This window comes from Niveibacterium sp. COAC-50 (assembly GCF_013184235.1).
GTDB lineage: Bacteria > Pseudomonadota > Gammaproteobacteria > Burkholderiales > Rhodocyclaceae > Niveibacterium > Niveibacterium microcysteis.
Window position 1 is genome coordinate 1 of record NZ_JABCJM010000002.1, and the last position, 56,605, is coordinate 56,605.

Below are 56,605 nucleotides of genomic sequence, written 5' to 3' on the forward strand. Positions count from 1 at the left end.
CGCCGCCAAACTTGGCTGCCAGCACGGTCGTGATTGCTGCGGTCAGCGTGGTCTTGCCATGGTCAACGTGACCGATGGTCCCGACGTTCACGTGCGGTTTCGTCCGCTCGAATTTTTCCTTGGCCATGTCACTACCCCAGATGTCGTAATAAAAACCCGGAGCGAGGACATCTCCCTGCACCGGGCCAACAGAAACGAATGGTGCCCTTGACGTGGATTGAACACGTGGCCTCTCCCTTACCAAGGGAGTGCTCTACCACTGAGCTACAAGGGCACTGCAATAACTTGGAGCGGGTGAAGGGAATCGAACCCTCGTCGTAAGCTTGGAAGGCTTCTGCTCTACCATTGAGCTACACCCGCAGGCCGACGACTTTCGCCGCCCGCCTTGTCACTTACTACCGCAACAAGGCCGAAATACTTGGTGGAGGGGGAAGGATTCGAACCTTCGAAGGCAGAGCCGTCAGATTTACAGTCTGATCCCTTTGACCGCTCGGGAACCCCTCCCCGTGCGAAGCCAGCTACTTTAGAGAGACAGAGAAGCTCTGTCAACCCGATTTTTGAAATAGGCGAAAAATAGTCGTCGTGGGCCATCTCTCCCCGACGTGGATTGGCGCTTCCCGCCCCACTTCCTATAGTGGATTGACGACCTCCATCGAGGCGAATTCCCAAACTGTCTCAGGACTGACATTGCGGCGGCGCAGCGTAGCGCACTCGCCGTGACAATCTGCGCCTGGCGTCGAGAGTTTCGACACGAGCGCAAGGCTGCCCATTCAAAAGATGGGATCGGCCGGGCAGAGCAAAAACACGATTTTTGTAGAGGAGACGCCCCATGGCGGAAGCATCGGCCGCCCAGGTCCCCGCACGCGCGGTGAGCCTGGAAGACAAGTACGAGATCACATCCGGTCGGGTTTTCATGACCGGCTACCAAGCGCTGGTTCGGCTGCTGATGATCCAGAAGGAGCGGGATCGGGCGGCCGGGCTCAGCACCGCCGGCTTTGTATCGGGCTACCGCGGCTCGCCGCTTGGAGGCCTCGACCAGACACTCTGGAAGGCCAAGGCGCATCTCAAGAGCCATGAGATCGTCTTTCAACCCGGCGTCAACGAGGACCTCGCTGCGACGGCCGTCTGGGGCACCCAGCAAGTCAACCTCTACCCCGGCGCGAAGTACGACGGCGTGTTCTCGATGTGGTACGGCAAGGGGCCCGGGGTAGACCGTTCGGGCGACGTGTTCCGCCATGCGAATGCCGCGGGCACCAGCCCCAAGGGCGGCGTGCTGGTGATCGCTGGCGACGATCATGCCGCCAAATCCTCGACGCTGCCGCACCAGACCGACCACTTCTTCAAGTCGATGATGATGCCGGTGCTGGCGCCCGCCGGCGTCCAGGAATACCTCGACTTTGGTGTGCATGGCTGGGCGCTTTCGCGCTACTCGGGCTGCTGGGTCGCCTTCAAGGCGCTCGCCGACACGGTTGAGACCTCCGCTTCCGTCGACATTGACCCGCACCGGGTGAGCGTGAAGATTCCGACTGACTTCACGCTGCCGCCGGACGGTTTGAACATCCGCTGGCCGGATCCCCCGCTGGTGCAGGAAAAGCGCCTGCTGCACTACAAGCTGTACGCGGCGCTCGCCTACTGCCGGGCCAACGGGCTCAACCGCATCGTGATCGATTCGCCGCAGCCACGGCTGGGCATCATCACCTCGGGCAAGGCCTACCTCGACGTCCGCCAGGCGCTGGACGATCTGGGTATTGATGAAGCGCTTGCGGCCGAGATCGGCATCCGGCTATACAAGGTCGGCATGGTGTGGCCGCTGGAGTGCGAAGGACTGCGCCAATTCGCCGAGGGGCTGGACGAGATCCTGGTGGTTGAGGAGAAACGTCAGTTGCTCGAATACCAGCTCAAGGAAGAGCTCTACAACTGGCGCGAGGATGTCCGCCCGCGTGTCGTTGGGAAGTTCGACGAGAAAGGTGAGTGGGCTTTTGAGGTGGGCGGCCAGGGCAAGGTGTGGCATGGCGACTGGCTGCTGCCCGCGGCCGGCGAGCTGACGCCGGCGATGATCGCCCGCGCGATCGCAAGCCGAATCGCGCGCTTCCACACCTCCGATCGCATGAAGGCGCGACTCGCCTTCCTCGAGGCCAAGGAGCAGGCGCTGGCGAAAAAGGTGTTCGCGATCGACCGAGTGCCGACCTTCTGTCCCGGCTGCCCACACAACACCTCGACCAAGGTGCCGGAGGGTTCGCGCGCCGTCGGCGGCATCGGCTGCCATTACATGGTGACCTGGATGCACGGGCGCAACACGACCACCTTCACGCACATGGGCGGAGAAGGCGTGACCTGGGTCGGCCAGGCGCCCTTTACGAATACCCGCCATGTGTTCGCGAACCTCGGCGATGGCACCTACTTCCACTCCGGCCTGCTGGCGGTGCGGCAGTCGGTCGCGGCGCTGCAGCGCGCGGCCCTCGGCAACGAGAAGGCGCCGGGCATCACGTACAAGATCCTCTACAACGACGCCGTTGCGATGACAGGCGGCCAGCCAATCGACGGCCCGCTGACGGTGCCGATGATCGTTGCCCAGCTGAAAGCCGAAGGCGTGCATAACCTGGTCGTCGTCACCGATGGCACCGAGCGCGCCTATGGCCCGAGCGATCTGGACCATGTGCCGATGCGGCATCGCGACGAAATGGATGCGGTGCAGCGCGAATTCCGCGAGCTGCCGGGGGTTTCGGCCATCATCTACGACCAGACTTGCGCCGCCGAGAAACGGCGCCGGCGCAAACGCGGCAGCTTTCCAGACCCGCAGCGCCGCGCCTTCATCAACGAAGCGGTATGCGAAGGCTGCGGCGATTGCGGCGTGCAATCGAACTGCATGGCGATCGTACCGGTGGAAACCGAATTCGGCCGCAAGCGTGCGATCGACCAATCGGCCTGCAACAAGGATTACTCCTGCCTCAACGGGTTCTGCCCGAGCTTCGTGACGATCGAAGGCGGCAAGGTACGCAAAGGGCGCGCGCTCGCCGGCCAAGCTACGGAGGGTTTCGCGCTGCCGGCGCCACGGCTGCCGGACACCGCACAACCGTTCGGCATTCTGATCACCGGCGTGGGCGGCACCGGTGTCGTGACAATCGGCGCGCTGATCGGCATGGCGGCGCATATCGACGGCAAGGGTGTCACGGTGCTGGACATGACGGGCCTCGCGCAAAAGGGTGGCTCGGTCTACTCGCACGTGCGGATCGCGAATCGGCCGGAAGACCTGCATGCGGTACGCGTTGCGGCCGGGGAAGCGGACGCCGTGATCGGTGGCGACGTGATCGTTTCGGCATCGGACGAAGCGCTCGCAAAAATGGCCCTGGGCAAGACCCGTGCGGTGGTGAACTGCGCCCAGTCGCCAACGTCAGAGTTTGCGCACAATCCGGACTGGCAGTTCCCGCTCGACAAGATGCAGGCTGCGATTGCGGATGCGATCGGCCCGAACTCGGTGGACTTCCTCGACGCGCAGAAACTGGCCACCGCGCTGATGGGTGACGGCATCGCAACCAATCTGTTCCTGCTCGGCTATGCCTGGCAGCGCGGGCTGGTACCGGTGTCGGAAGCCGCGCTGATGCGGGCGATCGAAATGAACGGGGTGGCCGTCGACATGAACAAGGCTGCGTTCGCCTGGGGGCGGCGCGCCGCGCACGACCGCAGCGCGGTGGAGCGCATCGCCTTCCCGGCACCGGTGATCCCGCTCAAGCCCACGCAGACGCTCGACGAATTGCTGAGCTCGCGCGTCGCCTTCCTCACCGCCTATCAGGACGTGGCCTGGGCGGAACGCTATCGCACCAGGGTCGAGGCCGTCCGCCGCGCCGAGTCGGCCTTGGGCAGTACACGACTCGCCGAAACGGTGGCGCGCAATCTGGCCAAGCTGATGGCCTACAAGGACGAGTACGAAGTCGCGCGCCTCTACACCGACCCGGCCTTCCTTGAGCGGGTCGCCGAGACCTTCGACGGCGATTACCGCGTCAAGCTGCACCTCGCGCCGCCGCTGTGGGCAAAGCCCGACCCGGTCACCGGCAAGATCCGCAAGATCGAATACGGCGCCTGGGTGCTGACTGCGTTCAAGTACCTGGCCAAGCTCAAGGTGCTGCGCGGGGGGCGCTTCGATGTGTTCGGCTACACCCGCGAACGGCGCATGGAACGCGCGCTGATCGCGGAATACGAGGCCGACATCAAACGCCTGGCGGCCGAGCTAACCGCCGAGAAGCTGGATCTGGCGTTGCAGATCGCCGGCTTGCCGGAAAAGATCCGCGGCTTCGGTTACATCAAGGACCGCAACCTTGCCGAGGTGGAGCGCGAACGCAAGGCGCTGTGGCTGCGCTGGAGCCAGTCCGAAGCGGGCGGACGCCCCGCGCTCAAGTCCGTCGAAGCGGCCTGAAGGACGCGGGGCTGGCCGCCCCGCGTCTCAATGGCGTCTGTCGTCGCGGCACGACAGCGCGGGGCATGTCCTGCAGCACGGTTCGGCGATAAGATCAGCAACAGGTGGCCGCGTATAAGCGGCCACCTGCCGACTGCATCGCGTCAAGCCGGTTTGCCGGCTTTGCGCCCGTTCGCCACTCACACCCGTGCCGATGACGACCCTGCCGCCGACGCCCGCCAGCCCACCCGAGCGCGAAACCGCGCGCCCAGACAGTGCGCGCTATGGCGCGGTGTCGATGCGCGCGCTGCTGCTAAACGGCACGCAGCGTGAACGCTTCCTGATCTTCGGCGCCTGGCTCGCCTCCATCGCCGTCAGCGTCGCATTCGGCCTCGCCACGGTGGCTTGGGGCTGGTCCGGCATTCCATTGCTGTTCGGCGGCGTCAAGGTATTCATCACGATCTATCCACCGCTGCTCATCTGCCAGTTGTGGACGCTGTGTTTCGGCTGGTGGTGGGGCGCCGTACCTGCTTACCTGGCGACCCTTGTGCTGGCGCTGTACGCCGGCATGCCACCACATTGGGCGCTGCTGTTCGCCTGCGCCAATCCGCTGGGGTTTGCGGTGTTGAGCCTCGGCTACCGCGCCATGGGCATGTCGCGCGCGCTGCGTTCCCTGCGCTCGTGGCTTTTCTACGTACAGATGAGCTTCGTGGCAGGGGTATTCAGCTCGGCCGGCGCGCTGATCTGGTGTTACACCAACCGCATCGACACGATTGGCCAATTGCCGATCTGGCAGGGCTGGTGGTTGGGCGCCTTCGTGCAAGGCATCGCGATTGTTGCGCCGCTGCTGATGCTGGGCTGGCCGGCGATCGAGCAATGGCAGCAAAGGCGCCCTGCATTGCTGCACCATGAGTCGGCAGACCCGCGCCGCCTTGCCTTGCGCCTCACGCTTGCGGTGGTGGCGGGTGTCGTCGGCTATGGCTTCCTGAGCCTGAGCATGGGTGCCGGCCGCGTGGACGAAACGCTGCGCAGCGGCGAGCTTGCCTTGTTGCCTGCCGCGGCGGAGGTGATGCTCTCGACCACCTGGGTGTTCTTCTGGGTCTTCGCGCTGATCGTGGTGTTCGTTGGCCTCTTCGGCTACAAGGTGTTCGTACGCTGGATGGATGAGACCGACCGCCTCGTCGCGCGCCTGGAGCAAGCCAACAGCGAACTCGCGGTGCTGAGCCGTACCGACGGGCTGACCGGGCTTTACAACCGCGCCACGATCGACGCCCTGCTGCAGGAAGCCTGGCAGCGCGCCAAGCGTTTCGGCGAGCAGCCCTCCAGCCTGCTGATCCTGGATATCGACCACTTCAAGCAGATCAACGACCGCTATGGCCATGCGGTTGGCGACGCAGTGATCCGCAGCGTTGCCACGGCGATACGCGAATCGACACGCGGCGCCGATTCGATCGGCCGCTTCGGCGGCGAGGAATTCATCGTGATCCTGCCGGCGACCGATGCGCCGGGCGCCGAATTCCTCGCAGAACGCATCCGGCTGCGCATCGAGCAGACCGAATTGCGCAGTGCCGCCGGGCCGATTCACTTCACTGTCAGCATTGGCGCAGCAGACTTCCGCGTGCAGGACGACGACGCGACCGCCTGGCTGCGGCGGGCAGACGCGGCGCTCTACCGCGCCAAGGCGGCGGGCCGCAATCGCACGCACTTGGCTGGCGACGCAGAAGTGCACGTCGCCTGAACCGAGCGAAGGCGATCACTGCGCGCGCTACAGCGCGAGCCCGGTCGTCCGGATAACCGCCGCCGCTTGCCTGCCCCCACCGAATTCGGGAACCATGCGGGCATGCAGACGCCCACCTTTCCTGCCACGCGTGCCCTCGTCGCCCAACTGATCGGCGCCTGCTGCGTTGCGCTGTTCGCCAAAACCGGCGTGTTGTTCGGCTTCCCGCTGTTCGCGTTGGCCTGCTTGCAAGGGGTGTTCGCGGCGCTGACCGCGGCGCTGATGCGAATGGACCGCTGGTGGCTGCCGCTACATCTGGTCTTCGTGCCGGCGGTGCTGGTGGTCAGTGGGCTCGGGCTGCCACGCTGGGTATGGGCCGTTGCCTTCGCCGTGCTCGCGCTGGTGTATTGGACGAGCTTCCGCACCCAGGTGCCGTTGTTCCTCTCCAACCGCCGCACGGTCGCGGCGCTGGCCGAGGCGCTGCCGGACGGCCCCATGCGCGTGCTCGACATCGGCAGCGGCACCGGCAGCTTTGTGCGTGCGTTCGCGCGTCTGCGGCCGGAGTCGCAGGTGGACGGCATCGAAGCCGCACCCGGCCCGGCGGCGCTCGCGGCCTGGCTCGCTCGGCGCATTCCGAATGCGGATCTCGCGCGCGGCGACTTCTTTGCGGCGGATTGGTCGGGCTACGACGTCGTCTATGCCTTCCTGTCGCCGGTGCCAATGGCCGAGGTGTGGGACAAGGCGCGCGCCGAGATGCGGCCGGGAAGCGTGCTGGTCAGCAACTCATTCCCGGTGCCGGATGTTGAATCCAGCGGCGTGCTGCAGGTGGACGACCGACGAAAAACTCAGCTTTACTGTTACACGGTTGGTGCCGTTAAAGAGGAAGACGTACCCCGCCGACGGCCGATATGGCCCACCCGGCAGGGCAAGCACAAACGCAATCCGACCCAGCACACAGCCCGCTGAGCCCAAGCCGCCAGCGGCCCGGAGACCTGAACACCATGGCAGAAATCATCTGCATCATCGGCAACAAGGGCGGTACCGGAAAGACCACGTTGTCGCACACGCTCAGCCACGGCCTCACCTTGCTCGGGCGGCGCGCGGCCTGCGTGATGACCGACGAGGATCGCGAGCCGCTGTCGCCGCAGGGGCGACGCTATGTCGTGGCCGACGCCCGTTCGCCGGTTGCGCGCAACAAGGTGGTCGAAAAACTGCGCGATCTGAAGAGCTGGATCGGCGTGCTGGACGGCGGCGCCAACCGCACCGAGACCGACATCCTGCTCTACCAGATGTCCGATGTGGTGCTGCTGCCCTTCCGCGATTCGGCGGAGGATCTGCGCACCGTGATGCGCGATCTCGACCTCCTGCCCAAGGCCTGGGCACTCCCCTCGCAGTGGCCGCGCAACCGCTTCCAGCTCGATGCAGCAACGCGGCTGATCGACACGCTGCCGCTGGAGTTCCGCGAACGCATCCTGCCGCCGTTCTTCGCGCTGTCCTCGTCCAAGCTGCTGTTGCAGGAACGCGTGCCGGAAGATCTGCCGGCGCAGCTCAACAACAGCGCCCGTGCCTTTGCCAAGCAGGTGCTGGCGATCTTCGAGGATCCGCACGACGACGTTGCCGACGCGCTTGAGCGCGCCGCGCTGGCAAGCGAGCTCAACGAGCAGGACTGACAACCGGCGGCCCCCCGCTCGCTGGGCTATGATCGAACGCTACCTCGCACGACACCGGAGAGCGCAATGAGCGGCGAACACACGATGCAGGATCCACTCGAGTTCATGAAGAACCTGTGGGGCCAGATGGGCTTTGCCCTGCCGGGCATGGTCGCACCGACGCTGGATGTGGGCGAACTTGAGAAGCGCATCACCGACCTGAAGGCGGTGGAGGGCTGGCTCAAGATGAACCTGAACATGCTGCAGACCACGATCCAGGGGCTGGAAGTGCAGCGCGCCACGCTCGCCGCGATGCAGGCGATGGGCGAGAGCGCCCGTGCCGCAGCGGCCGCCGCCGCGAACGCGCGCGCAGAAGAGGCCGCGGCACCTGCCGCCAGCGGCGAGGCAGCAGCCAACCCGTTCAATCCCGCAACGCTGTGGCCCTGGAATCTGGTGCAGGCGAGCAAGCCGGCCGAAGCCGCGCCTGAAACCCCGCCGGCCGAGCCGCCGCGCAAGGGCCGCGCGCGCAAGTCCGCGGACAAGCAGTGAGCGTATCGGAAAGCCGCTTCGCAAGCGGCTTTGCGCTGGCAGCGGACTGGCACCTCGCGCTCGACACCTGTCTTGAGCGCCTCGCGCTGCCGGCGGGCGCCAACCTGGGCTTCTGTTACTGGTCCGACCATTTCAACGCCGAGGTGGACGCGATTCTGCAAGCGCTGCAGGCGCGCACCGGGGTCACACACTGGGTCGGCGCCAGCGCACTGGGCCTTATCGGCCGCGAAGGCGCACAGCTCGACGCGCCGGGCATCAGCCTGTTGGTCGCACAACTGCCGCCGGATAGCTTCCGCGTCTTCTCCGGTCGAGCACCCTTGCCGAACGCCCGCGAGTTCGCCGCACACTCGGCGATCGTGCACGCTGATCCGGCCACGCCGGACATGCCGGATCTGGTTCGCGACATGGCGGGCAAGCTCAGTGGCCTGCACCTCTCGGGCGGCATGGCGAGCGGGCGCGACGGCAACCTGCTGATTGCCGACGCGGCCTTCACCGGCGGCCTGTGTGGCGTTGCCTTCGATCGCCGCATCGCGATCCTGGGTGAGCTCTCGCAAGGCTGTCGCCAACTCGGCCCCGCCCGCGTTGCGACCGAAGTTGAGGACAACCTGATCGGCCGCCTTGATGGCCGCCGCTCGGTGGCGGTGTTCCGTGATGCCGTCAGCCCGCTCTACCGCGATGACTTGCGCCGCGCCGCACGGGGCGTGCAACTGGCGCTGTCCGATGAAGCGGACCCGCGCCACTACACCGTGCGCCACATCATCGGCATCGACCCGAACGGCGGGCGGCTGGCGATCGACGACCTGGCCGAGGAAGGCCAGCAGGTGTTCTTCGTGCGTCGCGATGCGGACTCGGCCACGCACGATCTCGACACCATGCTGCTGGCGCTGCGCGAGCGCTGCCCGTCGGCGCCGAAGGCCGCGCTTTACGTCAGCTGCACCGGCCGTGGCGGTTCGCTGTTCGAACGCGACGACAGCGAGGTTGAAGCGATCCAACGCGTCTTCGGCAACATTCCGCTCGCAGGCTTCTTCGCCTCCGGCGAACTGCTCGGTGAGCGCCTCTACGGCTACACCGGCGTGCTAACGCTGTTCTGTTGATCCGACGGAGAATCCCGATGCTGCTCTACGTCGACACGCAATTCGCGTCGCCTTACGCGATGTCCGCCTTCGTCGCTTTGCACGAAAAATCGCTTGCGTTCGAGATGCGCACGCTCGACCTCGCGGCCGGCGAGAACCGCGGCGGCGACTACGCGCGCAGATCGCTGTCGCAACGGGTTCCGACCCTGGTCGATGGCGACTTTTCGCTGTCGGAATCCTCGGCAATCACCGAGTATCTGGACGAAGCCTATCCCGGTGCAGCGCTCTACCCCACGGCGCCTCGCCAGCGGGCGCGCGCACGCCAGGTGCAGGCGTGGCTGCGCAGTGATCTGATGGCCATCCGCCAGGAACGCTCGACCGAGGTGATCTTCTACCGGCCGACGCCGGCGCCGCTATCGGCGGCCGCCACCGCGGCGGCGGAGAAGCTGTTCGCTGCCGCCGAGGTGCTGCTGGCGCACGGTGGCGAGAACCTGTTCGACGCATGGTCGATCGCCGATGTCGACCTCGCGCTGATGCTCAACCGTTTAGTGCTCAATGGCGACGCCGTCCCCGCCGCCCTGGCGCGTTACGCCGCCCATCAGTGGACACGCCCATCGGTACAGCGCTGGCTCGCGCTGAGCCGCCCACCGCTCGAGCAGACCTGAACGCCTCAGGCCGCCAGCGCCAGCAGGAGCGGCAAGCTGAGCATCGCAATCAGCGTGGAGACTGAAATCAACCACGCCACCCCGGCCGCGTCGCCGCCCAGCCGCACCGCGAGGATATAGGCGGACGACGCTGACGGCAGGCCCGCCCAGAGCACCAGCACCGCTCGCGGCGTTCCGCTCAATCCGAAGAGTTGGGCAGCGAACCACGCAATCAGTGGCAGCGCGGCGAGCTTAACCGCCAGCACCGCGGCAGCGGGCACCGGCGAAACCCGCGTTCCCTTGAAACGCAAAGCCGCCCCCACGGCGAGCAAGCCCATCGGCACTGAAGCTTGTGCGAGGCGTGACAGCGCAGCATCGGCCGCCGCCGGCGGGTGCCAGCCGAGCAGGTTGCAGGCGAGCCCAGCCAACGTCGCGAGAATCAAGGGGTTGCGCACAAGCTCGGGCAGCAGCCGCGTCTGCGCGTGCCGCGCCAGCAGCACCACCGACGCCGCGTTCGCAAACGGCACCGTCATGCCACACAGCAGCCCCATGGTCGCCAGCCCCGGCTGACCCAACGCGCTACCTGCCGCGGCAAGGCCGATGTAGGTGTTGAAGCGAAAGCCGCACTGCGCGCGCGAAACCGCTTCCAGCGGCGTGTGCTGGCCAAGCCGCGCAAACAGTACTGAAAGCACGACGCCGCAGGCCATCGTGCCCAAGCCGGCGCCGAACAGCGGCAATGCGGCGCCCGCTTCGATCGGGTTGCGTACCAGCGCGGAGAACAAGAGGGCCGGGAACAGCACGAAGTAGATCAACTGTTCGAGCCCGCTCCAGAACGCCGACGGAAAGCCGGCCAGACGACGCAGCGCGACGCCGAGCAGAATCAGGGCGAAATCGGGGGCAAGCAGGCGAATGCCATCCATGCGTTCATGCTCGCGTGAGGCGCTGCGTCACGGCAATACGCGATTTCCGCAGGCATTTGCGCTGTGTCGGCCGCATGTAAGCCAGCAGCGCTAGAGTGGCTGGATTTCGTCACGAAGGAGTGCGTCATGAGTCGTCCATTCCGCGTCCTCGGCATCCAGCAGATTGCCATTGGTGCCGCCGACAAATCCCGCCTCGCCCACTTGTGGGGCACCTTGTTCGGCCTCGAAAAGACCGGCGATTTCCGCAGCGAGCGCGAAAACGTGGACGAGGACATTTTCGTGATGGGCGTCGGTGTGGCTCGCTGCGAAGTGGACCTGATGCAGCCGATCGACCCGGCCAAGAAACCGCGCGTGGACGAGCCCCAGCTCAATCACATCGGCTTGTGGATCGACGACCTGCCGCGCGCCGTCGAATGGCTCTCGGCCCAGGGTGTGCGTTTCACGCCGGGCGGCATCCGCAAGGGGGCTGCAGGCTTCGACATCACCTTCATCCACCCCAAGGGCAACGAGGCCACCCCGTTCAGCGGCGAAGGTGTGCTGATCGAGCTTGTGCAAGCCCCACCGGAGGTTGTAGCGGCGTTCGACGCGCTCGCGCGCAGCTAGCACCGGCCGCAGTCACCCCCCGACAAGCCGCGTATCATCGCCGCTCGGCCCGCGTGACGCCGGGCCGCGGCGCCATGCATGACGTCGTCCCTGCTGCGGAGTGAAGACATGACACCACGCCCGAACCCCGGCTCAACGCCAGCGCTGCCGGCCTTGTCGATGCCCGAACCGGATCTCGACGAGCATCTGCGCTCCGACCGTGGCTTCCCGTCAGCCTTCCTGCGTGCGATCTGCGCGGTCGCGCTGGAGGATGGCGACGTCAGCCTCGCCGAGTTCGCCGCTTTGGACGAACTGGTGCGCCGCACTGCCGATTCGGCACTCAGCGCAGCCTTGCTGTTACATGGCGTCGAGCATCCGGTGCCGCTGCCCGTGGCGCTCGCCGACCTGCAGCAGGCCAGCAGCAACACCGACACCGCATTGCGTGCGGCAGCCTTCGACGCGGCCCTGCCGCTGCTGCGCCTGCAAGGGGAGCGAAGCCGCGACATCGTCACCCGCTTCGCCGATGCGCTTGGCCACCCGCTCTCCCCGGCCGACCTTGACGCTGGCTCCAACGGCCAAGATGCCCCGCTATGGACCCGCATGACGCGCGGCTCCAAGCGCCTGCTCGACCGCGAAGGTCTCGTCGCTCTGACCGAAGATTGCATCCACCTGACCGGCGATACCGCGCTGCGCGCGCCGCTCGAGGCCTACCTCGACCGCCAGCTGGACGCTGGCGAACTGCGTCGGCAAGTCGAACAGGCCTGCGCGAACGCCCTGCAGCGAATTGACGCCTTCGAAGCCCAGGTGGCTGCACGCGTCGACCAGGCCGGCAACTTGCGGCAAGCCGCGGGCGCGCTGACCACTGAAGCGGAGCAGTTGCGCCGCCAGATCGGGCAGAGGCTGGCCGTGGTCGACGCACGCATCGCGTTCGAGCGACAGACCTTCCGCGAGGATATCGACGAACTGGTGCACGACGCCGGCAACGGCTTCGTGCTGGAAGCCTCAGAACGCCTCAAGACCGACGACTGGACCCAGGCGCGGGTCTGGGAGAGCATCGGCCAGAGCCAGTTCGGCAAGGACATCGAGCGCCGCGTGACCCGCGCGATCGGCCGCCGCGAGGAAGCGCTGCGGCTGATGTACGAGGATCTGCGCCTGTTCCAGGAAGACATGCAACTCACGCGCGTCTCGATCCTCGAACGCCAGCACCACACGCAGTACGCCCAGCTGATTCCGCCGCTGCGGCTTGGCGCGCGGGTGGCAAACGTGGTGGACGATGCCGCGAAGCTGACGCTGGGCGCCGGAGCCTTGTCGATTGTCGGCACCGGCGCGGCGGCCTACCTGCTCGGCAGCGCCGCGGTGTTGCCGCTGGTCGCACCTGCTGCACCGCTGGTCGGTGGCGCGATGGTTGTGGCGGGGCTGGTGAAGTGGTTCAGCGATCCGCAACGGCGCAAGGACAAGGAACTGCAGCATAAGCGCGAGGCCTTCGAGCGCGCGCTGCGCGAGCAGCTTGAAGAGGCGGAACGCTCCTTCACGCAGCAACTCGAACGCATCGGCCGGGCCTTCCACGAGACAGCCGAGAACACGCTGCGGCCGATGATCCTTGAAGGGCAAGCAGCCGAACGCCTCGCCAGCCATCAGGGTCGCCTCGCACGCCAACTGGTTTCGCGCTCACGGCAGGGTTTGAGCCGCATTCGCGCGCAGCTGGGGCAAGCGTCCGACGCGACGGACTGAGACGCTCGTTCCCCGGTAACACCGCCGCACCGGACGCGCTGCCGCCAGAAATGCGAACGGCCGCCCGAAGGCGGCCGTTCCTGAAGGGGGTGCTACCACTACGCTGCAGTAAAAAGAGGGGACCGGCTTAGGGGCCGGCCCCGCCCAAAAGAGGGAGCCCAACTGCAGGCTCCCCTCCCCCTTGATTCCTTTGGTGACCCGGCCGCTCTTTGGCAACTCGGGCTGTGGCGCTTGGCACGCTTATCGGAAGCGCAGGATCGGCTGATCCACTGACAGGCTCTCGCCCTGTTTGGCGAGCACCTCGGCGACCACGCAATCCTGTTCGGCGCGCAGCACATTCTCCATTTTCATTGCTTCGATGGCTGCGAGCCTTTCCCCTGCCTTGACCTCTTGACCAACCGAAACAGCAAGATCGGTCAATAAGCCCGGCATGGGTGACAAAAGGTACTTCGACAGATCGGGCCGGGCTTTGCGCGGCATCAAAGAAAGCAGCTCGGCCGCGCGCGGGGCCAACACCAGCGCAGTGACATTGATGCCTGCGTGGAAGAGTTTCCAGTGCCAGCCATGGCGCTGCACCTGCACCACGATCGGCTCGCCATCCATCCAGCCCTCGAAACGCGGCGCGCCGAAAACCCAGTCGCCCACCAGCGTGTGGCGCAAATCACCACAGCGCACACGCTGGCCGCCTTCGATGTCTTCCAGCTCGACGCTGAAGCAGCGGTCGCGGATCTGCACGATGTACTGCTTGCCGACCTTGCGCGGGTGGCCCGGCAGCTGCGCCGAGATTTCGGTCTCCCGCATGTCGGTACGGCGATACAGCGCGGCGGCCACCGCGGCCATGCGGCTCAGCTCGGCATCTTCCGCCGGCGCGCCGGTGAAGCCGCTCGGGTACTCCTCGGCAATGAACGCGGTGGTGAAATTGCCGGAGCGGAAGCGCGGGTGGCGCAGCAGCGCCGCCTGCAGCGGAATGTTGCTGGCGACACCGCGGATCACGAAGGCATCGAGTGCCGAACGCATGCGGCTGATCGCTTCCTCTCGGCTCGCGCCATGGGTGATCAGCTTGGCGATCATCGAGTCGTAATACATCGAGATCTCGCCGCCCTCATACACCCCGGTGTCGACGCGCACCATACCCGGCATCTCCTGCGGGGGACGGTAGGTCACCAGGCGCCCTGTCGATGGCAAGTAGCCACGGAAAGGGTTCTCCGCGTTGATGCGGCACTCCATCGCCCAACCGTCGCGCTTGATCTCGTCCTGCGTAAAGGCAAGCTTTTCGCCCGCCGCCACACGCAGCATCTGCTCGACCAGATCGAGGCCGGTGATCATCTCGGTCACCGGGTGCTCGACCTGCAGGCGGGTGTTCATTTCGAGGAAGTAGAAGCTCATGTCCTTGCCGACAACGAACTCCACCGTGCCGGCGGACTGGTACTTCACCGCCTTCGCCAAGGCCACCGCCTGCTCGCCCATCGCCCGGCGAACCTCTTCGGTGAGGAAGGGGCTGGGCGCCTCTTCGATCACCTTCTGGTGCCGGCGCTGGATCGAGCACTCGCGCTCCCACAGATAGACCGTGTTGCCGTGCGCATCGCCCAGCACCTGGATCTCGATGTGGCGCGGTTCTTCGACGAATTTCTCGATGAACACACGGTCGTCGCCAAAGGCGTTGCGCGCCTCGTTGCGGCAGGAGGCAAAGCCCTCGTGCGCCTCCTGGTCGTTGTAGGCAACGCGCAAGCCCTTGCCGCCACCGCCCGCGGAGGCCTTGATCATGACCGGGTAGCCGATGCCCTGCGCAATCTTCACCGCCTGCTCGGGCGTGTCGATCGCATCGTTGTAGCCAGGGATGGTGTTGACCTTGGCTTCAAGCGCGAGCTTCTTCGATGCGATCTTGTCGCCCATGGCGGCGATCGAGTAATGCTTGGGGCCGATGAAGACGATGCCCTCTTCCTCGACGCGGCGCGCGAAGTCCTCGTTCTCGGACAGAAAGCCGTAGCCCGGATGTACCGCCTGGGCGCCGGTCTGCTTGCAGGCGGCGATGATCTTGTCACCGACGAGGTAGGACTCCTTCGACGGTGCCGGGCCGATGCACACCGCCTCGTCCGCCAGTTCGACATGGCGCGCATCGCGGTCCGCCTCGGAATACACCGCGACGGTCTTGATGCCCATCTTGCGTGCGGTCTTGATGACGCGGCAGGCGATTTCCCCGCGGTTCGCGATCAGGATCTTGTTAAACATGGCGTGCCTCCGCGGAGAAATCGCCTGCATGCGCTTCGCGCACCATGCAATTTGGCTTCGCCGCTGCGTCGCTGCGCGACTGGTCACCGCGATTCGCGATCAGGATCTTTTCAAACATGTTCGGTTCTCCCCGTCGCAATCAGAGCGGAATGTTGCCGTGCTTGCGCCACGGGTTCTCGAGCTTCTTGTCGCGCAGCATCGCGAGCGAGCGGCAGATCCGCTTGCGCGTTTCGTGCGGCATGATCACGTCGTCGATGTAGCCGCGGTGACCCGCGATGAAGGGGTTGGCGAACTTGGTGCGGTACTCCTGCTCGCGCGCGGCGAGCTTGGCCGGGTCACCCTTCTCTTCGCGGAAGATGATTTCAACCGCGCCCTTCGGGCCCATCACCGCGATCTCGGCACTCGGCCACGCGAAGTTCACATCGCCGCGCAGGTGCTTGGAGCTCATCACGTCGTACGCACCGCCGTAGGCCTTGCGGGTGATCACGGTGACTTTCGGTACAGTGCATTCGGCGTAGGCGTACAGCAGCTTGGCGCCGTGCTTGATGATGCCGCCGTATTCCTGCGTCGTGCCCGGCATGAAGCCCGGCACATCGACGAAGGTGACGACCGGGATGCCGAAGGCGTCGCAGAAGCGCACGAAGCGCGCGGCCTTGATCGAGCTCTTGATGTCGAGACAGCCGGCGAGCACCAGCGGCTGGTTCGCGACGATGCCGACGGTACGGCCTTCCATGCGCGCGAAGCCGATCATGATGTTCTTCGCGTACTCGGGCTGCAGCTCGAAGAAATCGCCCTCGTCGACGATCTTGATGATCAGCTCGCGCATGTCGTAGGGCTTGTTCGGATTGTCCGGCACCAGGGTGTCGAGCGAATCGTCCATGCGGTCCGGGCTGTCGGTGGTCGGGCGCACCGGCACGCCGGCGCGGTTGTTCGCCGGCAGGAAGTCGACCAGCCGGCGCGTCATCAGGATCGCCTCGACGTCGTTCTCGTAGGCGCGATCCGCGACACCCGACTTCGACGAATGCGTCAGCGCGCCGCCCAGCTCTTCCGCGGTCACCTCTTCATGCGTCACCGTCTTTACGACTTCGGGGCCGGTGACGAACATGTAGGAGCTGTCCTTCACCATGAAGATGAAGTCGGTCATCGCCGGCGAGTACACCGCACCGCCCGCGCAAGGCCCCATGATCAGCGAGATCTGCGGGATCACGCCGGAGGCCAGCACATTGCGCTGGAACACTTCGGCGTAGCCGCCCAGCGACGCAACCCCTTCCTGGATGCGCGCGCCGCCGGAGTCGTTGAGACCAATGACCGGCGCGCCGACCTTCATCGCGTGGTCCATGATCTTGCAGATCTTCTCGGCATGCGCTTCGGACAGCGAGCCGCCGAACACGGTGAAGTCCTGCGAGAAGACGAAGGTCATGCGGCCGTTGATGGTGCCGTAGCCGGTGACGACACCATCGCCGGGCACTGTTTGTTCCGCCATGCCGAAATCGTGGCAGCGGTGTTCCTTGAACATGTCCCACTCTTCGAAGCTGTCTTCGTCGAGCAGCAGTTCGATGCGCTCGCGCGCGGTGAGCTTGCCTTTGGCGTGCTGCGCCTCGATGCGTTTCTGCCCGCCGCCGAGCCGCGCGGCACCGCGCTTCTCTTCGAGCTGACGAATGATGTCGTGCATGTGTTCCCCCAGATTGTCGTGTCGCTGCCGGCCATGCCCGCAACGATGCGTCCCCCGACGCGGCGCCGTTCGATACGGCCGACGCCCCGCCCTTACTGCGCAGCCCGACGCAACAGCTCCCCAGCTGCTGCGCCCGGCGTTGTATCCCCACGTTCCACCGCTTCGCTGAGCGCGCCCAAGGCGGCGCGCACCGCGGGATGGGCATCGAAGCGCGCCTTGAGCCCGCTCTCGATCAGCGCCCACATCCATGCCACCGCCTGCGCCCGGCGTTTGGCCTCGAAATCGCCGCTCGCCTGCATCGTGTCGCGATAGCGTTCCACCGTTTCCCAGAAGGATGCGACACCTTCCTGACGCAAGGCTGAAAGCGTGAGCACCGGTGGCGTCCACGCGGCGTTCTGCGGACGCAGCATCGTCAGCGCAGAGCGGATCTGCCCCTGCGCCAGCGCCGCCGCGTTCGGGTCGATATCCGCCTTGTTGATGACGATGAGGTCGGCCAGTTCGATCACGCCTTTCTTGATCGCCTGCAGGTCGTCGCCGGCATTCGGCAACTGCAGCAGGCAGAAAAGATCCGTCATGCCGGCCACGGTCGTTTCGCTCTGCCCGACGCCCACAGTTTCGACGATCACAACGTCGAAACCCGCCGCTTCACATAGCAGCATCGCTTCGCGCGTGCGTTCAGCCACGCCGCCCAGGCTGCCCGACGAGGGCGAGGGCCGGATGTAGGCCTCGATACGCTGTGAGAGGCCTTCCATGCGCGTCTTGTCGCCGAGGATGGAGCCGCCGGTGACGCTGGAACTGGGGTCGACCGCCAGCACCGCGACGCGATGGCCGCGCGCGATCAGCCACAGGCCGAGCGCTTCAATGAAAGTGGATTTGCCGACCCCCGGCACGCCCGAGATGCCCAGCCTCAGCGCCTTGCCGGTTCGGGGCAGCACCGCCTGCAGCAAGGCATCGGCTTGCGCGCGGTGGTCGGCACGGGTGGATTCGGCCAGCGTGATGGCCTTGGCGAGCGCGCGCCGCTCGCCAGCGAGCAAGCGGGCGACGAACACTTCCAAGGCGGCGTCCACGCGGGGCGCCCTCTGCTCAGCCAAGCCGCTTGCGAATCTGCGCGAGCACCTCGCGCGCCGCAGCAGGGATCGGCGTGCCCGGCCCGAAGATGCCCGCCGCACCCGCGTTGTAGAGGAAGTCGTAGTCCTGCGCCGGGATCACGCCGCCCACGAAGACGACGATGTCGTCCGCGCCCTGCGCCTTCAATGCGCTGACGAGCTGCGGCACCAGCGTCTTGTGGCCGGCCGCGAGCGTAGACACGCCAATCGCGTGCACATCGTTCTCCACCGCATGGCGGGCGGCTTCGTCCGGCGTCTGGAAGAGCGGGCCGACGTCGACATCGAAGCCCATGTCCGCAAAGGCGGATGCCACCACCTTGGCCCCGCGGTCATGACCGTCCTGCCCGAGTTTGGCCACCATGATGCGCGGGCGACGCCCCTGCTCGGCGGCAAAGGTCTCGATCTCGCCCTTCAGCGATTGCCAGTCTTCCTGACCTTCCACGACGCCTCCGTACACCCCACTCACCGTTTGCGGATTGGCGCGGTGGCGGCCCCACACCTTTTCCAGCGCATCCGACACTTCACCCACCGTGGCGCGCGCGCGCACCGCGTCGATCGCCAGTGCAAGCAGATTGCCTTCGCCGGTTTCGGCACAGCGTGTCAGCGCATCGAGGCAGGCCTGCACGCGGCTTCCATCGCGACGCTCGCGAACCTGCTTGAGGCGAGCAATCTGCGATTCACGCACCGCAGTGTTGTCGATGTCGAGGATATCCACTGCATCCTGCTTCGCGAGCTTGTACTTGTTGACGCCGACGATCACGTCCTTGCCCGAGTCGATGCGGGCCTGCTTCTCGGCCGCGCACTTCTCGACCTGCAGCTTGGCCCAGCCGGACTCGACGGCCTTGGTCATGCCACCCATCTTCTCGATTTCTTCGATCAGCGCCCACGCCTTGTCGGCCATTTCCTGCGTGAGCGTCTCCATCATGTAGGAGCCGGCCCAGGGATCGACCACGTTACAGATGTGGGTCTCTTCCTGGATGATGATCTGCGTGTTGCGTGCAATGCGGGCCGAGAACTCGGTCGGCAGCGCAATCGCCTCATCGAGCGCGTTGGTGTGCAGCGACTGCGTGCCGCCGAACACCGCCGCCATCGCCTCGATGGTGGTGCGCACGACATTGTTGTACGGATCCTGCTCGGTGAGCGACCAGCCGGAAGTCTGGCTGTGGGTACGCAACATCATCGACTTCGCGCTCTTCGCGCCGAAGCCCTGCATGATCTTGTGCCACAGCAGCCGGCCGGCGCGCATCTTGGCGACTTCGAGATAGAAGTTCATGCCGACCGCCCAGAAGAAGGACAGGCGCCCGGCGAAGGCATCCACATCGAGCCCGCTCTTGATGCCGGTGCGCACGTACTCCATGCCGTCGGCCAGCGTGAAGGCCAGCTCGATCGCCTGGTTCGCCCCTGCCTCCTGGATGTGGTAGCCGGAGATCGAGATCGAGTTGAACTTCGGCATGTGCTGCGCGGTGTAGCCGAAGATGTCCGCAATGATCCGCATCGACGGCGTCGGCGGATAGATGTAGGTGTTGCGGACCATGAACTCCTTGAGGATGTCGTTCTGGATCGTGCCCGAAAGCTGATCCTGCGACACGCCCTGCTCTTCGGCCGCGACAACGTAGCCGGCGAGTACCGGCAGTACCGCACCGTTCATCGTCATCGACACGCTGATCTTGTCGAGCGGGATGCCGTCGAACAGGATCTTCATGTCTTCGACGGAATCAATCGCCACGCCGGCCTTGCCGACGTCACCCACCACGCGCGGGTGGTCGGAGTCGTAGCCACGGTGGGTCGCCAGATCGAAGGCCACCGACACGCCCTGCCCGCCGGCGGCGAGCGCCTTGCGGTAAAACGCGTTGGATTCTTCGGCGGTGGAGAAGCCGGCGTACTGGCGGATCGTCCAGGGCCGCGCGGCGTACATCGTAGGCTGCGGCCCCCGCACGAACGGCGCGAAGCCGGGCAAGGTATCGGTGTGCGGGAGATCGGCGATGTCGGCGCGCGTGTAGAGCGGCTTGACGGTAATGCCCTCGGGCGTGACCCAGTTGAGCTTGGCCAGATCGCCACCCGGTGCGGCCTTGACGGCGGCTGCCTGCCAGGCGGCCAGATCGGCGGACGTCTTGAATTCCGACATGCGAGACTCCCTTGCCCCGACGCCGAGTCGCACCGCCACACGAGCGGTCACAGACGCCGGGTGGAATAAAAGGGGCCGACCCGTGGGCCGGCCCGGGCCACCGTGTCACATTGCGGCGCCTCCCCCCAGACGCACCGCAATGTCGTCCGTCCTGCGATTTGGCTCACTCCCCCAAGCTCGCCGCAGACAATCCGCTGGATCGCCCGCTATCGCATTCCGGCTTGACAGCCCTCGGAAGCAATAATACGTTATCCATAATTATGAATACAAGAGGTCAACTAGAAGTGTTGCCAAAAGGTGACTCGCCGCAGCGGATTACCCGCTCCGCCCTCTTTGAAGAGGTCGCGGAACGGCTGCGGACACGCATCTTTGCGCACGATCTGCCGCCCGGCAGTTGGATCGACGAGCAGGCCATCACCGCCGAATACGGCATCTCCCGCACGCCTTTGCGGGAAGCACTCAAGGTGCTCGCCAGCGAAGGGCTGGTCACCTTGACGCCGGGCCGGGGCTGCAAGGTGACGCTTCTGACCGAGCAGGATCTGGACGAGATATTCCCGATCCTCGCGCTGCTCGAAGGCCGCTGCGCCTATGAAGCGGCATTGCGCATGGACGAGGCCGCCCACGCGCGGATCGATGCACTGCATGACGCACTGGAAGCGCACTTCGTCGCCAACAACATTGAAGCCTTCTTCGAGGTGAACCAGCAGTTCCATCTCGCGATCCAGGAAATCGCCGGCAACCGCTGGCTGACCCAACTCGTTCAGGACACGCGGCAGAAGCTCAAGCTGATGCGCTTCCACTCGCTGTTCCGCGAGGGGCGCCTGCAGGAATCACTCGAAGAACATCGCGCGATCGTTGCGGCGCTCCGTCAGCCGGACGCCGCCGCAGCCCAGGTGGCGATGGAGAACCACTTGCTGCAGGGGCGCCGCGCCATGGGGCGGCTCGGCTCCGCCTGAGGCGCGTCAACGCAAAACGGCCAGCACCAGGCTGGCCGTTGCACAGGCGCCGAAGCTACCCGACCTACTGGAAGTAGTACTTGCCCGAGAAGTTCAGGCGCGTCGCTTCGCCCTTCTCGCCATCGAGCGTCTGCCGACGCGCCCAGATGACTTCGGCACCGACATCCACCAGCTTCGGGAACGGGCTCCAGAACAAACCGGCGTGCCCCTGTTGCACGTTGCGGTTTACGCCGTACTGGCCGGAGCCAAGCCCCTGCGCCTTGGCAAAGTCGGTGTAGTCGTTGTCGAAGTTGCGCTGGTAGCCGTAAGCAAAGTTGTAGCGGATGCGGTCGCTCGGCTTGATCTGGTAGCCCAGCACCACGCCCAGTGCCTGCTCGGCCAGCACTTCGTTCACCGCGGGGTTGTAGATCGCGCCCTCGATGTAGTTGAAGTAGCGGCCGATACCGTTGCCACCGGTCACCGCAATCGTCAGGAAGTCGTCGCCGCGCGTCTTGATGAAGCTCGACGCAGCCAAACCATAGCCACGCTTCGAGGCATTGCCAAGCGCACCCTTCACCTCCATCTCATGCGTCACGCCGCGCGCGCTGATCGTGCCCCAGTCAAACGCCTTGTCGTAGCGCAGCACCAGATCCGGCATACGCGAGAAACCGTCCGCGGTCGCCACGCCGGTGTCGTCCAGCACATAGCTCACCGAGTTCTCCAGCGCCGCGGTGAAGTTGCCGATATCCGGCGTCACGTAGGTGTAGCGGATCATCGGCTGGCGGATGAAGGTCGCGCCAATCGGGCCGTTGAAGTCCACCGTCTCCGGCAGCGCATCGACGTCCATGAAGGTGGACCAGGTCTGACCGACCAGCCAGGAGCCGACTTGGCCGTAGGCATGGCGCAAGCGGAAGTTGTAGCTGTTGGTGCTCTGCTGGGTGTAGATCGTTTCGAGACTGCCGGTCACCGCCGAGTTGCCGGTGCGCGGATCGTTGTTGAAGTCGCCTTCGATCTTCACGTTGATCGGCCCGACCGGCGACGGCGTGGAGGCTTCCACACCGAGACGCGACGTACGCGCCGTCATGTAGGTCATGCCCTTGCGGTTGCTCTGGCCATCGAGCGGGATGTAAGGCGCAAACGTCGAGTAGTCGCTCGCGCCATTGTCCGGCCCGAAGTCGTGCACCAGGTTCAGCTCGGCCACGCCGTAGACATGGAACGAGGTCTCCTCGCCCGCGCGGCGGTAGGAGCCGGGGATGTCGCCCTTGACCACCGCCTCCTTGCCCTGCGCCTCAACCTGATCCGCGACATCCTTGATCGCGGCCGGCGAGGCGGCGGTCGCGGCGGCCTTGGCTTCCGCTGCCGTCGCGCCAGCAGCGGCGGTTGCGGCGTCACTCTTCTGCTGGGCGGCCTTCAGCGCCTGCACCTCGCGCTGCAGTTCCTGGATCTGGCGCTCAAGGCGCTCGATCACCTTTGCATCCGCGGCGGCGTGTGCCGGCACAGCGAGGGCCGCAGCCACGGCGGCAACCATTACGCGCAGTCTTGTTGTCGTCATCAGTGTTCTCCGTACTCGTGGTGTCGCCTCGCCCGCGTCATCCGGCGTGCTTGATCTGCGACAGGAAGGCCTGCGCGCGCGGATGGGTCGGTCGAGAGAAAAACTGCGCCGGATCGCCCTCTTCAACGATCCGCCCGCCATCAAAGAAGATCACGCGGTCGGCCACTTCGCGTGCAAAGCCCATCTCGTGCGTGACCACCAGCATCGTCATGCCGCTCTTGGCGAGATCACGCATCACCAGCAGCACTTCGTTGACCATCTCCGGGTCCAGTGCGCTGGTCGGCTCGTCGAACAGCATCACCTTGGGCTGCATCGCCAGCGCGCGCGCAATCGCCACACGCTGCTGCTGGCCGCCGGACAGTTGCGAGGGGTACTTGTGCGCATGCGCTGCCAGCCCCACGCGTTCAAGCAATTCGCGCGCGGTCTTCTCGGCCTGTTCGCGCTTCCACTTGCGCACCCGCTGCGGCGCGAGCGTGATGTTGTCCAGCACCGTCATGTGCGTGAACAGGTTGAAACTCTGGAACACCATGCCGACTTCGGCGCGCACGGCGTCGATGTGCTTCATGTCGTTGTCGAGCTCGATGCCGTCGACCACGATGCGGCCAGCGTCGTGCTCTTCCAGCCGGTTGATCGTGCGCAGCAGCGTCGATTTGCCGGAACCGGAGGGGCCAATGATGCAGACGACTTCGCCTTCCTTGAAGGACACCGACACCTCGTTGAGCGCGGTAAAACTGCCCCAGCGCTTGACGATCTTGTCGACCGAAATGATCACGTCACCCTTGCTCATGCTTAGCGCTTTCCGACAGCCAGCTTGCGCTCCAGCGCACCGGCGAATTGCGTGAAGGTCGTCGTCAGCGCGAGGTACACCGCCGCCACCGTGATGAAGACCGGGAAGGGCTGGAAGCTCGACGCCTGCACCCGGCTGCTGACCATCGAAAGCTCGACGACACCGATCGCATAGGCCAGCGACGAATCCTTCAACAACGCGATCAGGTTGCTCGCCAGCGGCGGCAGTGAAATCCGAACCGCCTGCGGCAAGGTCACATCAAGGAAGGTGTAGAACTTCGACAGCCCGAGCGAACGGGCGGCCTCGACCTGGCCCGTGGGCACCGCGTTGATGCCGGCCCGGATCGCCTCGGCGTTGTAGGCGCCGACGTTCATCGACAGCGCGATAACGGCTGTCCAGAATTCATTGAGCTGCAGTTTCGGCGAGATCTCCGGCAGCGCGAAATACACGAAGAGAATCTGCAGCAGCAGCGGCGTGCCGCGGATCACCCACACATAGAAATCGGCCAGCCAGCGCAGCGGCGGCAAGTGCGAGAGCTTTCCAAGTGCCGCCAGCACCCCGAGCACGAGCCCGGAAATGCCGGAGACCAGCGTGAGCTGGATCGTCATCAGCGCGCCGGCCGAAAACTGATCTGCCGCGGGCCCTACCGGGGCCGGCAGCATCGCGAGCGGCGCCGACATGAGCCACAGCAGCACACCGAGGCCCAGCACCGATCCGACCAGCACCAGCGAGTCGCGATCCTTCAATCTAGTGATCATTGAGTCGTTCTATCGAAACTGCGGGCCGCCGTGGCGGCCCGCACTGACTACGGGGGAATCTGCGCAGAAACTCAGTTCTGACAGGTAATGTCTTCCTTGAAGTACTTCTCGGAAATCTTCTTGAGCGTGCCGTCTGCCTTGAGTTCGGCAAGCGCCTTGTTGAGCTGGTCGCGCAACTCGTTGTTGCCCTTGCGCACGACGGTGGCGATGCGCTCGACGAACAGCAGTTCGCCCGTCTTGAGCCCAGCCGACGCGTTCTTTTCGACAGCCGACTTCGCCACGAAACGGTCTGTCACCCACGCATCAACACGGCCACTGATCAGCGCCTGCTGCGCATCGGTGTCTTTCGGGAAGGTCTTGACCTCCTTCGCGCCGGTCACTTTCTTCGCTGCATCGGCATAGGTCGTCGCAAGCTGCACGCCGATCACCTTGTTGGCGAGTTCGCTACCCTTGGTCGGGCCACCCGCCTTGGTAACGATCTGGCCACCCGAGCAGTAATGCGGATTCGTGAAGTCGACCGACTTCTGGCGCTCTTCGGTGATGCCATGGCTGGCGATCGCAGCGTCGAAGCGATCCTGGCGGATGCTGGCAATCAGCGCGTCAAACCCAAGCGCCCGCCATTCCACCTTGAGCCCCAGCTTGGCCGCCATCGCGTTCATCACATCGATCTCGTAGCCGGTCAGCGTGGAGCCCTGAAAGTAGTTGAAAGGCGCATACGCGCCCTCGCTGGCGACAACAATGCTGCCGGACTGCTTGATGGTCGCCCAATCGCGCGCCTGGGCGGGTAGCACCGCGCAGGCCAGGCCGAAGGCGACGGCGAGAGAATGGATCACACGCATCGTTTCGCTTCTCCGAAGGAGGGAAATAGGCGTCCCGGGCGGGACGATGTAAATGAGTTTAGGCAGCGCCCGGTGGCGAGTCCACAACAGGTGTCGGATGAATCAGACACTGAAGACCCCCCAGAGCATCTTGCCAGCCAGCAAGACCAGCACACCTGCGAAGGCGCGTTTAAGCGTGGCGACCGGCAAACGGTGGGCCAATCGCGCACCAAGCGGGGCCGTCAGCATCGAAGCAAAGATCAAGCAAACCAAGGCAGGCAGATAGATGTAGCCAAACGCCGCAGGCGGCAAACCCGACTGGCCCCAGCCGTTCCACAAGTAGCCCAGCGAGCCCGCAACGGCAATCGGAATGCCGACGGCCGCCGAAGTGCCGATCGCACGCTGCACCGGCACATTGCACCAGGTCAGGTAGGGCACGGTCATCGAGCCCCCGCCAATGGCGGCGAGCGCCGACACCATGCCGATTCCGGTACCGACGCCAGCCAGCCCGGCCCGCCCGGGCAAGCCACGCCGCGCAGCCGGTTTGAGGTTGAACATCATCTGCACCGCAACGAGCGTGATGAAACAGGCAAAGAACACCGCCAGGCCACGGGTGCTGACGCGCGCAGCAACCAAGGTGCCAAGCAGCGTGCCGAACACGATGCCGGGCGAAAACGCCTTCACCACGTCCCAGATCACTGCGCCGTGCGCATGGTGCGCACGCGTGCTGGACCACGCGGTAAAGATGATGGTCGCCATCGACGTACCGAGCGCCAGATGCAGCACATGCTCGTGCGGCACACCGGTCGCGCTGAAGATCATCACCAGCAGCGGCACCATGATCGCCCCGCCACCCAGGCCCAACAACCCGGCCATGAAGCCCGAGAAGAAGCCAAGCAGCACATAGGAGAGCCACCACGCGTCAGGCGTCATTCAGCGGTCCCAGACCATGAAAAGCCCCAGATCATATGCAACTGTGCGGACGGCGTCTGTCCGTAGTGATGCGTAAATGCCTCTACATCGATCCAGCAATCAAGCACTGCCGATCAACTGTTCGGTGATGTAGCGCCACTCCGCCGGATCAACCGGCGTGATCGACAGACGGCTTGCCTTCTGCAACACGCGCATCTGCTCAAGCGCAGCATGGCGACGCAACTCGGCCAACGCGATGAGCGGCGTCTTGCGCACGAAGCGCACGTCGACGTTAAGCCAGCGCGGATTCTCATGGCTCGATTTCGCATCGAAGAAGCGGCTCGACGCGTCGAATTGCGTGGCGTCGGGGTAGGCACGGCGCGCCACTTCGACGATCCCCGCGATGCCCGGCTCGGCGCAGGACGAGTGATAGAAGAAGGCCAGATCGCCAAGCTGCATCTGGTCGCGCATGAAATTGCGCGCCTGGTAATTCCGAACGCCATACCAGGCAACTGTCTGACCCGGCATTGCCGCGAGGTCGTCGATCGAGCAATCGTCCGGCTCGGACTTCATCAGCCAATAGCGCATTAGACCCCCACAAACGCAAAGGGCGCGAAGCTCAGCTTCGCGCCCTGCACAATGGGATCCCCCGCCTGTGCCGTTCGGATCGGCATCCTGAACCTGGGTTCAGGTCGGTCGCGTTCCAGCCGCATCAGGTGCGCCCCGAAGGGTGCTCACAACAGCGGTTTGTAGGTCGGCGACCAAGTCGCGTAGACATTGGTCCAAGGAATCTACGACCCAAACGAACACCGCAGGGGAAAACCGTTCCGGGCCGCTTTCGCGCCCCGCGGCGCCTGTCTCCAGACCCCGTGAAACCTGTATTGCCGCGCCTTGCGGCGCACGACGCCAGTTGAACTGCAGAAGGCTCAGAAGAGCTTTTCCTGCTGGGCGAGCGCTGCGTCGATCCGCTCTCCCATGGCTGTCATTCTACGCCGGTATCCCGGCAGATCCAATCCGGCGCCGCTCTGTAATTGCACAAGTTCATGCGCAATGTTGATCGCGGTCATCACTGCGAGCGTATCGGACGACGCCTTGGTGCGCGCATCGAACTCACGCATCTTCGCATCCACCAACGCAACCGCCGCGAGGAACGAATCGCGCTCTTCGGGCTTCACGGAAACGCTGTATTCGCGCCCCAATACGGAGAAATCGACGCTCTCGGTCACGACACCGCTCCATCCGGAATCATCGCAAGCACGGACTCGATCCGGCTCGTCGCAACCTCCACCTTGGCCTTGAGGCGCTGGTTGTCGGCTTCCAGCGTGACAACCCGTTCGCGCAGCGACAGGTTGTCGGCGCGCAGCGTCTGCATCTGGCGAACCAGCGTATCGAGCTTGGCTTCGAGAGCCGAGAGTTCCTGTTCCATGCGACCGATCTTAGGAGTCGTCGGCGACCCGGTCAAGCGCGCAGCATCACACAGGCGTGTCACACTTTGGCAGATGCCATGACAGTAGAATCAGGGGCTTGCAATTTGCCCATGAAGCACGCCCGCCATGCAAACTTTCAGCCCCTTCCGCCTGCATCGTGCATTGATCCGGCGCAAGCACCTCGCGTCATCGATGGTGCTCGCGTTGATGCCGGTCGCGGCGCTGGCTGCAAACGTGAGCGTGCTGGACGACACCGGCGCGCGCGTCACGCTCAATGCCCCGGCGCAACGCATCGTCAGCCTTGCTCCGCACGCAACCGAGCTGCTGTTCGCGGCCGGCGCCGGCGCGCGTGTCGTCGCCGCAACGGAATACAGTGACTACCCCGCCGCTGCGGCGAAACTGCCGCGTGTGGGCGGCTACCACGCGCTCGACCTTGAACGAATCGTCGCCCTCAAACCGGATCTGGTCGTTGGCTGGGCGTCGGGCAATCCGGCAGCGCAGCTTGAACGCCTCAAGCGCATGGGCGTGCCGGTCTTCCTCAGTGAGCCGCGACGTTTCGATACGATTGCCAGCGATCTTGAGCGCATCGGCGTGCTGACAGGGAACGACGGTGAAGCAAAAGCCGCCGCGAAAGGCCTGCGCGAAGGCATCGAGACGCTGCGCCAGCGCTACGCATCACGTAAGCCGGTGCGGGTGTTCTACCAGGTGTGGTCCGATCCGTTGCAGACGCTCAATGGCAAGCACATGGTCAGCGATGTGTTGAGCTTGTGCGGCGGGCGCAACGTCTTTGCCGAACTTGACCCGATCGCGCCGACAGTGACGCGCGAAGCGGTGCTCAAAGCCGCGCCCGAGGCGATTCTGACCGGCCGCGAGCCCGCCACTGACCAGGGCTCACTCGACGCATGGCGCGCATGGAAAGCGCTGCCAGCGGTGGCGCTTGGAAACCTGTTCTACGTGGACGGCGACCACCTGAACCGAGCCGGTCCGCGCATTCTCGCCGGGGCGCAGGAAGTGTGTGCCGTTCTCGATCAGGCGCGCGAGCGGCTCGCCGGCAAACGCTGATCAGATGCGCACCGCGCCATCCTTGCGCGAGAAGAAGCGAGCCCCGCGCACTTCGCACAGGATGGCCTCGTCGCCGCTGTCGACCGGCACCGTGAGCACGCGCCACAAGCCCGGAATCGTGATGCCCGCTTCGATCTCCTGCGCCACGTCGGCGATGGCACCGAGGGCGTGGTGCTCGACGCACAGCACGAGGATGTAGGCACGCCAGCGCGGCGCCAACTCGCAACGCCGCCGCACCACATAGGCGCGACGCACCGGATCGTGGCGCCGGATATCCCGCACCAGCGCACGCAGCTCATGCATCTCGAGCCCCGGCGGCAATGAACGCAGCGCTTCGAGCGGCGCATCCAGCGCCGCCTGCACGAGCTGCGCCTGGCGCAGCAGCTTGCCGAGGCGCTTGCGATACGGACGCGCTGCCGCGCCGATACCGCTGCTCTCGTAATGTTCGATCAGCAGGGCGGCAGCTTGCAGGCCCACCGCATCGTCCTCGCCGATCGCGCGGCGCAGGTAGGCCACGCCCGTCGGATCGCCACGCCCAAGCAGCAAGCGCCCCATTGCGAGCAACGCATCCGGGCGTCCGGGCGCCTGCGGCATCAGTTCCCGGTACACCGAGAGCGGGTCACGATCGCCTGCATAGCGCTCGACCAGCAATGCAAGTTCAAGCCGCTCGGAGACGCCCAGTTGGGCGCCCTCGGACTCGAGCTTCGCGATCTTGTCGAGCGCGCGGGTCACTTCCCAGTGGCGTTTGCGCCAGCTGCGCTGCTGCCCTTGCCACCACTGCTGATCGAGTTCGCCAGCGAGCCGCCCAACCGACTCGCCAAGGAAGCGCCGCGCCGCGCTGTCCGACCCAACGCCCTCACTCGGCACCGCGAGGCCCAGCGCATGCACCCGCGTGCGCAGGCTCGGGTGTGTGCTCAACCGCGATTCGTCGCTCTGCTCATGCGACAGCGCTTCGAACCATTCGGCGAATGCCTCGCGGTCGAAGCCCGCACGCAGCGCCGCCGCCATATGGCGATAGGGCAGGATCGACGGCCGTTCGGAGTGGTTCGCCTGCGCGTAGACCTTGGCCCAGTAGTCGTCGGCCAGGAAGCGGTGCTTCAGCGCAATCTCGGCCAGCGCTTCGCCAAGCCGCTTGGCGCCGACAACCTCTGCGGCACAGGCGTCCGCCTCCAGTTCATCGAGGTGCGACAGCACCAGCGATTCGGCGCAATACAAGGGTGTCTCGATTTCCGTGATGAGCGAGAACGCCGGTTGCAGCGGACTCGCCACCGCCTCCATGTTTTCAAGCACCTGGTGCCACAAGGCGCGCAGGTAACAACCGATGCCACCCAGCGCGATGCGCTGGCGCCGCAGATGGCCAAACTCATGTGCGAGAACGGCGACGAACTGGCGCGGTGAGGTCGCCAGCGTCAGCGGCAGCCCCATCACCAGCGTGTTGCGCATCGGCACGCCGATCCAGCGGTTCGGCCGCTGCGTGATCGCTGCGTTCAGCTCGCCGGTGATGCACACCGAGTGAATCGGCGGCGTACCGAAGCGGCGGCGCAGGCGTTCGAGCAAATCGAACAGCGCGGGCGCTTCGTCTGGCCCGAGCGCGAGGCCATCGGGCGCCGGAAAGCGGCCACGCAGCATGCGCGACACCAGCATCAGCAGATGCAGCGCAGGAATCGCCAGCAAGCCGCGCAGGAAACACAGCACCGGCTCTTCCTGAAAGCCACCATCGAACAGTGGTGACAGGGCCCAGCCGATCATCAGCACCGCCGCAACGCCAAGCAGTACGACAAACCCCACCCCGGTCGCCGCCCGCATCGTGACGAGGAAGCGGAACCAGCGCGGATAGCGCAAAGCGCGCCGCCGGGCGCGGTCGAAGAGGCGTTCGAAGTCCTGTTCAAGCATGGGGGCGCAGTCTTCCTGCTTGTGCGGCGTCAGGCAAGAGGGCGCCCGACCGACGGCTGCGCCGTGCGCGGTACTCAGGCCGGGACAAAGTGCGGTCTGCCTGCATCGTCGAGCGCCCGCACCGGGTGGCCAAGCGCACGCCCAAACACCGACGCCGAGGCCACTTCGTCGACCGGGCCTGCTTGCCAGGCACCGTCGCCGAACAGGATCAGCAGATGACTCGCCCAGCGCAGCGCGAGGTTGATGTCGTGCAACACCATGACGACGGCTGCGCCCGCGTCCGCGACGCCACGGAAATGATCGAGCACCGCGATCTGGCCGGCGAGGTCGAGATGCGTGAGCGGTTCGTCCAGCAGATAGAGCCGTGGCGTCTGCGCGAGGAGTGCGGCAATCGACACGCGTTGGCGCTCACCGCCCGAGAGGGTCTGCACATTGCGCCGTGCGAAGCCTGCCAGGCCCATGGCCGCCAGCGCGTCGGCCGCGATGCGGAGGTCGTCTTCGCTTTCCCACTCGAAACGCTCGAGCCACGGATGACGCCCCACCAGCACCGCTTCTTCAACGCTGCTGGCGAAGGGGTCGTCCGGATGCTGCGGCAACCAGCCGCGGAGTTGCGCCAGCGCGCGGGCCGACCAGCGCGCCAGCGGCGCCCCGCCGCACTCAAGTTCGCCCTGCGACGGGTGCAGGCCGGCCAGCGCAGCCAGCAGCGTGCTCTTGCCGACGCCATTGCGGCCGAGTATCGCAAGCCGATCGCCGGCCTTGAGATCCAGATCGAGCCCACTCACGGCGCGGACCTGGGCGACGCCGACATCAAGGCGACGCGCACGCAACAGCATGGATGGGCGTGCCTCGCTCATCGTGGATGCCGGGAGAGGAGCCACAGGAAAAGCGGCACGCCGATCAGCGCAGTCAGCACGCCAACCGGCAACTGCAAGGGCGCGACGACGGTACGCGCTGCGGTGTCCGCGATCAGGAGCAGGCCACCGCCACCGAGTGCCGAGGCCGGCAACAACAAGCGCTGGTCGTTGCCCAGCACCAGCCTCAGCAGATGCGGCACGACGAGACCGACAAAGCCCACCGCGCCGACTGCCGTCACCGCCGCAGCGGTGAGCAGTGACGCGAGCAGGAACACGATGGTCGCAACGCGACGCGTATCGACACCGAGCGCACGCGCATGCCGCTCGCCGCGGGCGAGCAGATTCAACTCGCGCGCCATCGGCAGACTGGCCAGCACGCCAAGTATCAGTACGCCCAGCACCAGCCACGGGCGATCCGCCGCGCCCGCATCACCCATCAGCCAGAACAGCATGCCGCGCAGCGCACGGTCGGGACTGAGTGCAAGGAGCAGCGAAACCAACGCGCCGCAGCCGGACGCGACCACCACGCCCGTCAGCAGCAAGCGGGTTTGCGTCCTGCTACCGGAACCACGCGCGATGCCGAACACGGCAAACATGCTGAGCAGGGCACCGGCGAGCGCCGCGCCGTCCACCCAAGGCGTGGCGAGCCCCAACAGCAGTGCCGACAGCGCGCCGACCGCCGCGCCACCGGAGATACCCAGCACATAGGGATCGGCCAGCGGGTTACGCAGCAGCACTTGCATCAGCGCACCCGACAAGGCCAGCAGGCCGCCGCAGCCGAAGGCAGCCATCGCACGCGGCAAGCGCAGCTGCGCCACCACGGTGGCGGCCATGTCGTCCGGCTGGCCGCGCAGCGCGTCGAAGATCGCTCGCGGCCCCGCTGCCACCTCGCCCGCGGCCAGTGCAGCGAAGAACGCCGCCAGCACCACGGCAGCGAGGCCAAGCAATACGAGCAGCACGCGGCGAGGGCGCATCGGCGAACGAGCGATTGCGATCGAAAGGGTGCTCATTGTCGCGCGCCCCGGCCCACCAGCGAAATGCCTGCGCTCAGCGGGTGCTGAAACGCAGGCCCGCGAAGATGCTGCGTCCGGCTGTGCCGTAGCCGCGCACCGTCTCGTACTGCTCATCGAACAGGTTGTCGAGCCGCACTTCCAGTTGCGTTTGCGGCATCAACTTCCAGCTCGCGACGAGATTGACCAGGGTGTAGGCGTCGAGCTTGTGCAGGTTCGCCGCGTCGTCGTAGCGATCGCCGACATAGCGCACTTCGACGCCGGCACGCCAGGCATCCTGCACATAGCGTGCGTTGAACGCCCCCTGCCACTCGGCACGCCTTGCGAGTTGCGTATCGGTATCCGGGTTACGCGCATGCAGCCAGTCGAGCGAGCCATCCACGACGAAAGCGCCAAAGGTATTGCCCGCTTCGGCGGTGACGCCATCCAGCTCGGCGTGCGCAATGTTTTGTGGCGTCCAGGTCTCATCCAGCGCGATCTGGTCGCTCACACGGTTGCGGTAAGCGGTCAGCGATGCTTTGGCCTCGCCCGACTCCCACACCACGGCCGTCTCCACGCTGCGGCCCTGCTCGGCCTTCAGGTTGGGATTCGAGTAGCCGGGGTAGTAGAGGTCGTTGAAGGTCGGCGCGCGGAACGATGTGCCACCGCCGACGCGCACTCGCCACGCCTCGGCGAACTGCCAACCCCAAGCGGCCGTGCCGGTGGTATGCGCGCCGAATTGCGAGTTGTCGTCGCGGCGCACGTTGAGCTGCACGCGCTGCGCACCGTAGTGGGCGCTCCAGCCAGCGAACAAGGCATTGATCGTGCGGGACTGATCAAAGCTGCCTTCAGCCTTGGCCTGCTGCTGCAGCCATTCGGCGCCGAGCATCAGGCTGCCCGGCCCGATGCGGACATCGTTCTGCCACGACGCCTGGTCCTGCTCGGTGCGGAAGGTCATGCCGGTCGGATTCCACATCGCGTAGTCACGGCTGTCGTCCACCGAGCGACCAAAGCGCAAGGTGCTGACCCAGTTCTCGGCGAAGCGATCACGCAGGCTTGCGCCATAGCTCGCCACCTTCACGTCGGTATGCGAATCAAAACCGATGCCGCCGTCGTACCAGCTGCGGCCGTTGTTCTGCAGTGCGGTCAGTTCAAGCGCGTGACCGTCGGCGATCTTCCAGCCGAAATTGGCCGCGAAACTGTTGCGGCGATAGCCGTCGTCGTCCGGGTCGTAGCTATAAGGCTGCTTGACCGGATCGTTAATCGCCGAATAGCCGTTCGTCTCCTGATGCGTCACGCGCAGGCCGCCGCTGAACGCGCCGTTCTTGCCCGACACCCCTGCCGCATACTCCTGCGTGCCGTAGGTGCCCACGCCGGCAAACGCATCCGCCGCAAAGGGTTCCGTCGCGCGACGGGTGAAGATCTGGATCACGCCACCGATCGCGTCAGCGCCGTAGAGCGCCGAAGCCGGGCCGCGGACGATTTCAATACGCTCGATATCGTCGAGCGACAGGTGTTCCAGCGACGCGCCACCGCTGGTGGCGGATCCAATGCGCATGCCATCGACCAGCACGAGGCTTTGCGACGCACTCGCGCCGCGCACGATGAGGCCCGCCGTCTTGCCAGGCCCCCCGTTGGAATAGAACTGCAGGCCGGGCTGGCGGCCGAGGAACTCGGTCAGATCGGCGACGCCGGCACGGGCGATTTCTTCGCGGCCGATCACTGTCACGTCGGCGAGGGTCTCGGCGATGCGCGTCGCTTGCCGCGTGGCGGTGACGACGATCGTGCTGCTGGGAATATCGTCCGGCGCGGCAGCGAACGAAGGTACGGAAAACGCCGCGAGAACGGCGGCGGTGACGGGGCAAACCCGAAGGCACTTCATTTAGAGGCAACTCCCTGATCGTCCGCGCACGCGACCCCGCGTGCCGGACATGGCACACGGACAGCGCAACGGGGAAACGAGCAGGCAGGGCGCAAAGCGCTCAGGCTGATCAACCGACACCCCGCGGCCTGTCCTCCAGCGCAAACACCCTGCTGACACAAAGGCGCTTGCGGATGTCTGACGGGCCGGTATCCGGGCTTGCGAGCGGGCGCATGTGCGCCGGCCCTGCGTCGCCTTCCCGGGAACAATCCCAGTGGCCGATGACGCCGGGCTCTCGCCTACCGTTGCGGGGGCAGCACAGGAATAGTCCGCATGCGGACGCACCTGTTTCCCGTTTAACCCTGGCGCGCGACACGCCGGGGCACCTTTCAGACGAAACTCCGGCCGCAGCCGGAGTAAGCGCGGCAGTTTAACATTGCCGCTTTCGCGTCGCAGCAAAGGTTTCTCCGATGATCGAACTGGTACTCGGCGGTGCGCGCTCCGGCAAGAGCCGCCACGCAGCGCAACGGGCCGCCGCCGGCGCACTGCCGGTGACGCTGATTGCCACCGGGGAAGCGCTCGACGAAGAGATGCGCACGCGCATCGCGCGCCACCGGGCCGAACGCGACCCGCGCTGGAAGACCATCGAGGCCCCGCTCGACCTGCCACGCCAGCTGATTGTTCAGGCCCGCCCCGGCAACTGCGTGATCGTCGACTGCCTGACGCTGTGGCTCAGCAACCGCCTGCTCGCCGCGCCAGACGACGCCGGCGATGCCGCGGGGGAAGCTGCGGCAGCCGAGCTGATCGCAGCACTCAATCGCTGCGGCGGACATGTGATCCTCGTCTCGAACGAAGTTGGCCTCGGGCTGGTTCCCGAAACACCCCTCGGGCGCGCCTTCCGCGACGCGCAGGGGCGACTGAATCAGGCAGTGGCCGCGATGGCGCAGCGCGTCGTGTTCGTTGCGGCGGGTTTGCCGCTGGTGCTGAAGGGCTGAGGCAAGCGCCAAGCGCACGCTTCACCCGGCGCAAAGGCCGAACCGCCCCTGCGTGCTAGCATCCGCCCCCTTCTGCCCGCCCCGGAATTCGTCCGCCATGTACGCCGATATCACTTCGCCCGACACCGCGCTGAGCGCGGCACTGCAAGCCCGCATCGACGGCAAGACCAAGCCGCCGGGCAGCCTGGGGCGAATCGAAGCGCTCGCGGCGACGATGGGCCTGATCCAGCAGAGCACGTCGCCCTCCGTGTGTGCGCCACACATCGTCGTGTTCGCCGGCGACCACGGTGCGGCAAAGGCGGGCGTGTCGGCCTACCCGCAGGATGTGACCTGGCAGATGGTAGCCAACATGCTCGCTGGCGGCGCGGCGATCAACGTGTTCGCACGCCAGGCTGGCATCGCGCTCTCCGTGGTCGACGCCGGGGTCGCACGCGAGCTTTCCGATCTGCCCGCCACCGGAGCAGACGGCACCCGTTTCGTGCGCGCGAAGGTCGCCGCCGGCACCGCGAACTATCTCGACACCACCGCGCTGAGCAACGACCAGCGCGACACCGCGATCGAAGCCGGTGCGCGGATCGTGCGCGAGCTGGCGGCCGCCGGCTGCAACACGATCGGCTTCGGGGAAATGGGCATCGGCAACACCGCGAGCGCATCACTGATCACCGCCGCCCTCACCGGCGCTCCGCTGGCCGACGTGATCGGACGCGGCACCGGGCTCGACGACGCTGGCCTCGCACGCAAACACGCGCTGCTGGCCCAGGCTTGGCAGCGCGCTGGCGCGCCCCGCGATGCGCTGACCGTGCTGGCAGAGTTCGGCGGCTGCGAGATCGCGATGATGGTGGGGGCATTCCTTGAAGCCGCGCGGCAGAAGATGACCGTCGTCGTGGATGGTTTCATCGTCACCAGCGCCTTGCTGGTCGCCCATGCGCTCGCCCCCGCGGTGCGCGACTACTGCGTGTTCGCACACCGATCGCAAGAGCCGGGTCACACCACGCAGCTGGCGCACCTTGCTGCGCAACCGCTGCTCGAACTCGATCTGCGGCTCGGCGAAGGCACGGGCGCGGCGCTCGCGATACCGTTGCTGAAGACGGCTTGCGCCATGCTGGCCGAGATGGCGAGCTTCGAATCGGCTGGCGTGAGCGGAAAGTCCGCATAGCTGCGTGAGCATGCTGCGCTGGAATCTCGAACTCTTCTTCACTGCGCTGGGCTTCTTCACGCGCATCCCGGTGCCGCGCTGGGTGCCGTATTCGCCTGAGCGGCTGAACCACGCGGCGCGCTGGTTTCCGGCGGTGGGCTGGGTCGTCGGCTGCGTTGCAGCCGCCAGCTTGTGGCTTGCGGCGCAGGCATGGCCGCTGCCGGTCGCGGTGCTGATTTCGATGGCGATATCGATCCGCCTGACCGGTTGCTTCCATGAAGACGGCCTCGCCGACGCCGCCGACGGCCTGGGCGGCGGCTGGGAGAAGGCGCAAGTGCTCGCGATCATGAAGGATTCGCGGCTCGGCACCTATGGGGCGGTGGCACTGGGTCTTGCACTGGCCGGCAAATTCGCGCTGCTATGTGCGCTGGGCGCCGACAAGGCAGCGCTTGCCTTGCTCGTAGCGCACCCGTTTTCGCGGCTGTGCTCGGGCAGCCTGATCCGACTGATGGACTATGTACGCGAGGATGCACAGGCGAAAGCGAAGCCGCTGGCGGTACGCATGTCGAACGGCGAATGGTCGCTGTCGATCGCCTTTGGCGCCGCACCCCTGATACTGCTCGCGCCGCGCCCGGCGCTGGCGGCCTTGTGCGCAGGCGGACTCATCACGCTGTGGTGGGCACGGGTGCTGCACCGCCGGCTCGGCGGCTACACCGGCGATTGTCTCGGCGCGGCGCAACAGCTGGCGGAACTCGCCTGCTACCTCGCCTGGACGGCGGCATGGACCTCCATCTGATTCGTCACCCGGAAGTCGCGGTGGCGCCCGGCACCTGTTACGGCGCCAGCGACGTACCGCTCGCTGCGCCAATCGATGCGGCCGTCGCGCATCTGCTCCCCCTGCTGCCGGCCGACGCGGCGCTGTTCGCCAGCCCTTTGGTGCGCGCGCGCCTGCTGGCCGAAGCGCTGGGCGAGCCCGTCATCGATGAACGCCTGCGCGAAATCAGCTTCGGCGACTGGGAGTTGCAGACCTACGAGGCGATCGGCAAGGCCGCGCTTGGCCGCTGGGCCGACGATCCGCTCGACCATCGCCCGCCCGGCGGCGAGTCGGCCTCCGACATGAGTGCCCGCGTGCTGGCGTTCTTGAACGAACTACAGGCGCAACGGCAGGGCGAGGCCGTCGTCATCGTTGCCCACGGCGGGCCGCTGCGCGTGATCGCCGGCCATCTGCTCGGGCTGCCGCCAGCGCGCTGGCTGACGCTCGATTTCGCCCACGCGCGCCTGACCCGCATCCAGGTCGAAACCTGGGGCACGACCCTCAAACTCTTCAACCGCTGACTGCGTGCTATCGTCGGCCCCATGCTGCTGACTGACCCGATTCCGCTTCACGAAGTACGCCGCGTGCTGGTGATCAAACTGCGTCACCACGGCGACGTGCTGCTTACGGCCCCCGTGCTGCGTGCGCTGAAAGCCCGCGCACCGCACTGCGAAATCGACACGCTGGTGTATCAGGAAACCGCGCCGATGCTGCAGGGCCACCCTGCCATTGCGCAGCTGCACGGCATCGATCGCAACTGGAAGAAGCTCGGCCCGCTCGGGCAGGCCGCGGCGGAGCTGGGGCTGCTGCGGCGGTTGCGCGCACGCAAGTATGACCTGGTGCTGCACCTCACCGACCACCCGCGCGGCGCTTGGATCGCGCGCCTGACGGGTGCACGCTGGGCCGTCGGCCCCGCCCGCCCGGCACGCGGCCGGATGTGGCGCAAGGCGTTCAGCCATCTGCAGGGCGAGCCGATGAACGCCCGCCGCCATACGGTAGAGCGCAACCTCGATGTGTTGCGTCGAATCGGCCTCTACCCCGAATTGCACGAGCGCGTGCTATCGATCCACCCCGGCGCGAATGCCGACATGCGTGCGGATGCGCTGCTGCGTGACGGCGGTGTTGAGGCTGGCCGCTTCATCGCGGTGCACCCGGTCTCGCGCTGGATGTTCAAGAGCTGGCCGGCAGAACACGTCGCAGAACTCTGCGGGCGGCTGCAACGCGCCGGCTGGAAGCTCGTCTTCACCTGCGGACCGGACGCCGACGAAAAGGCCTTTGTCGCACGCATTCTCGAAGCCTTGCCCGAACCGGCACTGAATCTCGGCGGGCAACTGAACCTGCGCGAACTCGCGGCCGTGATCGGTCGCGCCCGGCTGTTCTTCGGCGTGGATTCCGCGCCGATGCACATCGCTGCCGCGCAGCAGGTGCCTACGGTGGCCTTGTTCGGCCCCTCCGGCGAGCTGGAATGGGGTCCGTGGGGCGTACCGCACCGCGTGGTCAGTAGCCAGATCCACCCCTGCCGCCCGTGCGGCATCGACGGCTGCGGCGGCGGCAAGATCAGCGATTGCCTCGTCCGGCTGCCGGTCGATCAGGCCTGGGCTGCCGTGCAGGATCTGCTCAACGACACCGGCGGCACGCCGGTGGTGCACCTGCAGCGCGTGTGAAGCTCGCCCTCGTCCGCCAGCGCTACACCGCCTTCGGCGGCGCCGAGCGTTTTGTCGAGCGCGCGATTGCGGCACTTGGCCGCGACGACATCGAGATCACATTACTGACACGGCGCTGGAGCGGCGAGCCCGCTTCGAATCTGCGCCTGCGCAAGCTCGACCCTTTCCACATCGGCCGCACCTGGCGCGATGCGAGCTTTGCGCGCGCCGTGCAACATGAGATCGCCAGCAGCGATTTCGATCTGGTGCAGTCACACGAACGCGTGCCCGGCTGCGATATCTACCGCGCCGGCGACGGCAGCCACCTCGGTTGGCTCACGCATCGCGCACGTGCCCGTGGCCAGCGCTTTGACGCACGCTGGTGCGGCCCCTACCACCGCTACACGCTCGCCGCCGAAGCAGCGATGTTCCGCCACCCGAAGCTGCGTGCGGTAATCTGCAATTCGCGCTTCATCCAGCGCGAGTTGATGGACTTGTTCGGCCTGCCCGCAGAACGCTTGCCGCTGATCGAGAACGGTGTCGATCTGCAGCGCTTCCGCCCCGCGGGCGCCGACGAGAAGCGCGCCGCGCGCGTCATGTTCGGCTTGCCGGCGGATGCCGCCGTCCTTGCCTTCGTCGGCTCTGGCTTTGAGCGCAAGGGGCTTGCCGCGGTCATCGAAACCCTGCCGAACGACGCCCATCTCGTGGTCGCTGGCAAGGACAAGAGCGAGCCGCACTACCGGCGCATGGCGCAGCGCCTGGGCCACGGCAATCGGGTGCACTTCCTCGGCCCGCAGCAAGACGTTTCACCGATCTACCGTGCCGCCGACGGTTTCGTCTTCCCCGCCGTCTATGAACCCTTCGGCAACGTCGTGCTGGAAGCCATGGCCAGCGGCCTGCCTACGATCACCTCACCGAGCTGCGGCGCTGAATCGCTGATCGAACACGGCGCCAACGGCTGGCTCGCCGACGGATTCGACCGTGAATCGCTGCGCGCCGCGCTAGCCGAGTTGATGACTACGGTCGGCTCACCAGAGCGCCTCGCCGCCATCGCCAGCGCCGCGCGCCGGACCGCCGAGCAGCAAACACCGGAGCGAATGGCCGAGGCACTGGTCGGGCTGTACCGGCGATTGCTGGGCAACTGCCTGGACATGTGACGCAGTTGGGTGGGCGATCCTCGGCGCTTGGCCAGAATGGAGCCCCCCACACTCCTTACAAACGCGTCGAATCGCGTCGCGCCCGCCATGCAGCAACTCTTGTTAGTGTTGGTTTTCGTTGCCTTTGCCGTTTCCGCTCCAATCAAGGTGACCGCGCTTTGCGCAACACTCCTGCTGCTGATCACGCTCACGGTGGTGGCAGTAACTCACGCGGTGGCCGGCGTATCCACAACCGTCAGTTCGGCGTTCAAGGCCGTCTTCCTGTCGCTTTGCTTCCTTGCCATCTGGCTGCTGACGCTGCTCAGCTATGTCAAGGGAAGCGGCAGTGCCAGCTTTCATGACCTTTCGCTATTGATGCTGCTTGCAAGCCTGTTCGGAGCCTTTGTCATGGGTTTCAAGGTGGCGCTGCCATTGAGCTTCAGCTCCAGCGCAATCGTCGCAGTGCTGTCGGCGGGGATCTCCGGTGCGTTGATCTGGGGGGCCCGCAGCTACCTCTAGATCAGACGATCACAGGCGGCCCTGCCGCGCTTACAAGCGCTGACGACTGCGCCTGACCCAATCGCACCGGGCCAGGCAGACCCCTCCGGTATAATCCGCGCCGTCTTGTGCCCCGGGGGCTTCATGTCTCAATCCACGCAGCTCTATCGCCGCCTGCTGAATTACGTTCGCCCATACAAGAAGGCGTTCGTCGCGGCGCTGTTCTGCATGATCATCGCCGGCACGCTCGAGCCGGCGATGGCCAAGCTGCTGCAACTGATGATTGACGAGGGCTTCACTGCGAACGCCTCGGCCAAGGTGTTCTGGTACCCGGCGGCCATCGTCGGCGTGTACTTCATGCGCGGCGTGCTGTCCTTCCTCACCGACTACGCGATGGCGTGGGTCGCCAACAAGGTGCTGCTGGATCTGCGCAACGAAATGTTCGCAAAGCTGATCCGCCAGCCAACGCCCTTCTTCGACAACCGGCCGGCCGGCCTGCTGATGTCGAAGATCGCCTATGACGTGCAAGGGGTGCTGGACGCATCCACCAACGCGGTGAACACGCTGATCGGCGATGCAATCAAGGTCGTCGCGCTGTTCGGCTTCCTGCTCTACCTGAACTGGCAGCTCACGCTGATCGCCTTCGTACTGGTGCCGCCGGTGGCGCTGGCGGTGCGCGCGTTCTCGGGCCGCCTGCGTCGCATGACGCGCGGCTCGCAGGAATCGATGGGCCTGATCAACCATGTGCTGGAAGAGGCGATCGGCGCGCACAAACTGGTGAAGGTATTCGGCGGCCAGGTTTATGAATCCAGCCGTTTTCTGAGGGCCACGCAGCAGCTGCGCGGTTTCAACATGAAGGGCACCGTCGCCGCTGCGGCGCAAGGGCCGATCGTGCAGACGCTCGCGGCAATCGGCATCGGCAGCATCATCGCCGCGGCGCTGTGGCAGGGCCAGAAGGGCGGCCTCACGGTAGGCGAGTTCAATGCCTTCATCGTCGCGATCGCACAACTGGTGCCAGCGATGAAACGCCTCACCGATGTGAACGCACCGCTGCAGCGCGGGCTGGCGTCAGCCGAAAGCGTGTTCGAGCTGATCGACGCCGATACCGAATCGGACACCGGCACGCGCGAACTGGGTCAGGCGCGCGGCGATGTGCGCTTCGAGCAGGTGCGCTTCCGCTACCCCGGTGCCGCGCGCGACGCGCTTGACGGCATCGACCTCGCGATCCGGCCCGGCGAAATGGTCGCGCTGGTCGGCCAGAGCGGCAGCGGCAAGACCACCATCGCGAACCTGCTGCCGCGTTTCTACCCGGTCAGCGGCGGCCGCATCCTGCTCGACGACATCCCTGTGGAGGATGTTCGGCTGGAAAGCCTGCGCGCCAACATCGCACTCGTCAGCCAGGAGGTGGTGCTGTTCAACGATTCCGTGGCGAACAACATCGCCTACGGCGCAATGAGTGGCGCCACGCGCGCCGAGATCGAGGCCGCCGCAAAGGCCGCCAACGCTTACGAATTCATCATGCAGATGCCGAACGGTTTCGACACCGAGATCGGCGAGCGCGGCACCAAACTCTCCGGCGGCCAGCGGCAACGCCTGGCGATTGCGCGCGCACTGCTGAAGAACGCGCCGCTGCTGATTCTCGATGAGGCGACGTCAGCGCTGGACACCGAGAGCGAACGCGCGGTTCAGGCCGCGCTGGATGCGCTGATGAGCGGCCGCACGACACTGGTGATCGCGCACCGGTTGTCGACGATTGAACGCGCCGACCGCATCGTCGTGATGGACCGCGGCCACATCGCCGAGACCGGCACCCACGCCGAACTGCTTGCACGCGACGGTCTGTACGCCAACCTCTGGCGCATGCAGTTCCGGCAGGACGACGACACCAACGGAGCCACCTGAGCATGTGCGGCATCGCCGGCTACTTCGGCACCCGGCCGCTCAGCGGCGCCGCGGCCGAAGCCATGTTTGCCGCGATCGCGCGGCGCGGCCCGGATGCGAACCACGCCGTGTGCTGGCGCGACGGCCAACGCGGCAGCGAACCCGCCGGCGCGCAGCGCGCGTTGATGCACGCACGGCTGTCGATCCGCGATCCTCGGCCGGAAGCCGACCAACCGATGGGTAATGCCGACGGCAGCCTGTGGATTTGCTACAACGGCGAGGTGTACGGCTGGGAAGACGAGCGCCGCGCGCTCGAAGCACAGGGCGCAACCTTCCGCACCACCTCGGATACCGAGTTCATCCTGCGCGGCTACGAGGCCTGGGGCATCGAAGCACTGCTGCCGAAGTTGCGCGGCATGTTCGCCTTCGCACTGCTGGATCTGCGCAGCGGCACGCTGCATCTGGTACGTGATCGCATGGGCCTCAAGCCGATGGTCTATCACCATGACGAAGCGAGCCGCACGCTCGCCTTCGGCTCTCTGGTGCGCAGCGTGCTGCCAGCAGTGCCGCCGGCCGAACGCGATTTCGACCCGGAAGGCATCGACGCCTACCTCGCCCATCGTACGATCCCGGCGCCGCGCACGGTGTTCCGCGCCATCCGGCGATTGGAGAACGCCCATCGGATCGAGTTCGACCTCGCCAGCGGCCGCCTGACAAAGCGCCGCTACTGGCAGCCGACACCCAACGGCCGCGACCCGGCCGAAGTGCTGGACGAGGCCGTCCGCCTGCGCACCGTGGCCGATCGCCCCGTGGGCGTGTTCCTGTCCGGCGGCATCGACTCGTCGGTCGTCGCCAGCCGGCTCGCGCTGCAGGGCTATACCAACATCGAGAGCTTCACCGCCGGCTTTGACGACGCGGCGATGGACGAAAGCGCGCTCGCCGCGCAGATCGCCGCGTCGCTGGGTCTGCCCAACAACCGCATCGCCATGGCGAGCGATGTGTCCGGCGATTTCGAACAGGTCGTCGCCGACCTCGACGAACCCTTCGCGGACCCCTCGGCCTTCCCGACCTGGGCGCTCGCGCGCGAGGTCTCGAAGTCGGTCAAGGTGGTTTTGTGTGGCGATGGCGGCGACGAGATGTTTGCGGGCTACAAGCGCTACCGGCAACATCTTCGCTCCGCCTGGCGGCGCCATCTGCCGGCGGCCGCGGCGCTGCGCCCGGCCGGCAACGTAACGCCCGGCAAAGCCGAACGCCTGCGCCTGGAAGCCTCTCTGTCGTGGCCAGACGCCTGGTCGCTGCGCTTCTCCGGTTTCTCCGCCACCGAACGCGAGGGCCTGCAGCCGGTACTCGGACGCGTTCCGGCGCATCGCTGGCGCGCCGCCGAGATTGGCGACACCGATCCGCTCGGTACGCTGCTGGAGCTGGACCGCCTGAACTACCTGCCGGAGTACATCCTGCGTAAGGCCGACCTGACCACCATGGCGCACGGCCTCGAGGGTCGCGCGCCGCTGATCGACCATGTCTTTGTCGAATCGCTGGCGAGCCTGCCAAGCGGACAACGCTTCACGCAGCCGGCCAAGGCCTGGCTCGCCGGGCGCTGCCCGCCCTGCCAATCGCTCGGCCTGTTGACGATGAAAAAGCGCGGCTTCAACCCGCCGATCCGCGCGCTGGTGCGCGAGGGCCTCGCCGCCCGGCTGCCCGGCTTCGGCGCGCGTTTGTCCCACGCCAGCGATGGCCAGCTTGATGCCGCGGCAATCGAACAGTATGTAGAGGCCTGGCGCAAGGACGGCAGCCTCTCCGAGGGGCTGCTGCAGTTGCTGATGCTCGACGAGAGCCTGCGTCAACTCGGTCGCCTGCGGAGCGCCATTCATGGCTAGCCGCGGCTTGGTGCGCGCATTGACCGTGCTGCGCGCGCTGCCAACCGTGTTGCACAACCGCATCGCCCCCGCGGGCGGCGACACCCCGCGACGCATCCTGATCGTGCAGTTGCTGCTGCTGGGCGACACGCTGATGCTCGCACCGCTGATCGCCAAACTGCGTGCGCGCTACCCGGCCGCGCAGATCGTACTGACCTGCCCGCCAAGCTTCCTGCCGCTGTTCGCGACGCGACCGTGGGATGTCGAAGCCCTCGGTTTCGATCTGCGCGACGCTGCAGCGCTATCGCGGCTGCGGGCAAGCGGCCCGTTTGACCTCGCCGTGGTGCCGGCCGACAACCGCTTCTCTTGGCTCGCGGCGGCAGCGGGGGCACGGCACATCGTCGCCTTTACCGGGGACGCGCGCTGGCGCAAGAACCTGCCGGTGACGGAATTCCGGCCGCTGCCGGCTACGCCCGCCGCGTTTGGCGACTTTGCCGCGACGCTGGTGGACGGCGACCCGCCGCCGCCCTATCGCGTTGGCGACTGGCCCGCGCCCGTGGCGCGTCAATTCGCCCGACCGGTCGAGCCCTACGCCGTGATCCACCTTGGTGCCAGCAGCCCGCACAAACTCTGGCCGGTCGAACGGTGGCGTGAAGCCATTGATTATTTGCGGGGGCGGGGGCTGAACGTGGTACTCGCATGCGGGCGTGGCGAGGAGAAATTGATCAACGAGGTCGACCCGGCGCAGCAATGTCCGCGTTACGCCGGCACGCTCGACCTCGCGCAGTACTGGGCATTGCTTGCGAAGGCACAGGTACTGCTGTGTCCGGACACCGGCATCGCCCATCTCGCACGACTCGCCGGCACACCCACTGTCGCGCTGTTCGGCCCCGGTTCGCCGGTGTTGTTTGGCGCCGGCGAGTTCTGGCGCAACATGCCCTACGCCGGACTCTGGGAGCCGGATATCGCATGCCGTGACCAGCAGGCCGTATTCGAAAAACCGCTGCCCTGGGCCCGCCAGTGCTGGCGCACGCCGGCACAATGCGGCAATCCAAAGTGCATCCGCGCAGTGTCGCTCGATACGGTCCGGGTCAGCCTTGAAACCCTCCTCGCAAACGGACGTCGCGCTCAACCATGATGGCACCGGACGCAAGCCCTTCGACGATGCAGCGTTTCATCGAAACCACCAGCCTCGCCGCGTTTGCGGCCCTGCTCTTCTTGTGGTCCGTGCCGGATGTGATTGCCGCCCGCAACGCGCTGCTGGCTTTGCTGCTGCTGCTCGCGCTGCTGCTGAAGCCAGACTTTTCGCAACTCAGCGCCTGCTTGCGACAACGCAGCGTCGCAATCCCGCTGCTCGCGCTCACGGCCTGGATCGCACTGCATTGCGCGGTGCTCGCCTGGAACCCGGGGCGCGCGTGGCATGAAGCTGCCCAGTGGTTCAAGGCTGTGCCAATCTTCGCGCTGGGCGTTGCGCTCGGCCAGGGGCCGGGATGGCGAACCCAGCCGAATCGCGTGTCGGCCTGGGGTGGCGCCACGGTCGTCGCCTACCTGATCTATCTGATCTTCCAGGTGATCTACAAACCGTGGGATCTGCCGGCGCCGGCGGGCCAGATCCTGCTGCAAACCACCCGGATCGGCTCCCGCGATCTGGCCAGCTACTTGGGCACCGCACTGGTCGCGCTGCAACTGGCCGACTTGGTCGCCTATTCCGCACGCGGCCGCGGTCTGGTGAACGGGCCGGTTTGGCTACGCGTGCTTGCACTGATCGCCGCCACCGCACTTACGGTTGCAACGATGACGCGCAATGCGCTGCCGATATTGCTGCTGCTCGGCGCCATTGCGGCCAGCGCATTCATCGCAACCCGCCCGCGCCAGACGCGACTGCGCGCCATTGCGCTGGTCGCCGTGGCGGCGGTACTGCTCGCCAGCGGCATCGCGATCAACGTGAAACACGACGAGCGCTGGGCCCGCTTCGCAAGCTCGGTCGCGATCGGGCTCGACATCGAACACCAGAAGGCTTGGCTCGCACAGGAGCAAACCCCGCTGCCGCTGAACGCACAGGGCCTGCCGGTCGACGACTCGGCCTACATGCGCACCGCCTGGATGAAAGGCCTTCTGACCGAGATCGCGCGACATCCGCTCGGCGTAGGCTACGATCGCAACGCCTTCGGCAATGCGCTGCGGGCCGACTACGGCAAATGGGTCACCACTGGCCACGGTCATGCAGGCGTGTTCGATTTCACCGTTGGCGTCGGTATCCCCGGCGGCCTGCTGCTACTCGCCTTCTTTGTCGCGCTGGCGGCAGCCGGTTTGCGGCGCTGGCGGGACGATCGCGATGCCGCCGGCCTCGCCTTGCTGCTGTTCGTCGTCTCCTATGCGAGCCGCGCCTTCATCGATGGCATCGTGCGTGACCACATGCTGGAGCAGTTCATGCTCATCGCCGGTCTGCTGCTGGCGCTCGCCCACACCAACAAGGCCCAACAGGCATGAAGAGCATCCTCGTCATCCGCCGTGACAACATCGGCGACCTCGTCTGCACCACGCCGCTGATTCACGCCTTGCGTACGCGCTTCCCCGATGCCCGGATCGATGCGCTGGTGACGAGCTACAACCTGCCAGTGGTGTCGCGCAACCCAGACCTGGACGAGGTCTTCGCCTACACCAAGACACACCACCGCGTGCGCGGCAGCGAATCGGCGTTGGGGGTGCTGTGGAAGCGCGCGCGCCTGATGTACCGCCTCCGGCGGCGCCACTATGACTGCGTGGTGCTTGCGAACTGCGGCTGCATGCCGCGCCCGGTGCGGCTGGCGCGCCTGATCCAGCCGAAGCATGTGGTCGGCTTCACCGAGGCCGGCAAACCCTGGGCGCGCCACATCGACATGGGCATCCCTGTCGAACGCCGACCGGAACATGAGGTGGAAGAATTGTTCCGGTTGCTAACGCCGCTGGGCATCACCGACAGTGCGGGGCCACTTGTGGTGAATGCAGATGCCGAAGCCACCACTGCCGCAGCACGTACGCTGCGCCAGCAACGCTGGTCGCGCGCGCGCCCCACGCTGGCAGTGCATATCAGTGCGCGGCTGCCCAGCCAACGCTGGCCGGCGCAACGCTTCATCGACACGCTCAGGACACTGGGTGGCGCAGGCGATTTGCAATTCATGCTGTTCTGGTCGCCTGGCGACGAGAACAACCCGATGCACCCAGGCGACGACGGCAAGGCGAACGAGATCATCGCCGCCCTCGGGGCCGACTTCCCGATGCTGCCGTGGCCCAGCAACAGCCTCGACGAGCTGATGGCGGGCCTTTCGGTGTGCGACGGCATGCTTTGCAGCGACGGTGGCGCGATGCACCTGGGCGCATCGCTCGGTCTGCCGATCGCGGCCCTGTTTGGCAAGTCGGATGCGACGCGCTGGCACCCCTGGGGTGTCGCCCATGAAATCCTGCAACCGACGAGCCTAGAAGTGGCCGACGTGACCGCGCCGGAAGCTTTGGCAGCGCTAGCACGTCTGCGCCCGGCGATCGACGCACGGGCACGCACGCGTGGCGTACTGAAATGACACCGCGCAGCATTCTTGTCGTGCGCCGCGACAACATCGGCGATCTTGTTTGCACGACGCCGGCCATCGCAGCCCTGCGCCAGGCGTTTCCCGACGCGCGCCTGGCTGCCTTGGTCAATTCGTACAACGCCGACGTGCTCGCCGACAATCCGCATCTCGATGCGGTCTATGCCTACACCAAGCTCAAGCATCGTGAGGCAGGGCAGAGCGCATTCGGCGCAGTGTGGGCGCGTGCGAGGCTGTTGCACACGATCCGCCGCGAGCGCTTCGATGTCGCGATCCTGGGCAAATCATCGTGGGACAAGCACGGCCTGCGTCTCGCGCGGCAATGTGGCGTTGCGCGCACGATCGGTTTTGCGAGCCCCGACAGCCGTGCCCGCCAGCCGGACGTCGCCTTGCCGCCCCCCGATCTGCTGATCCATGAGGTGGAGGCGGTTGCGCAGTTGCTGGTGCCCTTGGGTGTGAAGACTTCGCCCGGCCCCTTGCAGGTGTTCCCGGACGTCGCGCTGGCCGCAAACGCCGAAGCGCGTTTCGCCGCGCTTGGCAAACGCCCGCGCCTGGCCTTGCATTTGTCCGCCCGCGAAGCCACGCGACGTTGGCCCGCGGAGCGCTGGATCATGCTCGCGCACGCCGCAGCGTATGCCGGCTGGGGCATCGTGCTGTTCTGGTCGCCCGGCGCCGCGGACGATCCGCGCCATCCGGGTGACGATGCATTTGCCGCCGAGATCGCTGCTGCACTCCAACAGATCCCGTTCGTCGCGTGCCCGACGCATGGGCTGCGCGAACTCGTCGCCGCGTTCTCACGCTGTCACGCCTTCGTCGGCGCCGACGGTGGGGCGCTGCACCTCGCCGCTGCCGCAGGGCTGCCCATGGTCGCACTGTTCGAGAACTCACCGCTCAAGACCAAGCACTGGTATCCGTGGCAAATCGCCCACGAGTTGCTGTGCGGCCCCGAGGCCAGCGTTGCCGGCATTGAACCGGAGCGGACCATTCTCGCACTGAGCAAATTACCCAAGCGCGAGCTGACGTCCGCGTAGGTAACGTCAGCTGCGCTGAACGGCGCTCCAGGCCGGCGCAGGCGCCATTGCACTACGCGGCAGGTGCGCGCGTGACCAGTTCGCGAGCCCCCATTCAAGCTGCACACGTACCGGCGCACCGCGCAGCTCGCGCGGCAGCGCGTGGCCGAGGAAGGCCAAGGCGTCCGTAAGTGCCTGCGGCGCCGGTTGCTCGGCCACCGCCAACGCAAGCGTCTGCTTCGAGAGCTTCTCGCCAGCCTGATTGCCGGCGACGGGCAGGTGCAGATAGTCCGGACGCCGATAACCTAACAGCTGCTGCAGAAAGAGCTGTCGCGGGGTGGAATCGAGCAGATCGGCTCCGCGCACGATCTCCGTGACCCCTTGCTCGGCGTCGTCCACAACCACGGCCAACTGATAAGCCCAGACCCCATCGCCGCGAAGCAGCACGAAGTCGCCGACCTCGTGTTCGATATCCTCGCAAACACGCCCCTGCAGCGCGTCATCAAAACAGATCTCGCCCGGCGTTGTGCGCACCCGCCAGGCGCGAGCTTCGCGCCCTGGCGCCAACCCGCCCCGACACGTTCCGGGGTAGCGCAGAGCGCCGTCGCGTGCGCGTACGGTTGTCGAATCAGCGATTTCCTTGCGCGAACACGCGCATGGATACACCAAGCCCATCGCACGCAACCGGTCAAGCGCGGCCTCGTAGCGGTCGCCGCGCTGGCTCTGCCAGACGATGTCGCCATCCCACTCGAGGCCGAAGCGAGCGAGGTCTGCGATGATTGCGCGATCGGCCCCCGGCACGATGCGGGGCGTATCGACATCCTCGATCCGCAGCAACCAGCGCCCACCGCGCGATCGCGCATCCAGCCAGCTGCCGAGGGCGGCAACCAGCGAGCCGAAATGGAGCGGACCGGTCGGCGACGGCGCAAATCGGCCGATGGGTGTGATAGCAGGCGCAATCGGGTACATAACGGACATTTTCGAGCCTGGCGGCAGGCGGCATACTTTGCGGCCGGACTGTATCACCCCCACGCATGGTCACCGACACCTCCTCCCCCGACACGCCCCTCGAACAGCGCCTGCTGATCGAGCGCGTTGCGCTGCTTGGCGAGAGTTGCCGCGTGGCAAGCCTTGGCGGCGTGATTGCGGTGGTGGTGATGGCGGCAACGCTGTGGCCAACCGCCGGTGCCCTCGCGACCACCGCCTGGGCCTTGGTGATGGCGGTTCTGGTGTTGTCGCAACTTGGTTTCCACCGCGTGATGTGCGCCCCCGATCTGCAGCCGCTGCGGGCCGAACGCCTCGAACAGTTTTATCACGCGCGCAATGCGCTGACAGGACTCGGCTGGGGCATCACGATCTTCTTTGTCGCCCGCCCTGACGACCTCGTCATACTGGGAACCGTGATCCTCATCGTCATGACAGTGGCCCTGGCCAGCGCCGGCACGCAGGCCGTCAGCCGCATGAGCTTCTTCACGATCGTCCTGCCCAGCCTTGCACCACCCGTCGCCTTGCTGATGATTCAGCCGCCACCCACGCTGCCGCTCGCCGGCTGGGGCTTGCTCGGCTACCTGCTGCTGCTATTCGGCCTGCACGGCGCCTTCAATCGCATCCTGGTCGGCACGCTTCAGCGCCGGCTTGAAAGCGAAGCGCTTGCGCGCGAGCAACAGGTGATCTTCGATACCGCCGCCGAAGCGATCGTCCTGGTACGGGGGCCGCATATCGTCAAATGCAATCAGCGTTTCCTCGAACAGATGCGCTGCCCGGCGGCAGACGTGGTCGGCAGTCCAATGTGGATCTGGCATCTAAATGCGGACGACTGGTCGCAGCACAGCGGAGCGGCATTGCACGCCTTCCGGGAGGCGCGCCCCTACACCTACGTGGCCCCCATGCGGCGGCGTGATGGCAGTGCGTTCCGCGCCGAAATGACGGGCATGCCGGTGAGCGCTACGCACCCGGAGGCCGGTATGGTGTGGATGGGCTCGGATATCACCGAGCGGCTCGAGACCGAGACCGCGCTGCGCATCAGCGAAGAGCGCTTCCGCCGGCTGATCTCGATGTCGTCCGACCTGTACTGGGAGCAGGACGCCGATCTGCGCTTCACCCATCTCTCCGGCGCCGGCATGGAGCGGATTGGCGCCGCGTTGCAGGACTGCATCGGCAAGCGGCGCTGGGAAGTCGCCAAGATCGAAGGCATCGCACCCGAACAATGGGCCAAGCACAAGGAACAGCTCGAAGCGCATGAGCCCTTCCGTGATCTGGTGTTCTACGTCACGCGCTCGGACGGCACCCGGCTATGGTTTTCCACCAGTGGCAACCCGGTGTTTGACGAGGACGGTCACTTCGCCGGATACCACGGCATCGCCAGCGACATCAGCGATCGAATGCGCAACGCAGAACGCTACCGCCACCTTGCTTACCACGATCCGCTCACCGGCCTACCCAATCGCCGCCTGCTGGCAGATCGGTTGGAGCAAGCGATCGCGCAGGCAAAGCGGCGCGACGGTCTGGTCGGGCTGATGCTGCTCGATCTGGACGACTTCAAGATCATCAACGATTCCGATGGTCATGCCGTCGGCGACGCCGTGCTCGCCACGATCGCGCATCGCTTGCGCCTCGCCGTGCGCGATTCCGACACGGTCGCCCGGGTCGGGGGCGACGAGTTCGTCATCCTGCTGCCCGAAGTCGACGGCCCGCAGGCAGCCGAAGCGGTGGCGGCCAAAGTTCTGGAGGCGGTGCGCGAACCGGTTACTTCAGACCAGCGTGACTACCTTCTGGGTGTCTCGATCGGCATCGCGCTCTACCCGACGCATGCCGGCGGGGGCGAACTGCTGATGCAGCGCGCCGATGCCGCCATGTATCGCGCGAAAACCCTGGGCGGCCGCAGCGCGGTATTCGCCAGCGCGCCAGCGGACAACTGAGCAGGTCGTCACTCAAACGCGCATCGCGGTGGAGACCGCCAAAGCGGCCTCCATCCACCATCCGGCATGCAGTAAGGTCATCCCGATGCTCGCCCCGACGATCCCGCACCGGAATCGGGATACCCTTTGTCTTTTGCATCAGGAGGCATTCTGTGCCGCAACTACCAAGTGGCCGCCGGATCGGCCTGTCCGCTGACAGCGTATTTGAACGGGTGCTCGCAGCCGACCCGGAAACCCTTAACGAGATCCGGAGCACGGTTCACGACCCGCGTGACCTGTTGCCGTTGATCGATCTGGTCGAGTTCATCCCGACCGTCGGCGCCAAGGAGCCGGGCGTGCCCAGCGCCACCGGCCTGGTCGCCGCCGATATGGGTAGCGAGCGCTGCAACTGGCCGGCCGCTGATCAGGACGCCCTGCGCGACTGGCTCAATTCCGCTGCAGCAGAGGAATGGCTGGAAGACCGTTTCGACGAGCTCGAAGCCGCGCTCGAGGATCAGGAAGACTGAGGGCGCGCGCGGCACGCCTGCCATGCTGCACGCCGGACATCGGAAGCACCGCAGCGTCATCCACCCCATCGCACCAACAAAAAGCCCCGCAGGCGGTGTGCCGTGCGGGGCTTTCTTCGGCGCCGCCAAGTGCTGGCGACGAAGTCCTGCTTAGACGTTGAACAGGAAGTTGAGCACGTCACCATCCTTGACGACGTATTCCTTGCCTTCGGAGCGCATCTTGCCCGCCTCTTTCGCGCCCGCCTCGCCCTTGTAGGCGATGAAATCGTCAAAGGCGATCGTCTGGGCGCGGATGAAACCACGCTCGAAATCGGTGTGGATCACGCCAGCGGCCTGCGGTGCGGTGTCGCCCTTGTGGATCGTCCACGCGCGCACTTCCTTCACCCCTGCGGTGAAGTAGGTTTGCAGGCCCAGCAGATCGTAGCCGGCGCGAATCAGGCGGTTGAGACCGGGCTCGTCGTAGCCAAGATCGGCGAGGAAGGCCATCTTGTCCTCGTCTTCCAGCTCCGCCAGCTCCTGCTCGATCTTCGCGCACAGCGCGACGACCGGAGCCCCCTCCTTGGCTGCATGCTCGCGCAGGCGGTCGAGGTAAGGGTTGTTTTCAGCACCGTCTTCCAGCACGTTGCCGACGTACATCGCCGGCTTGATCGTCATCAGGCACAGCGGCTTGAGCAACACCTTGTCGTCGTCGGACAAATCGAGCGTGCGAACCGGCTTCCCCTCGTTCAGGTGCGGCAACACCTGCTCAAGCACCGCGACCAGCTTGCGGGCATCCTTGTCCCCCGCCTTGGCCTTGTTCGTGTCGCGCTTGAGCGTGCGCTCGACCACCGCAAGGTCGGCCAGTGCGAGTTCAGTCACGATGGTCTCGATGTCGGCGATCGGGTCGACGCGGCCATTCACATGCACCACGTTCTCGTCGTCGAAGCAGCGCACAACGTTCACGATCGCGTCGGTTTCGCGAATGTTCGCGAGGAACTGGTTGCCAAGGCCTTCGCCCTTCGAAGCGCCAGCGACCAGGCCGGCGATGTCGACGAACTCAACGATCGCGGGCTGAATCTTCTGTGGCTTGACGATCGCGGACAGCTGCGCGAGACGCGGATCCGGGACCTCAACAATGCCGACGTTCGGCTCGATGGTGCAGAACGGATAGTTCTCGGCCGCGATGCCCGCCTTGGTCAGCGCGTTGAAGAGGGTGGACTTGCCAACGTTGGGCAGACCGACGATGCCGCACTTGAGGCTCATGATTTCAACTCTTTCAAAAGCGAACCGCGCATGACGCGGGTCGGGACGCGAATTTCGCCGCCCCACGCTTGAGCATGGGCCCGCGAAATGCGCGCTCAGGTCTTGGGTTTCGGTTTGGTGTTCACGGCCGCCGTTGCACGCTCCCACTCACCAGCCTGCATTTTTGGCCAGGCATCAAGCGCACGGCCGATCGATTCGTCGATGAGGGTCTGCTCATCACGCGACGGCCGGTGGAGCACAAAGTTCGCCACCTGATTGCGGTCGCCCGGGTGGCCGATGCCAATCCGCAGGCGCCAGAAGTCCGGCGTACCGAGATGCGCCTGGATGTCCTTGAGTCCGTTGTGACCGCCGTTTCCACCGCCGCACTTGAGCTTCAATTGTCCCGGCGGGATGTCGAGCTCATCGTGCACAACGAGAATCTCATTGGGCTGGATTCGATAGAAACGCGCCAGTGCGCCAACCGCCTGCCCGGAACGGTTCATGTAGGTCTGCGGCAGCAGGATCCACATGCCGGCCGCGCGGGCATTGCCCACGACGCCGTGGAAGCGCGACTCATGCGACAGCGACACGCCCAGTGCACGCGCGAGCAGCTCACAAAACCAAAACCCGGCGTTGTGCCGGGTTTCGACATACTCGGGCCCCGGATTGCCGAGGCCGACCACCAGTTTCGGCGCGACTTGCGTCATGCGTCTCCAGTCTCCGGCCTCGACTACGGGTTGGCCTCGCTCAGGCTCAGGCCTGGGCTTCGCCTTCGGCCGCTTCGCTGCCGCCCTTGGTCTTCATGATGGTCGCGACGACCGGGTCACCGTGTGTGACAGCCTTCACGCCTTCCGGCAGCTTCAGGCCCGACACGTGGATCGAAGCGCCCGAGGCGAGATCCTTCAGGTCGACTTCGATGAAGGCCGGCAGGTTGCCCGGCAGGCACTCAACGTCCACTTCGTTCATCACGTGCGACACGATGCCGCCTTCGAGCTTGACGCCCGGAGCGATGTCAGCGTTGACGAAGTGCAGCGGCACCTTGGTGTGCATCTTGTGGGTGGCATCCACGCGCTGGAAATCCACGTGCAGGATCTGCTGCTTGTAAGCGTGCCACTGGGTGTCACGCACCACTGCGGTTTCCTTGGCGCCTTCGACTTCGATCGTCAGCACGGAAGCGTGGAAAGCTTCTTTGCGCATGGCGTGGAACAGATCGTTGTGATCCATCGTGATCTGAACCGGGGCCTTGTCGCCACCGTAGATGATGCCGATTGCCTTGCCAGCGCGACGCAGGCGGCGGCTCGCACCCGTACCTTGTTCGACGCGCTTTTCAGCCTTGATAACGAATTGCATGGTGATACTCCGTTTGCCTCGTCCGCGACCAGACGATGGCGGGTTATAGACATGGGGCGCGGTCACCCGCGCCCCATGTCCGGAAAACTGATTACTCGTCGGTGAACAGCGAGCTGACCGACTGCTGGTTGTTGATCCGCATGATCGTATCGGCCAACAACGAGCCGATCGAGATCTGGCGGATACGGTTGCAGCCGCGTGCATCTTCACGCAGCGGGATCGTATCGGTGACGACCAGCTCGTCCAGATCAGATTCGGAAATCCGGCTCACCGCCGCGCCCGACAGCACCGGGTGCGTGATGTACGCGAGCACCTTCTTCGCGCCGTTTTCCTTGAGCGCCTGGGCTGCCTTGCACAGCGTGCCAGCGGTGTCGACGATGTCGTCGACGATCACGCAGGTACGGCCCTTGACGTCACCGATAATGTTCATCACTTCGGAAACGTTGGCTTTCGGACGACGCTTGTCGATGATCGCCAGATCGCACTCGAGTTTCTTGGCGTAGGCACGCGCACGCACCACACCGCCAACGTCGGGCGAGACAACCATCAAGTCGTCACCACGATGACGCGCGAGGTCGTCGAGCAGCACCGGGGTCGAGTAGATATTGTCGACCGGAATATCGAAGAAGCCCTGGATCTGGTCGGCATGCAGATCGACCGTCAGCACGCGCTGCACACCCGAAGCCTGCAGCATGTTGGCGATGACCTTGGCGGTAATCGGAACGCGGGCGCTGCGCGGACGACGATCCTGGCGGGCATAGCCGAAGTATGGAATCGCAGCAGTGATACGGCCGGCCGAGGCGCGTTTGAGCGCATCGGTCATGACCAGCAGTTCCATCAGGTTGTCGTTGGTCGGATAGCACGTCGACTGCAGCATGAACACGTCCTTACCGCGGACGTTTTCGAGCAATTCGACATTGACTTCACCGTCGGAGAACCGACCCACGGTGGCCGCGCCGATCGACATACCAAGGCGCTTGACCACATCAGACGCCAGCTTCGGATTGGCGTTACCCGTAAAGACCATCAGGCTGCCGAAAGCCATGACCGACCCCTATGCGTTGGAGATTTCAGCACCCGAAGCGCACAACGCGCACCGGATCAACCGCTCTCCGCCGGTTCCGGGAACCGACAGAAAAACAGCGGGCAGGCCTAGGCCTGCCCGCTGTGTTTGGCTGGGGAAGAAGGATTCGAACCTTCGAATGCCGGAATCAAAATCCGGTGCCTTGACCAACTTGGCGACTCCCCAAGAAACCTTTACTGCTGCTCTACCGCGCCGGACCCGCCCAATCGTGCAACGGATGCCAGTCCAGCCCCCGCGCCGACCACGCCACCACTTCGGCGGGCAGCTTTGCGAGCACTGCCTGCGCTTCGGCCTCGCTCTCGCAAGACAGGAACACACAGGCGCCAGAACCGCTCATTCTGGCATCTCCCATCGCGCCGAGCATTTCAACCGCTTGAGCAACCGCAGGGTAGCGGCGGCATACGACTGGCTGAAGATCGTTCCGCGTTGGTGATCCCGGAAAGCTCGCAATTATGGTGGGTTCTGTATTTCTTGTCAAATCCTCGGCGGAAAAAATTTCAGCGGTTGGCACCTGAACGCCGGGCTCGACCACAACATACCAAGCCGGCGCCAGGTCGAGCGGCTGCATCCGTTCGCCCACACCTTCGACAAACGCGCTGCGGCCAAAGATGAAAAACGGCACATCCGCGCCGAGTTCAAGCCCCCAGGTCTGCAAGGTTTCGCGCTCGGCATTGACGCCCCACAGCACATTGAGCGCAAGCAGGATCGACGCGGCATCCGAACTGCCGCCACCGAGCCCGCCGCCCATCGGCAGACGCTT

At 65.7% G+C, this 56,605-nt stretch carries 51 protein-coding genes, 4 tRNA genes and 1 riboswitch (1 of these 56 cut by a window edge); of the genes, 26 read left to right on the forward strand and 29 right to left on the reverse strand.

The window, feature by feature from the left end:
• The 4 genes from HH302_RS07455 to HH302_RS07470 form a co-directional block, all read right to left on the reverse strand.
• A partial coding sequence (locus tag HH302_RS07455) for a GTP-binding protein (RefSeq protein ID WP_253946095.1) occupies positions 1-127 on the reverse strand: 127 nt, incomplete at its 3' end.
• A 72-nt stretch (positions 128-199) separates the two neighbouring features.
• Positions 200-274 (reverse strand) — tRNA-Thr (locus HH302_RS07460).
• A gap of 12 nt (positions 275-286) precedes the next feature.
• Positions 287-360, reverse strand: a tRNA-Gly gene (locus HH302_RS07465).
• A gap of 59 nt (positions 361-419) precedes the next feature.
• Positions 420-504, reverse strand: a tRNA-Tyr gene (locus tag HH302_RS07470).
• 325 nt (positions 505-829) lie between these two features.
• Here HH302_RS07470 and HH302_RS07475 point away from each other — a divergent pair.
• From HH302_RS07475 to yfcF, 7 genes are all read left to right on the forward strand, one after another.
• A complete protein-coding gene (locus HH302_RS07475) occupies positions 830-4,411 on the forward strand; it encodes an indolepyruvate ferredoxin oxidoreductase family protein (protein WP_172200846.1) in 3,582 nt (1,193 codons plus the stop codon).
• 193 nt (positions 4,412-4,604) lie between these two features.
• Positions 4,605-6,128 carry a diguanylate cyclase gene (locus HH302_RS07480; RefSeq protein WP_172200849.1) on the forward strand — a complete coding sequence of 508 codons (1,524 nt, stop codon included), beginning with the start codon at positions 4,605-4,607 and terminating at the stop codon, positions 6,126-6,128.
• A 102-nt stretch (positions 6,129-6,230) separates the two neighbouring features.
• Positions 6,231-7,073 carry a methyltransferase domain-containing protein gene (locus tag HH302_RS07485; RefSeq protein WP_253946069.1) on the forward strand — a complete coding sequence of 281 codons (843 nt, stop codon included), beginning with the start codon at positions 6,231-6,233 and terminating at the stop codon, positions 7,071-7,073.
• A 35-nt stretch (positions 7,074-7,108) separates the two neighbouring features.
• Positions 7,109-7,777, forward strand: coding sequence for a hypothetical protein (locus tag HH302_RS07490; RefSeq protein ID WP_172200851.1), 669 nt, complete (start codon positions 7,109-7,111; stop codon positions 7,775-7,777).
• A gap of 66 nt (positions 7,778-7,843) precedes the next feature.
• Complete coding sequence (locus HH302_RS07495) at positions 7,844-8,305, forward strand: PhaM family polyhydroxyalkanoate granule multifunctional regulatory protein (protein WP_172200854.1); 462 nt, start codon at positions 7,844-7,846, stop codon at positions 8,303-8,305.
• Positions 8,302-9,399, forward strand: a complete 1,098-nt coding sequence (locus HH302_RS07500) for an FIST N-terminal domain-containing protein (protein WP_172200857.1) — start codon at positions 8,302-8,304, stop codon at positions 9,397-9,399. The genes HH302_RS07495 and HH302_RS07500 overlap by 4 nt, the downstream gene beginning before the upstream one ends.
• 17 nt (positions 9,400-9,416) lie before the next feature.
• On the forward strand, positions 9,417-10,043 hold the full coding sequence (gene yfcF, locus HH302_RS07505; protein WP_172200860.1) for a glutathione transferase: 627 nt from the start codon (positions 9,417-9,419) through the stop codon (positions 10,041-10,043).
• Between the two features lie 5 nt (positions 10,044-10,048).
• Here yfcF and HH302_RS07510 read toward each other — a convergent pair whose 3' ends face one another.
• The gene (locus HH302_RS07510; RefSeq protein WP_172200863.1) at positions 10,049-10,942 is read right to left on the reverse strand and encodes an AEC family transporter; all 894 of its coding nucleotides are present in this window, start codon (positions 10,940-10,942) and stop codon (positions 10,049-10,051) included.
• A 126-nt stretch (positions 10,943-11,068) separates the two neighbouring features.
• On the opposite strand from HH302_RS07510, the gene HH302_RS07515 reads away from it, so the two are divergent.
• Positions 11,069-11,545: a VOC family protein gene (locus tag HH302_RS07515; protein ID WP_172200866.1), complete on the forward strand. Its 477-nt coding sequence runs from the start codon at positions 11,069-11,071 to the stop codon at positions 11,543-11,545.
• Between the two features lie 108 nt (positions 11,546-11,653).
• On the forward strand, positions 11,654-13,255 hold the full coding sequence (locus tag HH302_RS07520; RefSeq protein ID WP_172200869.1) for a hypothetical protein: 1,602 nt from the start codon (positions 11,654-11,656) through the stop codon (positions 13,253-13,255).
• Positions 13,256-13,495: 240 nt separating this feature from the next.
• Here HH302_RS07520 and accC read toward each other — a convergent pair whose 3' ends face one another.
• The 5 genes from accC to scpA all read right to left on the reverse strand — a co-directional run bounded on the left by accC (position 13,496) and on the right by scpA (position 20,387).
• On the reverse strand, positions 13,496-15,484 hold the full coding sequence (gene accC, locus HH302_RS07525) for an acetyl-CoA carboxylase biotin carboxylase subunit (protein ID WP_172200872.1): 1,989 nt from the start codon (positions 15,482-15,484) through the stop codon (positions 13,496-13,498).
• Positions 15,477-15,602, reverse strand: coding sequence for a hypothetical protein (locus HH302_RS22600; RefSeq protein WP_256378331.1), 126 nt, complete (start codon positions 15,600-15,602; stop codon positions 15,477-15,479). The genes accC and HH302_RS22600 overlap by 8 nt, the downstream gene beginning before the upstream one ends.
• 21 nt (positions 15,603-15,623) lie before the next feature.
• Positions 15,624-17,156: an acyl-CoA carboxylase subunit beta gene (locus HH302_RS07530; protein ID WP_172200875.1), complete on the reverse strand. Its 1,533-nt coding sequence runs from the start codon at positions 17,154-17,156 to the stop codon at positions 15,624-15,626.
• Between the two features lie 92 nt (positions 17,157-17,248).
• Entirely contained in the window at positions 17,249-18,223 is a 975-nt protein-coding gene (gene meaB / locus HH302_RS07535; RefSeq protein ID WP_371814619.1) for a methylmalonyl Co-A mutase-associated GTPase MeaB, read from the reverse strand.
• A 16-nt stretch (positions 18,224-18,239) separates the two neighbouring features.
• Positions 18,240-20,387, reverse strand: a complete 2,148-nt coding sequence (scpA, locus tag HH302_RS07540; RefSeq protein ID WP_172200881.1) for a methylmalonyl-CoA mutase — start codon at positions 20,385-20,387, stop codon at positions 18,240-18,242.
• A 284-nt stretch (positions 20,388-20,671) separates the two neighbouring features.
• Here scpA and HH302_RS07545 point away from each other — a divergent pair, with 284 nt between their 5' ends.
• Positions 20,672-21,343, forward strand: coding sequence for a GntR family transcriptional regulator (locus tag HH302_RS07545; RefSeq protein WP_371814620.1), 672 nt, complete (start codon positions 20,672-20,674; stop codon positions 21,341-21,343).
• A gap of 64 nt (positions 21,344-21,407) precedes the next feature.
• Here the strand turns inward: HH302_RS07545 and HH302_RS07550 are convergent, their stop codons facing one another.
• The 8 genes from HH302_RS07550 to HH302_RS07585 all read right to left on the reverse strand — a co-directional run bounded on the left by HH302_RS07550 (position 21,408) and on the right by HH302_RS07585 (position 27,575).
• Positions 21,408-22,874, reverse strand: coding sequence for a DcaP family trimeric outer membrane transporter (locus HH302_RS07550; protein WP_206255053.1), 1,467 nt, complete (start codon positions 22,872-22,874; stop codon positions 21,408-21,410).
• A gap of 37 nt (positions 22,875-22,911) precedes the next feature.
• Complete coding sequence (locus tag HH302_RS07555) at positions 22,912-23,643, reverse strand: amino acid ABC transporter ATP-binding protein (RefSeq protein WP_172202595.1); 732 nt, start codon at positions 23,641-23,643, stop codon at positions 22,912-22,914.
• 20 nt (positions 23,644-23,663) lie between these two features.
• On the reverse strand, positions 23,664-24,419 hold the full coding sequence (locus HH302_RS07560) for an amino acid ABC transporter permease (RefSeq protein ID WP_172200887.1): 756 nt from the start codon (positions 24,417-24,419) through the stop codon (positions 23,664-23,666).
• Between the two features lie 71 nt (positions 24,420-24,490).
• Positions 24,491-25,258, reverse strand: a complete 768-nt coding sequence (locus tag HH302_RS07565) for an ABC transporter substrate-binding protein (protein ID WP_172200890.1) — start codon at positions 25,256-25,258, stop codon at positions 24,491-24,493.
• A 102-nt stretch (positions 25,259-25,360) separates the two neighbouring features.
• Entirely contained in the window at positions 25,361-26,170 is an 810-nt protein-coding gene (locus tag HH302_RS07570) for a sulfite exporter TauE/SafE family protein (protein ID WP_172200893.1), read from the reverse strand.
• A 99-nt stretch (positions 26,171-26,269) separates the two neighbouring features.
• Positions 26,270-26,737, reverse strand: a complete 468-nt coding sequence (locus HH302_RS07575) for an EVE domain-containing protein (protein ID WP_172200916.1) — start codon at positions 26,735-26,737, stop codon at positions 26,270-26,272.
• A 338-nt stretch (positions 26,738-27,075) separates the two neighbouring features.
• Complete coding sequence (locus HH302_RS07580; RefSeq protein WP_172200919.1) at positions 27,076-27,375, reverse strand: cell division protein ZapA; 300 nt, start codon at positions 27,373-27,375, stop codon at positions 27,076-27,078.
• On the reverse strand, positions 27,372-27,575 hold the full coding sequence (locus HH302_RS07585; RefSeq protein WP_172200922.1) for a hypothetical protein: 204 nt from the start codon (positions 27,573-27,575) through the stop codon (positions 27,372-27,374). The genes HH302_RS07580 and HH302_RS07585 overlap by 4 nt, the downstream gene beginning before the upstream one ends.
• A 127-nt stretch (positions 27,576-27,702) precedes the next feature.
• On the opposite strand from HH302_RS07585, the gene HH302_RS07590 reads away from it, so the two are divergent.
• Positions 27,703-28,638: a cobalamin-binding protein gene (locus tag HH302_RS07590; protein ID WP_172200925.1), complete on the forward strand. Its 936-nt coding sequence runs from the start codon at positions 27,703-27,705 to the stop codon at positions 28,636-28,638.
• Here HH302_RS07590 and HH302_RS07595 read toward each other — a convergent pair whose 3' ends face one another.
• The 4 genes from HH302_RS07595 to HH302_RS07610 form a co-directional block, all read right to left on the reverse strand.
• Positions 28,639-30,531, reverse strand: a complete 1,893-nt coding sequence (locus HH302_RS07595) for a M48 family metallopeptidase (RefSeq protein ID WP_172200928.1) — start codon at positions 30,529-30,531, stop codon at positions 28,639-28,641.
• A gap of 74 nt (positions 30,532-30,605) precedes the next feature.
• Positions 30,606-31,385 (reverse strand): ABC transporter ATP-binding protein, encoded by a 780-nt coding sequence (locus HH302_RS07600; protein ID WP_172200931.1) that lies wholly within the window; start codon positions 31,383-31,385, stop codon positions 30,606-30,608.
• Positions 31,382-32,395, reverse strand: a complete 1,014-nt coding sequence (locus HH302_RS07605; RefSeq protein ID WP_371814621.1) for a FecCD family ABC transporter permease — start codon at positions 32,393-32,395, stop codon at positions 31,382-31,384. Before HH302_RS07605 ends, HH302_RS07600 begins: the two co-directional genes overlap by 4 nt.
• 37 nt (positions 32,396-32,432) lie before the next feature.
• Positions 32,433-34,256 (reverse strand): TonB-dependent receptor domain-containing protein, encoded by a 1,824-nt coding sequence (locus HH302_RS07610; RefSeq protein WP_172200934.1) that lies wholly within the window; start codon positions 34,254-34,256, stop codon positions 32,433-32,435.
• Between the two features lie 165 nt (positions 34,257-34,421).
• Positions 34,422-34,640: riboswitch (cobalamin riboswitch) on the reverse strand.
• A gap of 65 nt (positions 34,641-34,705) precedes the next feature.
• On the opposite strand from HH302_RS07610, the gene cobU reads away from it, so the two are divergent.
• From cobU to HH302_RS07675, 13 genes are all read left to right on the forward strand, one after another.
• Positions 34,706-35,230 (forward strand): bifunctional adenosylcobinamide kinase/adenosylcobinamide-phosphate guanylyltransferase, encoded by a 525-nt coding sequence (gene cobU, locus HH302_RS07615; protein ID WP_172200937.1) that lies wholly within the window; start codon positions 34,706-34,708, stop codon positions 35,228-35,230.
• Positions 35,231-35,327: 97 nt separating this feature from the next.
• Positions 35,328-36,386 (forward strand): nicotinate-nucleotide--dimethylbenzimidazole phosphoribosyltransferase, encoded by a 1,059-nt coding sequence (cobT, locus tag HH302_RS07620; protein WP_172200940.1) that lies wholly within the window; start codon positions 35,328-35,330, stop codon positions 36,384-36,386.
• 13 nt (positions 36,387-36,399) lie between these two features.
• Complete coding sequence (locus HH302_RS07625; RefSeq protein WP_216661887.1) at positions 36,400-37,161, forward strand: adenosylcobinamide-GDP ribazoletransferase; 762 nt, start codon at positions 36,400-36,402, stop codon at positions 37,159-37,161.
• A complete protein-coding gene (gene cobC, locus HH302_RS07630) occupies positions 37,146-37,700 on the forward strand; it encodes an alpha-ribazole phosphatase family protein (protein WP_172200943.1) in 555 nt (184 codons plus the stop codon). Before HH302_RS07625 ends, cobC begins: the two co-directional genes overlap by 16 nt.
• A 21-nt stretch (positions 37,701-37,721) precedes the next feature.
• Positions 37,722-38,843, forward strand: a complete 1,122-nt coding sequence (gene rfaQ / locus HH302_RS07635) for a putative lipopolysaccharide heptosyltransferase III (RefSeq protein ID WP_172200946.1) — start codon at positions 37,722-37,724, stop codon at positions 38,841-38,843.
• A complete protein-coding gene (locus HH302_RS07640; RefSeq protein WP_172200949.1) occupies positions 38,840-39,979 on the forward strand; it encodes a glycosyltransferase family 4 protein in 1,140 nt (379 codons plus the stop codon). The genes rfaQ and HH302_RS07640 overlap by 4 nt, the downstream gene beginning before the upstream one ends.
• A gap of 87 nt (positions 39,980-40,066) precedes the next feature.
• The gene (locus HH302_RS07645) at positions 40,067-40,477 is read left to right on the forward strand and encodes a hypothetical protein (RefSeq protein WP_172200952.1); all 411 of its coding nucleotides are present in this window, start codon (positions 40,067-40,069) and stop codon (positions 40,475-40,477) included.
• A gap of 123 nt (positions 40,478-40,600) precedes the next feature.
• The gene (gene msbA, locus HH302_RS07650; protein ID WP_172200955.1) at positions 40,601-42,358 is read left to right on the forward strand and encodes a lipid A export permease/ATP-binding protein MsbA; all 1,758 of its coding nucleotides are present in this window, start codon (positions 40,601-40,603) and stop codon (positions 42,356-42,358) included.
• 2 nt (positions 42,359-42,360) lie between these two features.
• The gene (gene asnB / locus HH302_RS07655; RefSeq protein ID WP_172200958.1) at positions 42,361-44,214 is read left to right on the forward strand and encodes an asparagine synthase (glutamine-hydrolyzing); all 1,854 of its coding nucleotides are present in this window, start codon (positions 42,361-42,363) and stop codon (positions 44,212-44,214) included.
• Positions 44,207-45,331 (forward strand): glycosyltransferase family 9 protein, encoded by a 1,125-nt coding sequence (locus HH302_RS07660; RefSeq protein WP_172200961.1) that lies wholly within the window; start codon positions 44,207-44,209, stop codon positions 45,329-45,331. Before asnB ends, HH302_RS07660 begins: the two co-directional genes overlap by 8 nt.
• Positions 45,328-46,683, forward strand: coding sequence for an O-antigen ligase family protein (locus HH302_RS07665; protein WP_172200964.1), 1,356 nt, complete (start codon positions 45,328-45,330; stop codon positions 46,681-46,683). The genes HH302_RS07660 and HH302_RS07665 overlap by 4 nt, the downstream gene beginning before the upstream one ends.
• A complete protein-coding gene (locus tag HH302_RS07670) occupies positions 46,680-47,750 on the forward strand; it encodes a glycosyltransferase family 9 protein (RefSeq protein ID WP_172200967.1) in 1,071 nt (356 codons plus the stop codon). The genes HH302_RS07665 and HH302_RS07670 overlap by 4 nt, the downstream gene beginning before the upstream one ends.
• Complete coding sequence (locus tag HH302_RS07675; protein WP_172200970.1) at positions 47,747-48,787, forward strand: glycosyltransferase family 9 protein; 1,041 nt, start codon at positions 47,747-47,749, stop codon at positions 48,785-48,787. Before HH302_RS07670 ends, HH302_RS07675 begins: the two co-directional genes overlap by 4 nt.
• Positions 48,788-48,793: 6 nt before the next feature.
• On the opposite strand, the gene gluQRS is transcribed toward HH302_RS07675, so the two are convergent.
• A complete protein-coding gene (gene gluQRS, locus HH302_RS07680) occupies positions 48,794-49,744 on the reverse strand; it encodes a tRNA glutamyl-Q(34) synthetase GluQRS (protein ID WP_172200973.1) in 951 nt (316 codons plus the stop codon).
• Between the two features lie 56 nt (positions 49,745-49,800).
• On the opposite strand from gluQRS, the gene HH302_RS07685 reads away from it, so the two are divergent.
• A complete protein-coding gene (locus tag HH302_RS07685; protein ID WP_172200976.1) occupies positions 49,801-51,684 on the forward strand; it encodes a sensor domain-containing diguanylate cyclase in 1,884 nt (627 codons plus the stop codon).
• Positions 51,685-51,836: 152 nt separating this feature from the next.
• Positions 51,837-52,190: a hypothetical protein gene (locus HH302_RS07690; protein ID WP_172200979.1), complete on the forward strand. Its 354-nt coding sequence runs from the start codon at positions 51,837-51,839 to the stop codon at positions 52,188-52,190.
• Between the two features lie 150 nt (positions 52,191-52,340).
• Here the strand turns inward: HH302_RS07690 and ychF are convergent, their stop codons facing one another.
• The 6 genes from ychF to ispE all read right to left on the reverse strand — a co-directional run.
• Positions 52,341-53,432: a redox-regulated ATPase YchF gene (gene ychF, locus HH302_RS07695; RefSeq protein WP_172200982.1), complete on the reverse strand. Its 1,092-nt coding sequence runs from the start codon at positions 53,430-53,432 to the stop codon at positions 52,341-52,343.
• A 95-nt stretch (positions 53,433-53,527) separates the two neighbouring features.
• The gene (pth, locus tag HH302_RS07700; protein WP_172200985.1) at positions 53,528-54,118 is read right to left on the reverse strand and encodes an aminoacyl-tRNA hydrolase; all 591 of its coding nucleotides are present in this window, start codon (positions 54,116-54,118) and stop codon (positions 53,528-53,530) included.
• A gap of 46 nt (positions 54,119-54,164) precedes the next feature.
• A complete protein-coding gene (locus HH302_RS07705) occupies positions 54,165-54,761 on the reverse strand; it encodes a 50S ribosomal protein L25/general stress protein Ctc (RefSeq protein ID WP_172200988.1) in 597 nt (198 codons plus the stop codon).
• A 91-nt stretch (positions 54,762-54,852) separates the two neighbouring features.
• A complete protein-coding gene (locus HH302_RS07710; RefSeq protein ID WP_172200991.1) occupies positions 54,853-55,806 on the reverse strand; it encodes a ribose-phosphate pyrophosphokinase in 954 nt (317 codons plus the stop codon).
• A 127-nt stretch (positions 55,807-55,933) separates the two neighbouring features.
• Positions 55,934-56,010: transfer RNA gene (locus HH302_RS07715), tRNA-Gln, on the reverse strand.
• 19 nt (positions 56,011-56,029) lie between these two features.
• Positions 56,030-56,605, reverse strand: partial view of a 4-(cytidine 5'-diphospho)-2-C-methyl-D-erythritol kinase gene (gene ispE / locus HH302_RS07720; protein WP_172200994.1) — the 3' portion only. It continues 291 nt past the right edge of the window; the window shows 576 of its 867 coding nt (coding positions 292-867); its start codon lies off the right edge, out of view — the gene reads right to left on this strand; it ends in the stop codon at positions 56,030-56,032.

What these genes read in the sequence shown, in the direction of transcription:
- HH302_RS07570 (WP_172200893.1), bottom strand. Translation starts at nt 26,170, where the DNA reads ATGACGCCTGACGCGTGGTGGCTCTCCTATGTGCTGCTTGGCTTCTTC.
- HH302_RS07595 (WP_172200928.1), bottom strand. Translation starts at nt 30,531, where the DNA reads ATGCTTGAACAGGACTTCGAACGCCTCTTCGACCGCGCCCGGCGGCGC.
- HH302_RS07490 (WP_172200851.1), top strand. Translation starts at nt 7,109, where the DNA reads ATGGCAGAAATCATCTGCATCATCGGCAACAAGGGCGGTACCGGAAAG.
- HH302_RS07705 (WP_172200988.1), bottom strand. Translation starts at nt 54,761, where the DNA reads ATGCAATTCGTTATCAAGGCTGAAAAGCGCGTCGAACAAGGTACGGGT.
- HH302_RS22600 (WP_256378331.1), bottom strand. Translation starts at nt 15,602, where the DNA reads ATGTTTGAAAAGATCCTGATCGCGAATCGCGGTGACCAGTCGCGCAGC.
- msbA (WP_172200955.1), top strand. Translation starts at nt 40,601, where the DNA reads ATGTCTCAATCCACGCAGCTCTATCGCCGCCTGCTGAATTACGTTCGC.
- HH302_RS07710 (WP_172200991.1), bottom strand. Translation starts at nt 55,806, where the DNA reads ATGGCTTTCGGCAGCCTGATGGTCTTTACGGGTAACGCCAATCCGAAG.
- HH302_RS07675 (WP_172200970.1), top strand. Translation starts at nt 47,747, where the DNA reads ATGACACCGCGCAGCATTCTTGTCGTGCGCCGCGACAACATCGGCGAT.
- cobT (WP_172200940.1), top strand. Translation starts at nt 35,328, where the DNA reads ATGTACGCCGATATCACTTCGCCCGACACCGCGCTGAGCGCGGCACTG.
- HH302_RS07565 (WP_172200890.1), bottom strand. Translation starts at nt 25,258, where the DNA reads ATGCGTGTGATCCATTCTCTCGCCGTCGCCTTCGGCCTGGCCTGCGCG.
- HH302_RS07660 (WP_172200961.1), top strand. Translation starts at nt 44,207, where the DNA reads ATGGCTAGCCGCGGCTTGGTGCGCGCATTGACCGTGCTGCGCGCGCTG.
- HH302_RS07645 (WP_172200952.1), top strand. Translation starts at nt 40,067, where the DNA reads ATGCAGCAACTCTTGTTAGTGTTGGTTTTCGTTGCCTTTGCCGTTTCC.
- HH302_RS07585 (WP_172200922.1), bottom strand. Translation starts at nt 27,575, where the DNA reads ATGGAACAGGAACTCTCGGCTCTCGAAGCCAAGCTCGATACGCTGGTT.
- pth (WP_172200985.1), bottom strand. Translation starts at nt 54,118, where the DNA reads ATGACGCAAGTCGCGCCGAAACTGGTGGTCGGCCTCGGCAATCCGGGG.
- HH302_RS07480 (WP_172200849.1), top strand. Translation starts at nt 4,605, where the DNA reads ATGACGACCCTGCCGCCGACGCCCGCCAGCCCACCCGAGCGCGAAACC.
- HH302_RS07550 (WP_206255053.1), bottom strand. Translation starts at nt 22,874, where the DNA reads ATGACGACAACAAGACTGCGCGTAATGGTTGCCGCCGTGGCTGCGGCC.
- HH302_RS07510 (WP_172200863.1), bottom strand. Translation starts at nt 10,942, where the DNA reads ATGGATGGCATTCGCCTGCTTGCCCCCGATTTCGCCCTGATTCTGCTC.
- HH302_RS07485 (WP_253946069.1), top strand. Translation starts at nt 6,231, where the DNA reads ATGCAGACGCCCACCTTTCCTGCCACGCGTGCCCTCGTCGCCCAACTG.
- ychF (WP_172200982.1), bottom strand. Translation starts at nt 53,432, where the DNA reads ATGAGCCTCAAGTGCGGCATCGTCGGTCTGCCCAACGTTGGCAAGTCC.
- HH302_RS07600 (WP_172200931.1), bottom strand. Translation starts at nt 31,385, where the DNA reads ATGAGCGAGGCACGCCCATCCATGCTGTTGCGTGCGCGTCGCCTTGAT.
- HH302_RS07605 (WP_371814621.1), bottom strand. Translation starts at nt 32,395, where the DNA reads ATGAGCACCCTTTCGATCGCAATCGCTCGTTCGCCGATGCGCCCTCGC.
- HH302_RS07685 (WP_172200976.1), top strand. Translation starts at nt 49,801, where the DNA reads ATGGTCACCGACACCTCCTCCCCCGACACGCCCCTCGAACAGCGCCTG.
- gluQRS (WP_172200973.1), bottom strand. Translation starts at nt 49,744, where the DNA reads ATGTCCGTTATGTACCCGATTGCGCCTGCTATCACACCCATCGGCCGA.
- HH302_RS07515 (WP_172200866.1), top strand. Translation starts at nt 11,069, where the DNA reads ATGAGTCGTCCATTCCGCGTCCTCGGCATCCAGCAGATTGCCATTGGT.
- HH302_RS07590 (WP_172200925.1), top strand. Translation starts at nt 27,703, where the DNA reads ATGCAAACTTTCAGCCCCTTCCGCCTGCATCGTGCATTGATCCGGCGC.
- HH302_RS07670 (WP_172200967.1), top strand. Translation starts at nt 46,680, where the DNA reads ATGAAGAGCATCCTCGTCATCCGCCGTGACAACATCGGCGACCTCGTC.
- HH302_RS07610 (WP_172200934.1), bottom strand. Translation starts at nt 34,256, where the DNA reads ATGAAGTGCCTTCGGGTTTGCCCCGTCACCGCCGCCGTTCTCGCGGCG.
- rfaQ (WP_172200946.1), top strand. Translation starts at nt 37,722, where the DNA reads ATGCTGCTGACTGACCCGATTCCGCTTCACGAAGTACGCCGCGTGCTG.
- HH302_RS07575 (WP_172200916.1), bottom strand. Translation starts at nt 26,737, where the DNA reads ATGCGCTATTGGCTGATGAAGTCCGAGCCGGACGATTGCTCGATCGAC.
- HH302_RS07665 (WP_172200964.1), top strand. Translation starts at nt 45,328, where the DNA reads ATGATGGCACCGGACGCAAGCCCTTCGACGATGCAGCGTTTCATCGAA.
- HH302_RS07520 (WP_172200869.1), top strand. Translation starts at nt 11,654, where the DNA reads ATGACACCACGCCCGAACCCCGGCTCAACGCCAGCGCTGCCGGCCTTG.
- HH302_RS07475 (WP_172200846.1), top strand. Translation starts at nt 830, where the DNA reads ATGGCGGAAGCATCGGCCGCCCAGGTCCCCGCACGCGCGGTGAGCCTG.
- yfcF (WP_172200860.1), top strand. Translation starts at nt 9,417, where the DNA reads ATGCTGCTCTACGTCGACACGCAATTCGCGTCGCCTTACGCGATGTCC.
- HH302_RS07495 (WP_172200854.1), top strand. Translation starts at nt 7,844, where the DNA reads ATGAGCGGCGAACACACGATGCAGGATCCACTCGAGTTCATGAAGAAC.
- asnB (WP_172200958.1), top strand. Translation starts at nt 42,361, where the DNA reads ATGTGCGGCATCGCCGGCTACTTCGGCACCCGGCCGCTCAGCGGCGCC.
- accC (WP_172200872.1), bottom strand. Translation starts at nt 15,484, where the DNA reads ATGTTTAACAAGATCCTGATCGCGAACCGCGGGGAAATCGCCTGCCGC.
- cobC (WP_172200943.1), top strand. Translation starts at nt 37,146, where the DNA reads ATGGACCTCCATCTGATTCGTCACCCGGAAGTCGCGGTGGCGCCCGGC.
- HH302_RS07560 (WP_172200887.1), bottom strand. Translation starts at nt 24,419, where the DNA reads ATGATCACTAGATTGAAGGATCGCGACTCGCTGGTGCTGGTCGGATCG.
- HH302_RS07530 (WP_172200875.1), bottom strand. Translation starts at nt 17,156, where the DNA reads ATGCACGACATCATTCGTCAGCTCGAAGAGAAGCGCGGTGCCGCGCGG.
- scpA (WP_172200881.1), bottom strand. Translation starts at nt 20,387, where the DNA reads ATGTCGGAATTCAAGACGTCCGCCGATCTGGCCGCCTGGCAGGCAGCC.
- cobU (WP_172200937.1), top strand. Translation starts at nt 34,706, where the DNA reads ATGATCGAACTGGTACTCGGCGGTGCGCGCTCCGGCAAGAGCCGCCAC.